At 67.9% G+C, this 51,510-nt stretch carries 49 protein-coding genes; 22 read left to right on the forward strand and 27 right to left on the reverse strand.

Going from position 1 to position 51,510, the window contains the following annotated elements; all coding sequences use genetic code 11:
- Positions 1-264 precede the first annotated feature (264 nt).
- Both QH196_RS21715 and QH196_RS21720 read left to right on the forward strand, forming a co-directional pair.
- The gene (locus tag QH196_RS21715) at positions 265-744 is read left to right on the forward strand and encodes a GreA/GreB family elongation factor (protein ID WP_280417655.1); all 480 of its coding nucleotides are present in this window, start codon (positions 265-267) and stop codon (positions 742-744) included.
- Positions 741-1,256, forward strand: a complete 516-nt coding sequence (locus tag QH196_RS21720) for a hypothetical protein (RefSeq protein WP_280417656.1) — start codon at positions 741-743, stop codon at positions 1,254-1,256. The genes QH196_RS21715 and QH196_RS21720 overlap by 4 nt, the downstream gene beginning before the upstream one ends.
- 6 nt (positions 1,257-1,262) lie before the next feature.
- Here QH196_RS21720 and QH196_RS21725 read toward each other — a convergent pair whose 3' ends face one another.
- Positions 1,263-2,003, reverse strand: coding sequence for an SDR family oxidoreductase (locus tag QH196_RS21725; RefSeq protein WP_280417657.1), 741 nt, complete (start codon positions 2,001-2,003; stop codon positions 1,263-1,265).
- A gap of 26 nt (positions 2,004-2,029) precedes the next feature.
- On the opposite strand from QH196_RS21725, the gene QH196_RS21730 reads away from it, so the two are divergent.
- Complete coding sequence (locus QH196_RS21730) at positions 2,030-2,656, forward strand: TetR/AcrR family transcriptional regulator (RefSeq protein WP_280417658.1); 627 nt, start codon at positions 2,030-2,032, stop codon at positions 2,654-2,656.
- Positions 2,657-2,885: 229 nt separating this feature from the next.
- The gene (locus QH196_RS21735) at positions 2,886-4,079 is read left to right on the forward strand and encodes a cytochrome P450 (protein WP_280417659.1); all 1,194 of its coding nucleotides are present in this window, start codon (positions 2,886-2,888) and stop codon (positions 4,077-4,079) included.
- Positions 4,080-4,112: 33 nt separating this feature from the next.
- On the opposite strand, the gene QH196_RS21740 is transcribed toward QH196_RS21735, so the two are convergent.
- Complete coding sequence (locus QH196_RS21740) at positions 4,113-5,285, reverse strand: epoxide hydrolase family protein (RefSeq protein ID WP_280417660.1); 1,173 nt, start codon at positions 5,283-5,285, stop codon at positions 4,113-4,115.
- A gap of 100 nt (positions 5,286-5,385) precedes the next feature.
- Here QH196_RS21740 and QH196_RS21745 point away from each other — a divergent pair, with 100 nt between their 5' ends.
- Positions 5,386-5,967 carry a CGNR zinc finger domain-containing protein gene (locus QH196_RS21745; protein WP_280417661.1) on the forward strand — a complete coding sequence of 194 codons (582 nt, stop codon included), beginning with the start codon at positions 5,386-5,388 and terminating at the stop codon, positions 5,965-5,967.
- A gap of 123 nt (positions 5,968-6,090) precedes the next feature.
- Here QH196_RS21745 and QH196_RS21750 read toward each other — a convergent pair whose 3' ends face one another.
- Positions 6,091-7,266: a damage-control phosphatase ARMT1 family protein gene (locus QH196_RS21750; RefSeq protein ID WP_280417662.1), complete on the reverse strand. Its 1,176-nt coding sequence runs from the start codon at positions 7,264-7,266 to the stop codon at positions 6,091-6,093.
- Between the two features lie 323 nt (positions 7,267-7,589).
- On the opposite strand from QH196_RS21750, the gene eat reads away from it, so the two are divergent.
- Together eat and QH196_RS21760 are read left to right on the forward strand one after the other, a co-directional pair.
- The gene (gene eat, locus QH196_RS21755) at positions 7,590-9,014 is read left to right on the forward strand and encodes an ethanolamine permease (protein WP_280417663.1); all 1,425 of its coding nucleotides are present in this window, start codon (positions 7,590-7,592) and stop codon (positions 9,012-9,014) included.
- Positions 9,015-9,181: 167 nt separating this feature from the next.
- Entirely contained in the window at positions 9,182-10,003 is an 822-nt protein-coding gene (locus QH196_RS21760) for a Mut7-C RNAse domain-containing protein (protein WP_280417699.1), read from the forward strand.
- A 162-nt stretch (positions 10,004-10,165) separates the two neighbouring features.
- Here QH196_RS21760 and QH196_RS21765 read toward each other — a convergent pair whose 3' ends face one another.
- A complete protein-coding gene (locus QH196_RS21765; RefSeq protein WP_280417664.1) occupies positions 10,166-10,942 on the reverse strand; it encodes an IclR family transcriptional regulator in 777 nt (258 codons plus the stop codon).
- A 63-nt stretch (positions 10,943-11,005) separates the two neighbouring features.
- On the opposite strand from QH196_RS21765, the gene QH196_RS21770 reads away from it, so the two are divergent.
- The 5 genes from QH196_RS21770 (at position 11,006) to QH196_RS21790 (ending at position 15,999) form a co-directional block, all read left to right on the forward strand.
- A complete protein-coding gene (locus tag QH196_RS21770; protein WP_280417665.1) occupies positions 11,006-12,163 on the forward strand; it encodes a cupin domain-containing protein in 1,158 nt (385 codons plus the stop codon).
- A complete protein-coding gene (locus tag QH196_RS21775; RefSeq protein ID WP_280417666.1) occupies positions 12,160-12,990 on the forward strand; it encodes a fumarylacetoacetate hydrolase family protein in 831 nt (276 codons plus the stop codon). The genes QH196_RS21770 and QH196_RS21775 overlap by 4 nt, the downstream gene beginning before the upstream one ends.
- Positions 12,987-13,613 (forward strand): maleylpyruvate isomerase N-terminal domain-containing protein, encoded by a 627-nt coding sequence (locus tag QH196_RS21780; protein ID WP_280417667.1) that lies wholly within the window; start codon positions 12,987-12,989, stop codon positions 13,611-13,613. Before QH196_RS21775 ends, QH196_RS21780 begins: the two co-directional genes overlap by 4 nt.
- Before the next feature lie 14 nt (positions 13,614-13,627).
- Positions 13,628-14,890, forward strand: a complete 1,263-nt coding sequence (locus tag QH196_RS21785) for an FAD-dependent oxidoreductase (protein ID WP_280417668.1) — start codon at positions 13,628-13,630, stop codon at positions 14,888-14,890.
- A gap of 212 nt (positions 14,891-15,102) precedes the next feature.
- Positions 15,103-15,999, forward strand: a complete 897-nt coding sequence (locus tag QH196_RS21790) for an SAM-dependent methyltransferase (RefSeq protein WP_280417669.1) — start codon at positions 15,103-15,105, stop codon at positions 15,997-15,999.
- Positions 16,000-16,019: 20 nt separating this feature from the next.
- Here the strand turns inward: QH196_RS21790 and QH196_RS21795 are convergent, their stop codons facing one another.
- On the reverse strand, positions 16,020-17,573 hold the full coding sequence (locus tag QH196_RS21795) for an AMP-binding protein (protein ID WP_280417670.1): 1,554 nt from the start codon (positions 17,571-17,573) through the stop codon (positions 16,020-16,022).
- 376 nt (positions 17,574-17,949) lie between these two features.
- On the opposite strand from QH196_RS21795, the gene QH196_RS32380 reads away from it, so the two are divergent.
- Entirely contained in the window at positions 17,950-18,603 is a 654-nt protein-coding gene (locus QH196_RS32380; protein ID WP_348538098.1) for a hypothetical protein, read from the forward strand.
- Between the two features lie 212 nt (positions 18,604-18,815).
- On the opposite strand, the gene QH196_RS21805 is transcribed toward QH196_RS32380, so the two are convergent.
- From QH196_RS21805 to QH196_RS21830, 6 genes are all read right to left on the reverse strand, one after another.
- Complete coding sequence (locus QH196_RS21805) at positions 18,816-19,775, reverse strand: NAD(P)H-dependent flavin oxidoreductase (RefSeq protein WP_280417671.1); 960 nt, start codon at positions 19,773-19,775, stop codon at positions 18,816-18,818.
- A 176-nt stretch (positions 19,776-19,951) separates the two neighbouring features.
- On the reverse strand, positions 19,952-20,353 hold the full coding sequence (locus QH196_RS21810; RefSeq protein ID WP_280417672.1) for a nitroreductase family deazaflavin-dependent oxidoreductase: 402 nt from the start codon (positions 20,351-20,353) through the stop codon (positions 19,952-19,954).
- A 252-nt stretch (positions 20,354-20,605) separates the two neighbouring features.
- Positions 20,606-21,724 carry an alanine dehydrogenase gene (gene ald / locus QH196_RS21815; protein WP_280417673.1) on the reverse strand — a complete coding sequence of 373 codons (1,119 nt, stop codon included), beginning with the start codon at positions 21,722-21,724 and terminating at the stop codon, positions 20,606-20,608.
- A 147-nt stretch (positions 21,725-21,871) separates the two neighbouring features.
- Positions 21,872-22,168, reverse strand: coding sequence for a MoaD/ThiS family protein (locus tag QH196_RS21820; RefSeq protein ID WP_280417674.1), 297 nt, complete (start codon positions 22,166-22,168; stop codon positions 21,872-21,874).
- A complete protein-coding gene (locus tag QH196_RS21825) occupies positions 22,149-23,246 on the reverse strand; it encodes a WD40/YVTN/BNR-like repeat-containing protein (protein ID WP_280417675.1) in 1,098 nt (365 codons plus the stop codon). The genes QH196_RS21820 and QH196_RS21825 overlap by 20 nt, the downstream gene beginning before the upstream one ends.
- Before the next feature lie 262 nt (positions 23,247-23,508).
- Positions 23,509-24,726, reverse strand: coding sequence for a glutamate dehydrogenase (locus QH196_RS21830; RefSeq protein ID WP_280417676.1), 1,218 nt, complete (start codon positions 24,724-24,726; stop codon positions 23,509-23,511).
- Between the two features lie 240 nt (positions 24,727-24,966).
- On the opposite strand from QH196_RS21830, the gene QH196_RS21835 reads away from it, so the two are divergent.
- The 3 genes from QH196_RS21835 (at position 24,967) to QH196_RS21845 (ending at position 27,886) form a co-directional block, all read left to right on the forward strand.
- Complete coding sequence (locus QH196_RS21835) at positions 24,967-25,950, forward strand: LysR family transcriptional regulator (RefSeq protein ID WP_280417677.1); 984 nt, start codon at positions 24,967-24,969, stop codon at positions 25,948-25,950.
- Positions 25,951-26,083: 133 nt separating this feature from the next.
- Positions 26,084-26,641, forward strand: coding sequence for a G/U mismatch-specific DNA glycosylase (mug, locus tag QH196_RS21840; protein WP_280417678.1), 558 nt, complete (start codon positions 26,084-26,086; stop codon positions 26,639-26,641).
- Positions 26,642-26,815: 174 nt separating this feature from the next.
- Entirely contained in the window at positions 26,816-27,886 is a 1,071-nt protein-coding gene (locus QH196_RS21845) for an alpha/beta hydrolase family esterase (RefSeq protein WP_280417679.1), read from the forward strand.
- Positions 27,887-27,925: 39 nt separating this feature from the next.
- Here the strand turns inward: QH196_RS21845 and QH196_RS21850 are convergent, their stop codons facing one another.
- The 7 genes from QH196_RS21850 to QH196_RS21880 form a co-directional block, all read right to left on the reverse strand.
- The gene (locus QH196_RS21850; protein ID WP_432279531.1) at positions 27,926-28,741 is read right to left on the reverse strand and encodes an ABC transporter ATP-binding protein; all 816 of its coding nucleotides are present in this window, start codon (positions 28,739-28,741) and stop codon (positions 27,926-27,928) included.
- On the reverse strand, positions 28,734-29,576 hold the full coding sequence (locus QH196_RS21855) for an ABC transporter permease (RefSeq protein WP_432279532.1): 843 nt from the start codon (positions 29,574-29,576) through the stop codon (positions 28,734-28,736). Before QH196_RS21855 ends, QH196_RS21850 begins: the two co-directional genes overlap by 8 nt.
- Complete coding sequence (locus tag QH196_RS21860; protein WP_280417680.1) at positions 29,554-30,573, reverse strand: ABC transporter substrate-binding protein; 1,020 nt, start codon at positions 30,571-30,573, stop codon at positions 29,554-29,556. Before QH196_RS21860 ends, QH196_RS21855 begins: the two co-directional genes overlap by 23 nt.
- Positions 30,570-31,274, reverse strand: coding sequence for a TenA family protein (locus QH196_RS21865; RefSeq protein WP_280417681.1), 705 nt, complete (start codon positions 31,272-31,274; stop codon positions 30,570-30,572). Before QH196_RS21865 ends, QH196_RS21860 begins: the two co-directional genes overlap by 4 nt.
- A gap of 141 nt (positions 31,275-31,415) precedes the next feature.
- Entirely contained in the window at positions 31,416-32,612 is a 1,197-nt protein-coding gene (locus QH196_RS21870; RefSeq protein ID WP_280417682.1) for an acetyl-CoA C-acetyltransferase, read from the reverse strand.
- Between the two features lie 14 nt (positions 32,613-32,626).
- The gene (locus QH196_RS21875; RefSeq protein ID WP_280417683.1) at positions 32,627-33,079 is read right to left on the reverse strand and encodes a MaoC family dehydratase; all 453 of its coding nucleotides are present in this window, start codon (positions 33,077-33,079) and stop codon (positions 32,627-32,629) included.
- A 3-nt stretch (positions 33,080-33,082) separates the two neighbouring features.
- The gene (locus tag QH196_RS21880) at positions 33,083-34,237 is read right to left on the reverse strand and encodes an acyl-CoA dehydrogenase family protein (RefSeq protein WP_280417684.1); all 1,155 of its coding nucleotides are present in this window, start codon (positions 34,235-34,237) and stop codon (positions 33,083-33,085) included.
- Positions 34,238-34,422: 185 nt separating this feature from the next.
- Between QH196_RS21880 and QH196_RS21885 the strand changes: the two genes are divergently transcribed.
- The 3 genes from QH196_RS21885 to QH196_RS21895 are packed head-to-tail and all read left to right on the forward strand — an operon-like array spanning position 34,423 to position 37,109.
- Complete coding sequence (locus tag QH196_RS21885; RefSeq protein ID WP_432279533.1) at positions 34,423-35,295, forward strand: HpcH/HpaI aldolase/citrate lyase family protein; 873 nt, start codon at positions 34,423-34,425, stop codon at positions 35,293-35,295.
- Positions 35,285-36,289: a MaoC family dehydratase gene (locus QH196_RS21890; RefSeq protein ID WP_280417686.1), complete on the forward strand. Its 1,005-nt coding sequence runs from the start codon at positions 35,285-35,287 to the stop codon at positions 36,287-36,289. The genes QH196_RS21885 and QH196_RS21890 overlap by 11 nt, the downstream gene beginning before the upstream one ends.
- Positions 36,290-36,317: 28 nt before the next feature.
- On the forward strand, positions 36,318-37,109 hold the full coding sequence (locus tag QH196_RS21895) for an SDR family NAD(P)-dependent oxidoreductase (protein WP_280417687.1): 792 nt from the start codon (positions 36,318-36,320) through the stop codon (positions 37,107-37,109).
- A gap of 78 nt (positions 37,110-37,187) precedes the next feature.
- On the opposite strand, the gene dctP is transcribed toward QH196_RS21895, so the two are convergent.
- Positions 37,188-38,471: a TRAP transporter substrate-binding protein DctP gene (gene dctP, locus QH196_RS21900; protein WP_280417688.1), complete on the reverse strand. Its 1,284-nt coding sequence runs from the start codon at positions 38,469-38,471 to the stop codon at positions 37,188-37,190.
- Positions 38,472-38,664: 193 nt separating this feature from the next.
- On the opposite strand from dctP, the gene QH196_RS21905 reads away from it, so the two are divergent.
- Both QH196_RS21905 and QH196_RS21910 read left to right on the forward strand, forming a co-directional pair.
- Positions 38,665-39,858, forward strand: a complete 1,194-nt coding sequence (locus QH196_RS21905; RefSeq protein ID WP_280417689.1) for a CoA transferase — start codon at positions 38,665-38,667, stop codon at positions 39,856-39,858.
- Positions 39,855-41,246, forward strand: a complete 1,392-nt coding sequence (locus QH196_RS21910; RefSeq protein ID WP_280417690.1) for an amidohydrolase family protein — start codon at positions 39,855-39,857, stop codon at positions 41,244-41,246. Before QH196_RS21905 ends, QH196_RS21910 begins: the two co-directional genes overlap by 4 nt.
- Positions 41,247-41,492: 246 nt before the next feature.
- Here QH196_RS21910 and QH196_RS21915 read toward each other — a convergent pair whose 3' ends face one another.
- From QH196_RS21915 to QH196_RS21950, 8 genes are all read right to left on the reverse strand, one after another.
- The gene (locus tag QH196_RS21915) at positions 41,493-42,596 is read right to left on the reverse strand and encodes an acyl-CoA dehydrogenase family protein (protein WP_280417691.1); all 1,104 of its coding nucleotides are present in this window, start codon (positions 42,594-42,596) and stop codon (positions 41,493-41,495) included.
- Between the two features lie 53 nt (positions 42,597-42,649).
- Positions 42,650-43,909 carry an acyl-CoA dehydrogenase family protein gene (locus QH196_RS21920; protein ID WP_280417692.1) on the reverse strand — a complete coding sequence of 420 codons (1,260 nt, stop codon included), beginning with the start codon at positions 43,907-43,909 and terminating at the stop codon, positions 42,650-42,652.
- Between the two features lie 3 nt (positions 43,910-43,912).
- Entirely contained in the window at positions 43,913-46,276 is a 2,364-nt protein-coding gene (locus tag QH196_RS21925; protein WP_280417693.1) for a CaiB/BaiF CoA transferase family protein, read from the reverse strand.
- Between the two features lie 94 nt (positions 46,277-46,370).
- Positions 46,371-46,511, reverse strand: a complete 141-nt coding sequence (locus tag QH196_RS21930) for a hypothetical protein (RefSeq protein ID WP_280417694.1) — start codon at positions 46,509-46,511, stop codon at positions 46,371-46,373.
- 26 nt (positions 46,512-46,537) lie between these two features.
- Positions 46,538-46,687 carry a hypothetical protein gene (locus QH196_RS21935; RefSeq protein ID WP_157112558.1) on the reverse strand — a complete coding sequence of 50 codons (150 nt, stop codon included), beginning with the start codon at positions 46,685-46,687 and terminating at the stop codon, positions 46,538-46,540.
- Positions 46,688-46,844: 157 nt separating this feature from the next.
- A complete protein-coding gene (fabG, locus tag QH196_RS21940) occupies positions 46,845-47,585 on the reverse strand; it encodes a 3-oxoacyl-ACP reductase FabG (protein ID WP_280417695.1) in 741 nt (246 codons plus the stop codon).
- Between the two features lie 40 nt (positions 47,586-47,625).
- Positions 47,626-48,834 carry a CaiB/BaiF CoA transferase family protein gene (locus QH196_RS21945; protein WP_280417696.1) on the reverse strand — a complete coding sequence of 403 codons (1,209 nt, stop codon included), beginning with the start codon at positions 48,832-48,834 and terminating at the stop codon, positions 47,626-47,628.
- A gap of 1 nt (position 48,835) precedes the next feature.
- Complete coding sequence (locus QH196_RS21950; RefSeq protein ID WP_280417697.1) at positions 48,836-50,023, reverse strand: acyl-CoA dehydrogenase family protein; 1,188 nt, start codon at positions 50,021-50,023, stop codon at positions 48,836-48,838.
- A 111-nt stretch (positions 50,024-50,134) separates the two neighbouring features.
- Here QH196_RS21950 and QH196_RS21955 point away from each other — a divergent pair, with 111 nt between their 5' ends.
- On the forward strand, positions 50,135-51,370 hold the full coding sequence (locus QH196_RS21955; protein ID WP_280417698.1) for a CoA transferase: 1,236 nt from the start codon (positions 50,135-50,137) through the stop codon (positions 51,368-51,370).
- Positions 51,371-51,510 lie beyond the last annotated feature (140 nt).

Consider the following 51,510-nt stretch of genomic DNA (forward strand, 5'->3'; position numbering starts at 1 on the left):
GTCCTGAGAACCCGGCTCCACGGAGTTCTGCCGGGGGGGGGGGGGGCGGGAGCGCCCCCCCCCCCCCCCCCCCCCCGCGCCCCCCCCAACCACCCGCCCCCCGGAGCAGGGCCACAACCCCCCCCACCCCCCCCCCCCCGCGCCCCGCGGGCCCCCCCCCCCCCCCCCCCCGTTTTTTCCCGGGGGGGGGCGCCCCATCCCCCCCCCCCCCCCCCCCCCCCCCCGCCCGAACCCACATTCCCCTGACGACCCTGTAGGACGGACATGACCAGCAGCTCGCCCATCTGGCTGACCACGCACGCCCGCGAACAACTCGAGGCCGAGCTCGCCGAACTGCTCGCCATCGAGAACACGGGCCATACCGAGGCCGCCGATACAGACGATCAGTTCGCGGCCCGGCACCAGCGCCAGAACCGCATCGCGCATATCCGGAACCTGCTGAGCAACGCCGTCTTCGGCGAAGATCCGCCGGACGACGGAATCGCCGAACCCGGCATGGTGCTCACCATCCGCTACGACGACACCGACGACACCGAAACCTTCCTGCTCGGCAGCCGCGACGCCGAACACAGCGATTTCGAGGTCTATTCCCCCGACTCCCCTCTCGGTGCCGCACTCACCGGCGCCCGCCGCGGCGAACAACGCAGCTACAAGGTGCCCAACGGCACCGAAATCGCGGTCACCCTGCTCGAAGCAGTCCCGTACAGCCACACCGTCGCCGCCGCACCTCGCCCCGCCCGATGATCGATCTGACGACCCCGAGCATGCGCACCCGCACCACCGAAATCACTCTGCTACACATCAATTCCCCAGCGATCGTCCGGGACGACCGGACGATCGCTCTCCCCATCCACTCGTGGCTGTCGTCCCAGTTCTGGGATCTGTTCGGCCTGCCCAGCATCGACTGGGCACTGTCCGCACTGTCCTTCGGCACCGAAACCAGCCCCCGCACCTACGTCGCCCGCTACTACGACTACCCCACCACCTGGACCGCACAGCCGCTGGCCGTGAACATTCCCGCGACCATCGGCCCCGGTCCCGGGGTACTGGAAGTCTCCGGCCCGATGACCTGGGAACGCCGCCGCCTGGTCGAACGCACCACCCTGATGATCGCACTCGCCAAACCCCTCGAACACCGGCTGCACACCGACCTCCCCGAACAACTCTGGGAAGAAGACCGCTGGCACACCACGGTTCTGGTACCCGACGTCCGCCCGGGCGCACACTCACCGCTGCGATACACCGAATCCTGGTGACGGAATTCAGTTCTGGCGAGTCGGCCGGATCGTCAGTTCGCCGATCTCGACGTCGTCCGGTTGGTCGATCGCGAACGCGATAGCTCGGGCGACTGCCGTGGGATCGATACCGAACTCGGCCATATTCGTCCGAGCCTGCTCCCGCACGGCCGGATCGTCGACGGCATTGTCGATGAGTTCGGTACGGACATATCCAGGGGAAATCGATGTCGTCCGCAGCACACCGTCGGTGTTCTCCTGCCGCAATCCCTCCAGGAGCGTGCGGACCGCGTTCTTCGTCCCGGCGTACACCGCCTGTGTGGGAACAATTTTCAGGCCGGATGTCGAGACGACGGTAACGAGATGACCACTCCCCTGATCGCGGAATACCGGCAGCGCCGCCGCGATCCCGTGCAGGACCCCCTTGACGTTCACATCGACCATGGACGACCAGCCCGCTACATCCAGGTCCGCCATGTGACCGATCCGGCTGACCCCGGCATTACCCACCAGAACATCCAGCCTGCCGAAGCGGTCGATGGCCAGGTCGACCAGCTTACGAAGGTCTCCGGCAGCGGTGACATCCACCCGTGTAGCGGCCGCCCTGCCGCCGGCGTTCTCCACCTCGGCAACCAGCCGGTCCAGCCGGTCGGTGCGGCGGGCTCCGAGGACAACGAAAGCCCCGAGAGCGGCCAGGTGACGCGCTGTCGCTTCGCCGATACCACTGCTGGCGCCGGTGATGGCGATGACCTTGCCGTTGATGGTCATAGTAACCCTCCGCCTATAGTGGACACATGTCCGTTTACTCCGAAGACTCTAGCGGACAGCTGTCCGCTTCTGTCGAGAGCGGTAGAGGCCGGCGCGCGGATGCGCAGCGCAACCGTGAACTGATCCTGCGCGCCGCCCGCGATCTGGTTCGCGGGCCGGGGGAGCTGAAACTCAACTCGGTCGCGAAGGCGTGCGGGATCGGGCAGGGCACGCTGTACCGGCACTTCCCGACGCGGGAGGACCTCCTCGCCGAGGTCTACCAGCAAGAAGTCCAGGAACTCGTCGCGGCGGCCCCGCGCCTTCTGGAAACTCACCGGCCGCTGGATGCACTGGCGGCATGGTTCGATCGGGTCGCCACCTACGCTCGAATCAAACGCGATGTCTTCGCCGCCGTCGAGGTGGCGACGTGGCGCGACCTGGCAGCCCACAGCCTCGGACCTATCGGTCAGGCAGTGGAACTTCTGCTCGATGCAGGCCGCGCGGCCGGTACCGTCCGGGCCGATGCGGAGGCCCGCGATGTCATCGTGCTCATCAGCTGGTTGTCCCGGCTCGATGATGCCGAACTCGACGCGCGCGGCGCTCGATTGCTGTCGATCGTCGTCGATGGTCTCCGCGCACCCCATCCTGCACCCGGCCGGCACCGCCGACCCTAGCGTTCGGAACCACGATCGCCACCCCCGCATCGAGTGGCCGGCGCAAGCCCTACTGCCGATCGGCCCCATCGCCGGGCGAGCACACAGGTGACATCAAAGCCGCTCTCGCGGAACATTATCGAGTAAGGACGTAAACGAGCCAGCGGTCATGCGCCGCCGGGCATCGCGCCATAACCGGCGAAAGAAGCGAACCCGCCCGATATCGCGCCCCGAGAAGAGGACCGACATCATGCCGACAGGCAACATCGACGCACGAAAGATCGACCGCGAGGACGGCGCGGGCGGCCGCCCGGTCACCCGGAACGCCGAGGGCGTCTGGCTCGTCCGGGACTACGCCGCCGCCCGCGCCGCATTGCGCAGCACCGACACCGTCCAGGCCGGGCTGGGAGTGGAAACCCTCGACAATCTGCCCGCACGCATCCGGCGTCCGGTGCTGTACCGGGACGGGCCGGAGCATCTGGAGCACCGGCGCCAGACGGCGCGATTCTTCACGCCCCGGCGGGTCGACGAATCGTATCGAGGCTTCATCGATTGCCTGGCCGACCAACAGCTGGACCACCTTCGTGACAACGGCCGTGCGGACCTCACGGATCTCGGCTTCGGCCTCGCTATCGGCGTGGTGTGCTCGGTAATCGGTCTCACCGAGAGTCGTCCCGGGCTGACTCGGCGGCTGGAGAGGTTCTTCCCCGAGGAGTTCGGCTCACCGGGATTCACCAGCGTCGACGGCCTCTACTGGGTGTGGCGGCAGGCGCGGAACTGGTCGAGTATCTTCCTCAGCGATGTGCGCCCGGCGGTGCGCGTCCGCCGCGCCCGGCGCCGCGACGACCTGATCTCGCATCTGCTCGACGAAGGCTGTTCGTCGGTCGAAATTCTCGGCGAATGTATTACTTTCGCCGCGGCAGGGATGGTCACCACCCGGGAATTCTTCACCGTTGCCGCCTGGCACATGTTCACCGATCAGCCCCTCCGGGACCGCTACCGTGCCGCCGCGGAATCGCAGCGCGTCGGCATCCTGCACGAAATCCTCCGGCTCGAACCCGTCGTCGCGCATCTCCTGCGCCGCACCACGGCAGCCGTCGAGCTCCCCGGTGGCGCGGGCGAATCGGTGACTGTCGGGCCCGGACAGCTCATCGATATCGATATTGCCGCCACCAACACAGACCGGGCCGCTGTCGGTGCGGACCCGTTGGCGGTATGCCCCAGCAGATCCCGCACCGATGCCACCGCTGCGGTGCTCTCATTCGGTGACGGCGCACACAAGTGTCCGGGAGCGACGATCGCGATCGTCGAGACCGATATCTTCCTCAGCAAACTGCTCGCCATACCCGGGATCCGCATGCACTCCCCACCCCGAGTCGGTTCCAACGACGCAATCGGTGGCTACACACTCCGAGACATGATCGTCGAGGTCGATGCCCACTGAACCCCATTCCGAGTCGCGGCGCCCCCGCCGCTTTCACCGAGCGGCCGCCAGCACTGCCGCGAGACCTTCTTGCAGGTCCTCGACGAAATACTCGGGAACTTCCAGCGACGGGAAATGTCCCCCGGTTTCGGGCGTGCTCCATCGGACGATGTGCCGGTACCGCTGCTGCGCCCAGGGGCGCGGGCATTTCTCGACGTCGCGGGGATACGCGGTGATTGCTGCCGGGGCGTCGATCCGGAGTGCGGGGTCGAACGAGTTGTGGCTTTCGTAGTAGATGCGGGCCGCCGATGCGCCGGTCCGCGTCAGCCAGTACAGGGTGACGTTGTCGAGGATGCGGTCCCGGGAAATCGTCTCGAACGGGCTGTCTTCGGTATCGGACCATTCGGCGAACTTGTCCAGGATCCAGGCGAGAAGTCCGACAGGTGAATCGACGAGCGAGTAGCCGATGGTTTGTGGCCGGGCCGCCTGCAGTTTCGCGTATGCCGCGCGCCGGCCCCAGAAATCGCGAGTTTCCTCCGCCCACCGGCGCTCGACCGCCGTCAGGCCGTCCGTCGACAGCCCGGGCGGCGCCTCCGCGAAGGTTGTGTGGATACCGAGAACCTGCTCCGGGAATCTGCCGGCGAGGACCGAGGTGATATTGCCGCCCCAGTCGCCGCCGTGGGCGACGAATTCGCGGTAGCCGAGCCTTCCCATCAGTTCCACCCAGGCGGCCGCGATCTTTTCGGTCCCCCAGCCGGTGGTCGCCGGCTTATCGCTGTAGCCGAAGCCCGGTAGCGACGGGACCACCACGTGGAATGCCGGCGTGTTCGGGTCTTCCGGATTTGCCAGTTCGTCGACGACATCGATGAACCGGACAATGCTGTCGGGCCAGCCGTGCGTCATGAGCAGCGGGGTGGCGTCTGCGCGCGTGGACCGGCGGTGCAGGAAGTGGATTCCGAGATCGTCGATGGTCGTGCGGTACTGGCCGATCCGGTTGAGGCGCTCTTCGAACGGCCGCCAGTCGTACTCGGTGCGCCAATAGTTCACGACATCGATGAGGTCGGCGAGTGGCACGCCCTGGTCCCATCGGCGCGGGTCGGGCGCGGCGCGGTAGACCGTCTCGGTCTCCGGTAGCCGTGCGGCGGCCAGTCGCGTACGCAGATCGTCGAGGTCGGCGTCGGTTGCGTGGGCTTCGAATGTGTGCACGTCGCCGGCTGAACCGGACATGAGACCTCCTCGACTGTCACCGAACCGGCCACCACCCGAGAACCGGCTAAGACGGTTCTAACATGCCTGATACCGACAGGCAACCGGCTAAGGTGGTTCCATGCCCGATCGGTTTCCCGACTTTCGCCTCGGTAGCGTGCTGGCGACCAGCTTCACGGCGACCCTGACGGAACGTTGCGGCAACGCTGTGGAGCGCATTCCCACACCGCAGCGACTCGTCGACTGGCTGGCAGTGAACGGCCTCGCCGTGGATTCCTGCACCCCGGCCCAGCTCGAACTCGCCCGGCAGCTGCGGGAATCGATTCACGCCGCCGCGACAGCGGCCGCGATCCGGGACCCGCTCCCGGCGGCCGCTGTCCGAGTCATCAATGACTGCAGTGTTCAGGGCCGGGCGGCAGCGATCCTCACGCCCGAAGGCAACCGGCACTGGCAACTCAGCGCCGCGTCCTGCGTAGAAGATGCCCTGAGCGTGATCGCCGCCGACGCGATCGGCATCCTCGCCGGCGAACGCGACGGAAGATTGGCCTTGTGCGCATCGCCGACCTGCCGAGCCGCGTTTTTCGATACCAGCCAAAGCCGCACCCGCAAATGGTGTGAGATGAACACGTGCGGGAATCGCCAGAAGAAAGCGCGCTTCAAGGCCAAACCGGCGCCGGCACAGGGCCGCAGCACAAACAAGTGACACGAATCCGGCTTGCCGCCGGGTTCTGGTCGTGGACCGGCATCACACCACCGGCGATATTCCGATCTTCGTCGGGGGGCCGTGTATTGACGGTGGCGCCAGGTCTGATCAGGCACTGGTTGCCTATCCGGCCGGCGCGGCGCTCATTTGCACGACACCGTGTGAACCGCTGACCCGCCAGTCCGGTTCGGTCGCCTCGAGTTCGGTGACAAGCCTGGGGTCGATACCCGCGGCAACGTCGCATTTGAGGGTGCGCAAGGCGATCACCCGCGTCGGGAAGTATTGCGTGAGTGCGGGGAACGAGGTCGAGGCCGGCCAGTGGCAGTCGCCGACGAGTCGCCGGTAGTTGAGGTCGCCTTTGAGAATCACCGCGCCGGCTCCGGCGAGGTCGGCACGCAGGTCGCCGGGCAGGTGATGAAAAGACAGGGGCGCGCAGTAGAACTCGTGCGCCCGGGCCCGCAGGCGGCCCGTCCTGAGTGCGGATTCCAGCCGGGCGGCGGTCGCGCGCGCCGTCCCGGGGATGCTCGCGAGACGCTCGAGAGTCGCCAGCAAGTCGGCGGTGGTGGCGTCCGAGACGTAGTAGGGCCGCGGTTTGAGGTGCAGGTCGATGGTGAGGCCGGAGTGCAGTCCCAGCAGATGATCGATGAGGAACAGGTCGGGGATCAGTTCTCGGCCGGCGTTGTCGGCTATCAGGCAGAGGGTTCCCGTGGAGTGGGCCTCGAGGTAGTCGGCCACCTGGGTGGATTGGTCGTCGAGAATTCTGCCGGGTGCGTCGTGGTCGGTCGCCGGGGAACCCGATAGCCGGAACCCGAGGTCCGCCCTGTTCCCCCACAGCGCGGCGTGCAGAAGCGCGATCAGATGCTCCCGCGATGAACGGGTCCCGGCCGCCGCCGACAGCTCGGTATCGAGCGCAGGGTCCCCGAGTTCGGACCGCTTACGGGTGAACGGGTCGATACCCCGCCACGGGCCGGGCCCGAAGTAGTCGACCGCATCCAGCAGCAGGTGATAAAAGTAGCTTTCGGCCCAGAGGAACGGGACGTCGAGCCATCGCTGCCCGTACATTTCGCTCCCCCACCGGTCCCATCGCGATTTACCGGCACTGCCGTCGGGCAACGGCTGCACGGTTCCCGTGATGTGTTCGCGCAGCGCGTCGAGGCGGCGCCGGATGCCGGGCGGGTAGGGATGCGCGTCGCCGACCTGCTCGATGATGGCGGGATGCCGGTGGGTGAGCACACTCCATGCGAAAGAACCCGGTTCGCTGGACACGATGGTCCGCGCAGTGCTTGCGCTCGGGTCCATGGCACTCCATTCGCAGGTCGGGTGCGGAGCGGCCACGGTCGCCACTCCGGCGGCGACCGTAAGCGTAGTTGCCGAAGTGGCGAGCCTCCGGGCGACCGGCCCGCGCGGGGATCAGGCGCGCAGCAGGGTGATCGGACACGATGTACGGGATCCGTTGCTACGCCGAGCCGGTCGAAATCACGAGGCGTCGAAAACGCGAGTGTCCGAAACACGCACGCAAGCGTGGGGAAATACCGGATCATTACTCTCACGCTGTCCAGGTGTCGTGTTCACCCAACCGAGATGAAATCCGGACGGGCAGCATCGTTCAGGGGAGAAATGCCATGAGCCTCACCAAACCCGGCGAGCCCGGATCCGGGGTCGACCACGAATACCTCGGGAAGAGGACGTTGCGGGCCGGGACAGCGGGGTGGGTGCTGCTGGCAGGGCTCGGCGTCGGATATGTGGTCAGCGGGGACTACTCGGGATGGAATTTCGGGTTGGCCGAGGGCGGGTTCGGGGGCCTGGCCGTTGCCACGGTCGTGATCGCCGCCATGTACGGCGCGATGGTGCTGAGTATGGCGGAGATGTCGGCCGCGCTGCCGACCGCGGGTGGCGGTTATACCTTCGCTCGCCGGGCCCTGGGTCCGTGGGGCGGGTTCGCGACCGGAACGGCGGTGCTGATCGAGTACTCGATCGCGCCCGCCGCGATCGCCACGTTCATCGGCGCGTATGTCGAATCCCTGGGATTGTTCGGCATTGTCGACGGATGGTGGGTCTATCTCGCCGTCTACGCGCTCTTCGTCGGCATCCATCTGGCCGGTGTCGGTGAGGCGCTGAAAGTCATGTTCGTCATCACCGCGATCGCCCTGGTCGGTCTCGTGATCTTCGCGGTCGCGAGTATCGGCAGCTTCTCCTGGTCGAACCTGACCGATATCGCGCCCGATCCGGATGCGGCGGGCGCAAGCGAGTTCCTGCCGTTCGGCTACCTCGGAATCTGGTCGGCGCTGCCCTTCGCCATCTGGTTCTTCCTCGCCGTCGAGGGGGTCCCGCTCGCCGCGGAGGAAGCACGGGATCCCGCGCGCAATGTGCCACGGGGAATTATTGCGGCCATGACGGTCCTGGTCGCGACCGGGGCGGTGGTGCTGGTCCTCGTACCGGGCGCCGGTGGTGCGGCGGCGATGCAGTCGTCCGGCAATCCGCTGGTCGAAGCGCTCGGGTCGGGTACCGCGGCAACCGTGGTGAACTACATCGGCCTGGCCGGTCTGGTGGCCAGTTTCTTCTCCATCATCTACGCCTATTCACGGCAGCTCTTCGCACTGTCGCGCGCAGGGTATCTGCCGCGTGCGCTGTCGATCACCAACCGGCGCAAGGTTCCCGCGGCGGCATTGGTCGTGCCGGGTGTCATCGGTTTCGTGCTGTCGATCTTCGGTAACGGTGCGACACTGCTCAATATGGCCGTGTTCGGCGCGGCCACGAGCTATGTGCTGATGATGGTCAGTCATATCGTGCTCAGGATTCGGGAACCGGGTATGGAACGGCCGTACCGGGCCCCCGGCGGCCTCGTCACCGCAGGCGTCGCGCTGGTGATCGCCGTGCTGTCGGTGATCGCGACCTTCCTGGTGGATTCCACCGCAGCCTTCGGCTGCCTTATCGTATTTGCGCTGTTCATGCTCTACTTCGGCCTGTACAGCCGGAAGCGGCTGGTCGCCGGATCGCCCGACGAGGAGTTCGCCGCGCTCGCCGCCGCGGAAGACGAACTCCGCTGATCAGCGGCCACGCCGACAGCCGCAGGGCACCGTGATCCGGTCCCCGTGCCGGCGGCACTGGCGCGACGGCGGCGGTTGGCGACCGCGACCGGCAGCTCGACAGACGAGAGTAAACTGCGAGGTTGCGCAGGGTTTCGAGTGGACTCGACACCGATACGGGGCAGATCATGCACACTCCCGCCGAGGCGAGCACCGACGGGCACGGCAGCCTGGAAGTTCGCGTCTACGCCGAACTGAACGATTTCCTGCCCCCTCGATCCCGCTTCTCGGTACTGCGGCGGCCGGTCCGGTCGCATCAGACCGTGAAGGATGTTGTCGAGGCAGCGGGTATCCCGCACACCGAGGTCGATCTGCTGCTGGTGAACGGCGAATCCGTCGATTTCGGGCACCGCCCGCGCCCGGGCGACCGGCTCGCCGTCTACCCCGTGTTCGAAAGCCTCGATATCGCCCCGCTCACCCGGGTGCGCCCCGCGCCGCTGCGCGAACCGCGGTTGCTCGCCGACGTCAATCTCGGTGGCGCCGCGCGACTGCTGCGCCTGATGGGTCTCGACGTCCGCTGCGAATTCGACGCCGGCGACGCCTACCTGGCCGAAATCTCCGCGGACGACCATCGCATCCTGCTCACCCGGGACCGCGGCCTGCTTGCCCGCCGGATCGTCACTCACGGGCTCTTCGTTCGTGCCGATCTCCCGGTCGAACAGACCGTGGAGGTCATCGACCGCCTCGATCTGTCCCGCCGGCTGGCCCCGCTCACCCGATGCCTGCGCTGCGGCGCACACCTGGTGGACGTCGCGAAGGCCGATATCATCGACCGGCTCCCACCGCGCACCCGCAGCGAGCACCACACCTTCCGGCAGTGTACCGGCTGCGACCCCATCTACTGGGCCGGCACACACCAGCACCGTCTCGACCAGCTCGTGGACCGGATCATGTCGCAGATCCGGTCTGTCCACTACCCCGGGGTCCCGAGCCCGGCTACTGACCGGTGAGCACGTCGGCAGCCGGGCCCTCGATTCGCTCATGGCCGAAGATATCGAATTCGTGCAGCCGGTGATCCCGACCTGCCGCGGGGGCGGCAATGGTGGTAGCGATCCGGTCCAGGGCCGCGATACCGGGATCTCGCCGGATCGAAACCCGTAAGGCGGCGGCCGTCAGTCGCCGGTTCGGTCGGCTTCGATCGCGCCGGCGGCGCGGTGGAGGGTGGCGACGAGGGTCGCCAGCCGATTCCGGTCGTAACGGACCGAGGGCATCGAGACGGACAGACCCGCCACCGCGACACCGGCCGCGTCCCGCACCGGAACTCCCACCGCGACCACACCACGCTCGGACAGCCCGTTGTTGAGGGCGAAGCCTGCGCGGCGCACCCGGCCCAGCTGGGCGCGCAGGCTCGGGAGGTCCGGCCGTTCGTCTGCCCGCTGCGCGAACCTTTGCTCGTCGTAGAGTTCTTCCACCTCGCCCGGCGCGAGATCCGCGAGCAGCACCAGGCCCGCGGTGGTGCGGTGTGCGGGAAACACCATCCCTTCCCGGGAACCCACGCGCAGCGCCTGCCGGCATTCCACGCTGGCGATGAATCGCGTGGTATCCCCGGTGCGGATCGTCAGGTTCGCCGACTCCCCCACCAGGTCGACGAGCCGCTGCAGATGCGGTAGCGCGACGGCCCGCAATCGCGAGGTGTGCGACTGCGAATGGGCGGCGAGTTCGAGCACCGGACCCGGGTGGTATCTCCGCTGCTCGTCCTGCACGGCGAAGTCCCGGTACACCAGCGTCTGCAGCAGCCGGTGCGCCGTCGACCGCGCCACCCCGAGACGTTCCGCGACCTGACTGACCGTCAACCCACCTTCGAGTTGCAGCATCACCGCAGCCCGCAACGCGTGGTCGGCGCTGGTCACGACGTACGCCGGCGGATTCTTCGGTTCCGTGTTACCCATCCGCTCGTTCTGCTCTCCAGAATTTGATGTTCTGCTGACTCGTCGCACGCCACTGTAGGCGATATGAGCACGACTGACACTCCCGTCCGGCTGCGGGCGGTGGCCGCGCCGAATCAGCCGGATGTGACCCCTGCCCTCGAAGAGCTGTATCGCGGGTTCGAGCAGGAGCTGCTGGTTCCGCTGTGGACCGAGATCGGCGATCTCATGCCGGCGCATCCCGGTTCGCGGGCGGTCCCCCATGTCTGGCGGTGGGAGAATCTGCTCCGCCTGGCGGCGAAGGCCGGCGATATCGTGCCCGTCGGCCGCGGCGGGGAACGGCGGGCGATCGCGTTGGCGAACCCGGCACTCGACGGCCGGCCGTTCGCGACCCCGACGCTGTGGGCGGCGATCCAGTACCTGATGCCGGGTGAGGACGCGCCCGAGCACCGACACACCCAGCACGCCTTCCGGTTCGTGGTCGAGGGGTCGGGTGTGTGGACCGTGGTCGGTGGCAGCGGGGATGTCTCGAACGGTGACGCGGTACCGATGCGGCGCGGGGATTTCCTGCCGCAGGCCGGCTGGAATTGGCATGCGCACCACAATGCGACGTCGGAGCCGATGGCCTGGATCGACGGCCTCGATATTCCGTTCCAGTACGTCGTGGAATCGCAGTTCTTCCAGTTCGGGCGGGAAGAGATCAGCGCGGCGGAGCGAGTCACGCCGGAGCGGTCACGGTCGGAGCGGCTGTGGGGACATCCGGGGTTACGGCCGTTGTCGGTGGGTGAGGTGGCGCCGGGATCACCGCTGCTGGCCTACAAGTGGGAGCACACCGATGCCGCACTGAACGATCAACTGCTACTGGAGAAGGAAGGCTACGGCGGCACCGTCGAACCCGGGCACGCCGCGGTGCGGTTCTCCAACCCGCACAACGGGACCGATGTTCTGCCCACGATCCGCGCGGAGTTCCACCGGATCGCCCGCGGCACGGAAACCGCCCCGGTCCGCGAGACCGGATCCGCGGTCTACCAGGTGTTCGACGGTTCCGGCACGGTGACCGTGGGCGAGAAGTCCTGGTCGGTCACCCGCGGCGATCTGTTCGTCGTCCCGTCCTGGGAACCCTTCTCCGCCCTATCCGAAGCCGGTGGCACCGATTCCGATTCCGGTGCGCTCGACCTCTTCCGTTTCTCGGACACCCCTGTGTTCGAGGCCCTCCAGCTCAACCGTCAGGAGATCATCCGATGAAACTCGCCACCCTCCGCGTCGACGGCGGCACCCGCGCGGTCCGTCTCGACGGTGACACCCTCGTCGACCTCGGCTACCCCGACGTCGGTGCCCTGCTCGCCCAGGACGATTGGGCCACGATCGCCGCGAACGCCACCGGCGCGACCTGGCCGGCCGAAGGCGCCGATCTGGCCCCGGTGGTACCGAACCCGTCGAAGGTGATCTGCGTCGGGCACAACTACACCAACCACATCAAGGAGATGGGTCGCGAACTGCCCAGCTACCCGACCCTTTTCCCGAAGTTCGCCGACAGCCTCATCGGGCCGAACGATCCGATCGTGAAACCCGGCGAAACCGAGGCATTCGACTGGGAGGTCGAGCTGGTGGTCGTGATCGGTGAACCGGTTCGCCGGGCCACCGAGGAACAGGCCGCCGCCGCCATCGCGGGCTTCACCGTAATGAACGATATTTCGGTGCGGGACTGGCAGTTCCGAACGATCGAATGGACGCAGGGCAAGATCTGGGACTCCTCCACCCCGGTCGGCCCGTATGTCGTGACTCCCGACGAGGTCGGTGGAGTCCGGCCGGCGCTCCAGGTCGAGACACTCGTCGACGGCGAGGTCATGCAGCGTGACGATACGGGTACGCTGCTGTTCGATCCGGTGCACCTCGTGCAATACGTTTCGACCGTTATCCGGCTCAACCCCGGCGATATGATCGGCACCGGCACTCCGGCCGGGGTCGGCCATGCCCGCGACCCCAAGATCTACCTCGTCGGCGGCGAAACCGTCGTCACGCGGATCACGGGCCTCGGGGCGTGCACCAATCAGGTCGTGAAAGCGTCGTGAGCGCACGGACGCACGTCGATTCGCTGCGGTGGGTCGCGCACGGAACGGCGCTGTTCACGGCGCAAGTCGCGCGACTGGACGAACAGCAGACAGCGCAGCCGAGCCTGCTGCCCGGCTGGACCCGCAAGCATGTCGTGGCGCATGTGGCCGCCAACGCGGACGCCCTCGGCAATCTCGTGCGCTGGGCGCGGACCGGTGAGCGCACCCCCATGTATGCCTCGGCGAAGCAGCGCAATGCCGATATCGAATCCGGCGCACAACGCCCCGCCACCGAACTGGTGACGTGGCTGGAGGCGTCGGTACACGAGCTGGGCGCCGCCATGGCCGCCCTGACCGGCGAGCAGTGGTGCACCGAAATCGTCACTGCCCAGGGCCGGACCGTCCCGGCCACGGAGATCCCGTGGCTGCGGGCGCGCGAGGTGTGTGTCCATGCCGTCGACCTCGGCACGGGCACCACCTTCGCGGATCTTCCCGATGATTTCCTGAACGCACTGGTCGCCGATATCCGGACCAAACGCGGTCTCGATGAGGTACCCGGCGGGCCGCTGCCGGAGGTCGCCGCCTATCTCGCCGGTCGTCCCCATTCGCTCGCCGACGTCGCCGACCTCGGCCCCTGGCTGTAGAGGAGGGCTGCACTATGAGTGCCCCGGACGTCGTCATCGTCGGCGGCGGAATCGGCGGTCTGAGTACCGCTTTCGCCTTGTCCCGGCTCGGCCTGCGGGTGCGGGTCCTCGAGCGGTCGAAGGAATTCGGCGAGGTCGGCGCGGGTATTCAGCTCGCGCCCAACTGCACCCGGATCCTCGACGACTACGGTCTGCTCGATGCGGCGAAGGCCCGCGGCGTGGTTCCGGACCGGATGGTGATGCGCGACGCGGTCGACGGGAGCGAGCTGACCGCGCTCGACCTGCGCGATCTCGAACGGAAATACGGCTTCCCATACCTGGTCATCCATCGCAGCGATCTGCACGCCCTGTTCCTCGACGCGTGCCGGGACACCGGCGTCGAACTGCTCACCGAGCAGCGAGTGGTGTCCTACACGCAGGATTCCGGTAAGGCCGCCGCGACAACCGATACGGGGACCGTGCACGAGGCAGCGGTCGTGCTGGCCGCCGACGGACTGCACTCGGTCGCCCGGAAACTGTTCGTCGACGACGAACCGGTGTCCTCCGCGTATGTCGCCTATCGCGGCACGGTGCCGATCGCCGAGGTCGATCAGCCGGTCGACCTCTCCGAGGTGGCCGTCTATGTCGGCCCGCGCTGCCATTTCGTCCATTACGGCCTGCGCGGCGGCGATCTGCTCAACCAGGTCGCGGTATTCGAATCGCCCAGGGCGCGGGCCGGGCTCGAGGCCTGGGGAACTCCCGCCGAACTCGATACCGCGTTCACCGAGACCTGCGATTTCGTCCAGCAGCGGCTCCCCCATATGTGGCGGGACAAATGGTGGCGTATGTACGACCGCGACCCGATCGGCACCTGGGTGGACGGCCGCATCGCACTGCTCGGCGACGCGGCGCATCCCCCACTGCAGTACATGGCCCAGGGCGCGATCATGGCGATCGAGGACGGCTGGGTACTCGCCGAACACGCGAAACGGCTCCGCGGTGCCGACGGCGGCGTCGACTGGACCGGTGCGCTCGCCGCGTACGAGGCGGTGCGCCCGGAACACTGCCGCCGGGTGGTGCTGACGGCCCGGGTCTGGGGCGAGCTGTGGCATCTCGACGGCCGCAAACGCGTACAACGGAACGTGCTGCTGCGGGCGCGGGAGATCGACGACTACTCGTTCACCGACTGGGTCTATGGCCCGACGGCACTGTTCCCCGAGGACGAACCCGCAATGTTCGAGCCGATCCCACTCGACGCGGCCGACCGGATGGAGCGGACGGACTCACTGACACCCTGACCGAATGGCCTGGCCAAGGTCGCAGCGGATGCACCGAACTGTACAACGCATGGGCGACGAGGGATCAGGGGCGGCCGGGCGCAGTCGGCGCCGGCCCGTCGGCACGGCCGAATTCTTGCCAGGCCGCCGCGAACGCGGACCGGACGTCTCGGACCGGTATACCGCGCCGCGCCCTACCCTTCGGCGGGGCGGGGAGATCCTAGGCTCACCCGGTGACCACCGATGCCTCGGAGCCCGCCGGCAATTCCCCTGGTGATTCGCCCACCGGAGTCGGGCGCACCGCATTGATCGTCGCCGCGGCTCGCGCCGCCGAGTCCGAGCGGGCGGACCGCCTGTTCACCGATCCGTACGCGGCCGATTTCGTGGCGGCGAGCGGATTCGAGATGCCGGGCGTGACCGGCCCGCCCGATTCCGATGCGCCGGAAGCGGGTTCGTTCGGCGGTTATGCGTCCATCCGCACTCGGTTCTTCGACGATTACCTCGTCGACGCCACCCGGGAATTACGGCAGGTCGTGATCGTCGCGGCCGGGCTCGACACCCGCGCGTTCCGGCTCGACCTGCCCGCGGAAGTCACGGTGTACGAGCTGGACAGTCCGGCCGTGCTCGCCTTCAAACAGCGTGTCCTGGACGACCGCGGGGCGCGGCCGTCGTGCCGTCGGATACCGGTCGCGACCGATCTGCGTGAGGACTGGGCGCACGCGCTGATCGAGGCGGGATTCGATCCGGCGGCACCGTCGGCGTGGTTGATCGAAGGTCTGCTCCCCTACCTGGACCACGCGCAGAACGATCGGCTGCTCGCGACCGTCGGCGGCCGATCCACCGCGGGCAGTCGATTGGCGCTCGAATTCGTGAGCGCGGAGGCGGTCAGACTGCTGGGGCAGGCACTCACCGGTGACGCCCGGACCGAGATGACCGCACTGTGGCACAACGGCGGAGTAGCGGACGCGGCCGAACCGTGGCTGCACCGGCACGGCTGGGACGCGCGAGCGTACGACACCTACGAGCGCGCCCACTCCTACCGCCGTGACCTACCGCCACCCGGCGACGGCCCGATGGACCGATTCGCCCATGCGGCACGCCAGAGCCTGGTCGTCGCGCACCGCCGCTGACCCGCCGGGATTCCGGGGCATCAGCTGACCTGGCGGTCCCGGCCACTCCAATACGGCTCGCGCAGTTTGAATTTCTGCAGTTTGCCGGTCGCGGTGCGAGCCAGTTCGTCCCGGAACTCGACCGAGGTCGGTGCCTTGTAGCCGGCCAGCCGCTCTTTGCACCAGGCGATCAGATCCGATTCGGTCGCGCTGTCCGGTGCCGCGCCGGGGTCGAGCACGACCAGTGCTTTGATCGTCTCGCCCCATTTCTCGCTGGGCACCGCGATCACCGCCACCTCCGCGACGGCGGGATGGGAGAACAGGCAGTCCTCGACCTCGATCGAGGAGACGTTCTCACCGCCGGTGATGATCACATCCTTCTTGCGATCGGCGATGGTCAGATAGCCGTCCTCGCCGATCTCACCGCCGTCGCCGGTGCGGAACCAGCCGCCGTCCAGCACCGCCGCGCTTTCCTCCGGTCGTCCCCAGTAGCCGTCCATCACCACATTCGACCGCGCCAGCACCTCGCCCGCACCTTCTTCCGATTCCTCGATCCGCAGCCGGACACCGAGCGCCGGGGCGCCGGCGCGGGTCAGCTTCGCCGCCTTGGCTTCGGGATCGAGATCGTCCCATTCCGCCCGGGCACGGTTGACGGTGAGCAGCGGAGAGGTTTCGGTGAGGCCGTATATCTGGATGAACTCCCAGCCGAGTTCCTGTTCGACGCGAGCAACCGTTTTCGTCGGCGGCGGGGCACCGGCCATGATGATCCGCACCCGGTTCCGGCCGGGGATCTCGCCCTCCCAGGTTTGTGCGGCGTCGAGGACGGCGGCCGCGACTGCGGGGGCCGCGCACATCACCGTGACGCCGTGATCGCGGACCCGTCGCAGGATCTCGGCGCCGTCGATTTTGCGCAGGACGATATGCCGGGCGCCGACACCGGTCATCGCGAACGGCTGACCCCAGCCGTTGGCGTGGAACATCGGCAGGGTGTGCAGGTAGACGTCGCGGTCGCTGATCGTGGCGTGCAGTCCGAAGGTGACGGCGTTGACCCAGATATTGCGGTGGGTGATCTGCACACCCTTCGGGCGCGCGGTGGTGCCGGAGGTGTAGTTGATGGCGGCGGTGGCGGATTCGTCGGGTTCCCACGTCCGCGGGACCGACCCCGGGGGCGCGTAGAGATCGCTGTCGGAACCCAGCACAAAGGTGTGTTCGCATTCGAGCCCGGCCAGTGGGTCCGCGAGCTCGGGGTCCACGTACAGGACGCGGGCACCGGAATCCTGGACGATGTAGCGCACCTCGTCCGGACGCAGGCGGAAGTTGATCGGCACCAGCACCCGGCCCCACCCGCTGACACCGAAGAACGAGGTCAGCAATCGGCTCGAATTATGGCTGACGATCGCGACCCGTTCGCCGGCTCCGATACCGAGTTCGTCGAGCCGGGCGGCCTGCCTGCGGGCGAGTCCGGCGACCTCGGCGTAGGTCAGCGAGCCCTGGCCGGGCGCCGGCTGCGTGGGTTCGTCGACCACACCGACGCGGTCGCCGTACACGGTTTCGGCACGGTCGAGGAAATCGGCGACACTGAACGGGACGAACATGGTCCTCCTACGGATCGTGCACACGCCCGCGAGACGAATCCGCGGACCTTCCGGCGGTCCGATGATTGTCTCCTCGTAGCGGCGGGGGTGGGGCCGGAATTCTCATTGCGGCTCCCGACAGACATGCACTGCCGAATTCGAGCCGACTGCCACCGCCCGGGAAACCGGCCCGGCAGGTTGGTAGCCATGGACGGCCGGTCCGCTGGACAACTGCACACGATTCACCCGTCTGGGCCGGACGGCGCGCCCGCCTGTGCCTTCACGACGTAAGTCCGGGCGATGACTCGAGTACGCCAGCACGTTGCCGTGACTTTGCCGCGACCCTTTCGTAATCTAACAGTGATCTTGTCTCCGAGCGTTACGAGTAGTCATCATCATGCCTGGTCAACATCGCAAACCGGCCCGAGCCCGGAAGATCGCCCCGCTGGCCGGGAGTACGGTCGCGGCAACGGCCGTCATCGCGCTGTCGGTAATGGCCCGCCCCGCCCCGAGCCCGCAAACCACCGCGGTGGCGGCGGATACGCAGGCAGCACCCGCGGCCGGTATGGGCGCCGCGTCGGAAACCCCACCCGCTCCGGCGCCGCCGTCGGCCGAGGCCGTCGCGGCAGTCGACAAGCCCCGAGAACCGGCCAGGTACCTGAAGCGCTTCGCGCCGCCACCACCTCCCCCGATCGCGTGTTCCACCGAACTCGCCGGAACACAACCGCATGTGGCGCAGGTGGGCAATCTGATCGGCCAAACCTTCGGGATCACCGATATCGGCGGAGCCAACGGCCGCTACGACGGCGAGCACGGCGCGGGCCTGGCCCTCGATTTCATGACCACCGATCCCGCGAACGGCGACGCCATCGCCGATTTCGTTCTCGCCAACAAAGAGCGTTTCGGCGTGTCCTACGTGATCTGGCAGCAGCAGTACAACGACGGCAGCGGTTGGTCGTATATGGAAGACCGCGGTAGCCCGACCCAGAATCACTACGACCACGTCCACGTGTCGTTCGAGTCGGCCGCCGATGTATTCGTGACCTGCTGATCGCGCCCCGGATTCGGCCCGACCGGTGAGAACCGGTAGCCGGCGACGCCGCATCGCCCCGGGCCACGGCTGCCGTGGTGGTTCGGCTCAGGCCAAAGCGCAGGGTTGGGCAGCGGCGCATCCCCGCAAGGTGAGAATCCGCGGGTTCCGGATCGGGCCTTCGCGGATCTCGATCACGCATTCCCGGTGGCTGAACCGGCTCCCACAGTGGTTCAGTGGGCGGACAAGCTGCCCAGCGCATGCTGCGCGGTCGAACACAATTCGTCGATCACCCGGCCCACCGGCACGCTTTCGGTCACCATCCCCACACCTTGTCCCGCATCGACCGGGGCCACCACGGGATCGTCGGCCGACATCGCCGCGGCCAGCTCATCGCGGGCCGCCGGGTTCCCGGCCAGGTCGTCCTCGCTGCGCTCCCACCGCTCGGTGAAATCGTTGCGCAGGACCCGCGAGGGGAAACGCGCCGGCCAGGGCAGCTGCTGGCCGATATCGAAAACGCGCGTGGTGACGGTATCGGTGGCCGCCGCACGAATCAGCGCCGCACGCGCTCGGTCCGGGGTGAGCGCCTCGGTGCACGCCGACAGCCTTGTCCCGAGCCACGCTCCCGCGGCACCGGCCGCCAGCACCGCGGCCAGGGTCCGGCCGGACGAGATCCCGCCGGCCGCCAGCACCGGAACCTCCACCGCATCGAGCACGGTATCGAGCAACGGCAAGGTACCCAGCAGTGGCTCCCCGTGACCGCCGCCTTCGGCGCCGCGGGCGACGAGCACATCCACTCCGGCATCGGCGGCGCGGCGGGCCTGTTCCGCGTCGTAGACCTGGGTCACCGCCCGGACACCGTGCCGGTGCAGCCGCCGCACCCAGGTGAAATCGTCGGTGAAGCCGACCGAGATCACCGTCGGCCGCGCGGCGAGAGCGGTATCGAGCAGACCCGGTTCCCGGGCCAGCACCCAGTCGACCAGGCCGATGCCGAACGGACCGGGCACGGCACCGAGCAATTCCAGTTCATCGGTCAACCGGTCGACCGATCCCGCACTTCCCATCCCGATCATCCCGAGCCCACCGGCGGCGGTCACTGCTGCCGCCAACCGGCCACCGGCCACACCCCCCATCGGGGCGTTGACTATCGGTGCGCGCAAACCCATCTCCCGCGACCAGGGCGTCGACAGCACTACGGTCCACCTCGCTCGTCTGTGCACCGGCATCGGGATGCCGGATCCGGTTCTCCCCGCGACCGTACCCGCCTACCTCCGGCAGCTGACCGCCCTGCCCGCACCGCGGAAACAGTCGCCCTCCACGGCCCTTCCACCGACGAAAGCATCAGGACGAGCCCTGGGTCGGCGGCTACCTACCTCGAGGTGCCCCGCTCGGCAATCACTTCGACCCGGAGGAATTCCGGCGCCTTGATCACCCGGCGCAGCATGAACCGGATGAACGGCGGCATATCGGCGGCGGACTCGTCCCGGTAGACACGCGGCGAGCCGACCGCGTAGCGCCGGCGTCGTGATTCGAGTTCGCAACCACCGGCGGCGAGAACATTGCGCACCCAGTCGGATTCGGCGCCGTAGGTCAAGGCGATCACAAATCCGTCGCCGCGGCGGAAGGCCCACAGCGGGGTCCGGAATATCCGGCCGGAACGGCGTCCGCGATGGACGACCACCGCCCAGCCCGGCGCCCACGGTGCGATGAATTTCGTGATCCGGTTCAGACCGGCCTTGTTTGCGCGAGCGATCCATCGGGGCGCGGGCATCTGGCGAACACCTCACTTCACTCGGGTCCGCCGGCTCCTGCACCACGAACCGGCGACGCAGACAGCACGGTACGCGGCGATATCCGGCGTACGTATTCGCTCCAGTTTCGCAGGCCGGCACGCTGTTGTCCGAACGACAGCCCGAGAGCGGTGGACTCCTACCCGCCGAAGCGATGCTGCGCCGCGCCGGTCCGTACCTGCCGGGCGTCGCGGCGTGCCCGCCGGGCCGCGACCATTTCCGGCAAACCGCCTCTACCGGTCGAGAACATCGGAAAGCGCGACGGACGTGAGTCGATGCGCCTCGGCCACCGGCTCGTTGGTGATGCCGCCGGCACAGGTGTTGAGACCTTTGGCGAGCACCGGATCGTCGCGCAGGGCTGCGCGCCAGCCTTTGTTCGCGAGGGCGACCACGTAGGGCAGGGTCGAGTTGGTGAGGGCGTAGGTCGAGGTGTTCGGTACGGCGCCGGGCATATTCGCCACGCAGTAGAAGGTCGAATCATGTACCGGGAAAGTGGGCTCGGAATGTGTGGTCGGTCGCGAATCCTCGAAGCAGCCACCCTGGTCGATGGCGATATCGACGAGTACGGAGCCAGGTTTCATCCGCGCGACCAGATCGTTGCCGACGAGTTTGGGCGCCGACGCTCCCGGAATCAGCACCGCGCCGATCACCAGATCCGCCTGCTCGACCTGCTGTTCGATGGCCAGGCGGGAGGATGCGAGCCCGTGCACCCGGTTGTGGTAGCGCCAGAACGACATCCGGAGCTTGTCGAGGTCGGTATCGAGCAGCGTGACATCGGCGCCCATTCCCAGGGCGATATTGGCGGCGTTCTGACCGGCGACCCCCGCGCCGAGGATCACCACCCGGGCGTTGGCCACACCGCCGACCCCGCCCATCAGCACCCCGCGCCCGCGTTGCGCCTTCAGCAGCGAGTGGGCGCCGACCTGGGGTGCCAGACAGCCCGCGACCTCCGACATCGGGTAGAGCAGCGGCAGGACACCGGACGGCAGCTGAACAGTTTCGTAGGCGATGGCGGTGACACCTCGGCCGAGGAGTGCGTCGGTGAGCGGCCTGTCGGCGGCGAGGTGCAGGTAGGTGAACAGCACCAGGCCCTCGCGCAGCAGCGGGTACTCGGCCGCGATCGGCTCCTTCACCTTGAGCACCAGATCGGCCTGGCCCCAGACATCTTCGGCGCGGTCGACGATCCGCGCGCCGGCGGCGGCGTATTCGTCGTCGGTGATGGAGGAGCCGAGCCCGGCGTCTTTTTCGATATCGACCTGATGCCCCTGGCTCGTCAGCTCGTGTACGCCGATAGGGGTGATGGCGACTCGGTACTCGTGATCCTTGAGTTCCCTCGGCACGCCGATACGCATTGCTCCTCCTACTCGTACACGTCGGCAGGATGTCCGAGAACTACTGCGGGTGTGGTGATCTCACCGGCCCACTGCATCCGCTCATCGCACCCCGACGAGTCGGGCGCATCCCCGCAAGTGAGTGAGGCCGCGCGCCTTCGGCCGCATTCACCCGCCGGCGACCGATGGAATGATCATGATCTCGGTTCCGGCATCGACCGGTGTGTCCTGCCCCTCGAGCGTGCGGCATTCATCGTCGCCGACATAGAAGTTCACGTAGCGGCGCAGCTGACCGCTCTCGTCGCGAAGCCGGCGTTCCAGCCCCGGCGACCGCTCGCGCACGGCGTCCAGAACGCTGCGGAGCGTCGCCCCGTCGACGTCGATCTCCTTTTCGCCGTCGACGTAGGTACGCAGCATGGACGGCAGGCGGACGCGGGCCACGGCGTTATCCGACGACCGCGGCACGTACGCACAGTACGTCCGGAAGTTTGTCGGCGACGAGTTGCCAGTGATCGCCCTCGTCGGCACTGCAGTAGACCTCGCCGTTGCGGGTGCCGAAGTAGATACCCGCCGGGTCGGCGTCGTCGGCGCACATGGCATCGCGCATGACCGCCGCCCAGAACGGGCCCTGCGGGAGCCCGTCGGTCTGGGCGGACCAGGTATCGCCGCCGTTTTCGCTGCGATACACCGCGCAACGCGCGTCCGGCGGGAAACGGAACCGCTCCATATCCGCGACCAGCGGGAAGGTGTAGATCACCCCGGAGCGCCGGGGGTGCGCGACGATCGGGAACCCGAAATTGGATTCGGGTAACCCACCGTCGATCGATTGCCAGCTCGCCCCCTCGTCGGTGCTGCGGAAAACACCGCCGTGGTTCTGCAGGTACATGGTGTTCGGCGTATCCGCGTCCAATGCGACCTTGTGCACGCACTGCCCCCATTCGGGCAGTTCACCCGGCATGAAATCGGCGGTGACACCTTTGTTCGCAGGCTTCCACGACGATCCGCCGTCGGTGGTCCGATAGACGCCTCCGGTGGAGATGGCGACCGCCATCCGCTCGGTATCGGCCGGATGCGGCAGGATCGTATGCAACGCCAGACCGCCGCCGCCCGGCATCCACTCCGGCCGGTGCGGATGCTCCCACAGGCCGCGGACGAGCTCGAACGTCCGGCCGCCGTCGGTGGAGCGGAACAGCGCGGCCGGTTCGGCGCCCGCGTACACCACATCCGGTTCCGCCGCGGTGGCGGGCGCGATCTGCCAGACGCCCTGTAGTGCCGCACCGGTGTCCTCCGGGAAGGCCAGCGGCGCGTCGTCCGGCTCGCTCCAGGTGGCACCGAAGTCGTCGCTGGTCACCATGGTGGGGCCGAAATGGCTGTCCAGTACACCCGCGAGCAGACGCGGCGTGGACCGCCGGGTATCGATCGCGAAGGCCTTCACATCGGCCACGGCGAACTGGGGCTCACCGACCTCCCAGTTCATCCGGCCGTTCTTGCTGCGCGCCAGGAACAATCCCTTACGCGTCCCGATTCCGAGCAGTACGTCCATCACGTACCTCCATGTCGTCACCGCACGCCGGCGCGTGTGAGCGTACTCCGCGGGACCGACAGGTTCCGGCAGAACAGCGCACAAAGCGTGCCGCGGAACGCGGCGGGTGGCGATCACCGCACAGGGTGATCGCCACCCGGCAGGACAAGTCTCACGTCGCGGCCGGGCGCGGCGTCTTCGACCGCGGCGATCATCTATTCGCAATCGGTGGCCGGCACGGACACCATGACCGCCGGGCAGCGGGGCCTTACTGCTGGTCTTGTCAGGGAATGACTACCGGCCCCGATGCGGCGGACGGTTCGTCGGCCAGCCGGTGGCCGGCCTCGCGCGGCGTGACACCCTCCTCGGCCCATGCGGCCAGCAGCTGCGCGACCTTGCTGTGCATGGTGGTGCGCAGCCGGTCGAAGGAGTTCTCCGGGTTGTCGTCGACCTCGCCGAGAAGCAGCCACCACGCCCAGGCCACGGCGCCTGCGTTCGCGACGAAATCCGGAAGCACCGGGACGCCGCGGGCGGCGAGCATGGCCTCCGCCTCGGGGGTGGTTGCCGCATTCGCGGCCTCCACGATGACGCGGGCCCGGATATCGAACGAATTGTCCGGTGTGATCGCGTAGGAGATCGCCGCCGGAACGAGGATATCCACCTCGGCGGAGAGCACCGCTGCACGCGGCAGCTGTTGGACACTTTCGGGCAGCCGGGTGCGGTCGACCTCACCGAAACCGTCGCGCAGATCCAGCAGCGCGGGGATATCCAATCCATCCGCGCAATACAGCGCGCCGGCGGCATCGGCCACAACGGTGACCTTCATACCGGCTTCGTGCAGATAGTAGGCGGCGGCACCGCCCATGGTGCCGATCCCCTGGATCGCGACCGTGGTCTCGGCGGGCGACCGGCCGCGCCAGACCGCGGCGGCGAGGCAGGCGTGCGCGACCCCGTACCCGCCGATCACATCACCCAGCAGGAACCCGCCCTCCACTGCTGCGTTCAGCCCGTTGCGGACCCGCTCCAGGGTCGCGGCCGGATCGCCGGCGCGGCTGATCGCGGCATGGTAGCTCTGCCCCAGCCCGAGTTTCTCGAAGACCTCGTCGATCAGATGCTGCGGAACACCCAGGTCCTCGGCCGTCACCCAATGCGTATCCAGCCACGGGCGCATGGCCTCGCAGAACCGCTCGAGGACACCGATCGCCTGTGGGTCCTTCGGGTCGAAATCGATACCGCCCTTCGCCCCGCCGACCGGCAGATCGAAGGTGGCCGTCTTATCGGCCATCCCGCGGGCAAGATCCTCGACCTCGCGCAGGCTGCAGCCGGCCCGCATCCGCGTGCCGCCGGTGGCCAGGCCCGCGCGCAGGGTGTGCACCACGAGGTAGCCGACCGCGCCCGTCAGCGAATCGGTCCACTGCAGACGCATATACGGTTCGGTCCGGCGTACCGGTGGCGCGGCGGTCGTTGCCGCGGGAATGTCCGGAAAGGTTTGCGTGGTCATATGCGGGGTACCCCCCATAGGGTTGTCGATCGCCGTCACGATGAACCACCTCCTTTTCGTGCTCGGCCGTCGCCACCGCATGCGGCAACCCCGGCGCGCAAATGTTCCGTCCGGACTTCGTCGTCCCCACGGCTGCTATGTGCCGATCCCATAACTGTGCGGTCGTACCTGCTCGCGCGTCTATTTACGGTTGGTACACGGCAGTGTTCAGCGTTGCTGCACAACGCTTAGGCTCGTCGTATGGACTTGTCGATCCCTCGCCTGCGAATGTTGCGCGAGCTGCATCGACGCGGCACGGTTACGGCGGCCGCGACGGCGCTGCACTATACGGCGTCGGCGGTATCGCAGCAGCTCGCGCAGCTCGAACGTGATGTCGGTACCCGGTTGTTCGAGCGGCGCGGACGCCGCGTACAGCTCACCGATCTCGGTGTCCTGCTCGCCGAGCACGCCGAGGAGATCCTGGCCTCGGTCGAACGCGCGACCCAGGCCCTCGAGGACGCCGGCGAATCGGTATCGGCCACGCTGACGGCCGGTGTTTGGGCGTCGGTGGCCTCCGGTCTGATGCCCGACGCGCTCACCTCCCTCGCCCGGACGCACCCGGGGATCAGGGTGCGGACGCGGGAACTCGCCCCGGAAGCAACCGCCGCGGCGGTACGCGACGGCGCACTCGATCTGTCCTTCGTCCTCGACTACTCGAACTACCCGATGGCCTGGGACCGCGGATTGCAACGCGCGGTGATCGCGGTCGAGCGGATCCATGCCGCCGTCCCGTCCGGGGCGGTGCCGGGAGCCAGTGTGACACTCGCCGAGCTGGCCGAACACCCGTGGATCCTCGCCCCGGCCCGCTCCCATTTCGGGCAGGCGGCGCGGCTGGCGTTCCAATCGGCCGGAGTCGCGCCGCGAATCGACCACGAAGTAGAGGAGCAGGCGACCGCGATGGCGATGGTCGCGGCGGGTCTGGGTGTGACGCTGGTCTCGGATCTGGGCCTGGCCCTGCGACCGCCGGGCGTGGACATCATCGCGCTCGGTGACATCCTCACCCGGACCGTATCCCTGGCCTACCGCACCAATTCGGCCCGCCGGGCCGCGCTACTACTCGTGGTGGACGCGATCCGGACCGCCGCCGCGGAGAAAGGCCTGGGTGCCGATACTGCACTTCCGGCCCCGGCAGCTACGGAGCCGCCGGCGCAGGAGGTGGACGGCCGGAGCCTCGGACTCGGCTGAGCCGGTGGCCGCCCGGACTGCACCGATCGGTGCTCTCGGCGCATCTCCCGCGCGGCGCGGCCGGGCAGCGAGCACACCGGTACTGCCCGGTGGCGCTGCTCGAACGGCCGCAGGGTTGCGGCAGACTGTCCTGATGGCACGTTCCGCTGCGTACCGCCCCTCCCCGGCCGAGCTGGCGGCCGCCGAAGGCGCAACCGTTCCCGATGTGCTGGCACCCGGCCTGCGGGTGTTGTTCTGCGGTATCAATCCGGGGTTGTGGTCCGGCGCGACCGGTCATCATTTCGCCCGGCCCGGTAACCGTTTCTGGCCGGCGCTTTTCCGCTCGGGATTCACGCCTCGCCTCCTCCGCCCCGACGAAGAGTCCGAACTACTCGAGCTGGGTCTGGGTATCACGAATGTCGTACCCCGCACGACGGCGAAGGCCGCGGAGCTGACCGCGCAGGAATTGCGCGACGGTGGCCGCGACCTCTCCGAGCGAGTGCACGAGTACCGTCCGCGGGTCCTCGCGGTACTCGGCCTGGGTGCCTATCGCACGGCATTTGCCCGGCCCCGGACGACCGTGGGCCGGCAGCCGGATACGTTCGGCGGAACCGAGGTCTGGGTACTGCCGAATCCGAGCGGACTCAACGCGCACTACACGCTGGACGCATTGGCTGCAGAATTCCGTACGCTGCGCGCGGCAGTGGAATAGGCCCTCGGACAGAGGGCGCCGACCATGCGGCGCCGGACTGCACCACCTATGTCCAGGCGGCAGATCCCGGGCGTTCCACCGTACCGGGCTGCGGCCGAGTTTCGTTTCGAGGCCGGTCCCACCCATCGCCCGAATCCCCGGACCGCGAAGCGATGCCGTGAGAAACTCACTTCCGTGAAGTGGAATACCGTTTCCGGTCTGCCGGGCCGGGTGGCACGATCCCGGCCGACCCGGTGGCACACCGCGATCCGCTCCCTCGGGATCGCCGCCGCGACCATCGCAATGCTCGGACCGTTCACCCTGTTCGCAGGCGTCGCCAACGCAGATGACGTTTCCGCCGCCCCATCGCCCGGCTGCACCGCGGCACCGGCCGCACCCGGCCGCACGCTCGAACACTTCGCGGCCGACGGCCGGGCCGGAAGCTATATCCGGGATTTACCCGCAGCTCCGGGGCCGCGCCCTGTCGTTCTCGATCTGCACGGTTATCTGGAGCCGGCCGTGATCGCCCACGCCTCCAGCGGTTTCGGCGACTACGGGGCCGCACAGGGATTCATCACCGTCACCCCCCAACTCGACCAGCCCGGCCCGCCGCGCTGGAATTTCGAACCGCAGAGTGCCGATATGCAGTGGCTCGCCGGGCTGATCGACCATATCGGCGCGACTCACTGCATCGACACCCGGCGTATCTTCGTCGCCGGGCTGTCGATGGGCGCGTTCACGACCTCGTCGCTGGCCTGCCACCTGTCCGACCGGATAGCCGCCATCGCACCGGTCGCGGGCGTACAGGATTTCGCCTGGTGCAAGACTTCCCGGCCGGTGCCGGTCATCGCCTTCCACGGCACCGCGGACCCGATCGTCGCCTATACCGGGGGCGCGGGGCCCAACGCCCGCTTACTGCCCTCTCCCGACGGCACCGGATCCTCCGTGGGCACCGAGCGTAACGGCCCCACGGTCAATGGACCGGGTCCCGCAAGCGTTCCGGAGAGCGTCGCAGGATGGGCGCGGCGCAACGGTTGCGGCGCGGCACCGGAGCGGCAGCAGATAGCCCCCGATGTCTACCGCGAACGCTATCCCTGCCCCGCCGGTGCCGACGTCGAGCTGTATTCCGTCCAGGGCGGCGGTCATGTCTGGCCCGGAGACACCGCGGTCCCGTTCCCGGAGATCTTCGTCGGCAAGAACACCACCTCGATCGACGCCACGCAGCTGATCTGGGATTTCTTCGAAGCCCATCCACTACCGGAATGAGCGGTCACCGGGCCGGCCGGGCGTGCCTGCGTAGGCGGGTCACGCTCGTCGGGAAGAGATCCGGCCCGGCGATGAACGCGTTTCCGCGGTCAGTACATCGAGCAATTCCTGCTCCGATGCGGCGAACTCCGGCGCTGTGATCATGGACAGGGTGCGTGGTCGTGGCAGGTCGACACGCACCTCGCGGCGTACCGTGGCCGGGCGGGCGGACAGGACGACGACGCGGTCCGACAGGTACACCGCCTCGCGGATATCGTGGGTGATCATCAGCACCATCCAGCGATAGCGCTGCCAGACGTCCTGTAACCAGCCCTGCATCTCGGTGCGGGTCAGCGAATCGAGCGCACCGAAAGGCTCGTCCAGGAGTAGCAATTCACGTTCCTGGACGACGGTGCGCAGTAGCGCCGCACGCTGCCGCATACCGCCGGACAGCTGGGACGGGCGGGCGTCCTCGAATCCGGACAGTCCGAAGGCATCGAACAGTTCGAGCGCCCGGCGCCGGGCCTCGGCTTTCGCGACGCCGTGCACCTGGAGTCCGAGAATGGTGTTGTCGAGAACGGTTCGCCACGGAAAGAGCAGGTCCTTCTGCGGCATGTAGGCGCAGTGCGCGGCCGCGGGCCGGGTCTCGTCACCGAAGCGGATACGGCCCGAATCGGGGGTTTCCAGCCCGGCCAGCGTATTGAACAGGGTGCTCTTACCGCACCCACTCGGTCCGATGACGGAAACGAACTCGCCGGGCTGCGCGGTGAACGACACACCGGCCAGAACCTGCCGGTGACCCGGCCGCCGGCCGGGCAGCGCGAACGATTTGCCGAGGGAGTCGACGACGAGCCGGTTACCGTGCGGGTCAGCCACGGCGGCTCCTGTTCTCGGTGCGCGACCACGGCGCGACGATCCGCTCCACCGCGAACGTCAGCAGATACAGCGCGATGCTGATGAGCGCTGTCACGAAGACGGCCGCCAGCACCAGGTCGGTACGGAACGAATTCTTCTGCAGGCTCATGTAGATACCGAGCCCTCGGCGCGCGCCGACGTACTCGGCGAACACGGCGCCGACCACGGCGTAGGTGATGCCGATCCGCAGCGCCGTGAAGAACCGGGGTATCGCCGAGGGCAGGCGCACATAGCGGAAGATCTGCGCGCGTGAAGCACCCATACTGCGCAACAGGGCGCCCGCCTCCCGGTCGGCCGCGGCGAAACCTTCGATCAGGCCGATCGCCATCGGGAAGAAGGTGACCAGTGCGACCACGAGGACCTTCGGCAGCAGACCGAACCCGAACCAGATGATCATCAGCGGCGCTATCGCGATGATCGGCAAGGTCTGCGAGGCCACGAACAGCGGGACGAACGCACGGCGCAGCCAGGGCGAGAAATCGACCACCACGGCCAGTAGCCAGGCCAGGCTCAGCGACAACGCGAAACCGGTGGCGGTCACCTGCAGGGTGGCGGCGGCGTGGACGGCTATGTCGTCGCGGTGCGCCCACCCCTGTTCCAGCACACGCAGGGGTGACGGGAGCAGTTGCGGACGGATACCGCTGACCTGCACGTAGGCCTGCCAGCAGGCGACCAGAACCGCCATCGTCACGAACGCCGGCACCAAGCGGCCGATCGCCGAGGACCTGGAAGCGGATGATGCGGACGATGGTGGAGTGCCGGGCGCGGCGGCGCTACGGAGAGGCGAGATATTCATCGGTGAAATACGTCGACCAGTCGGGTTCTTCGGCCAAGGGTGCGCCGTCCGGACCCGTGAGCAAACCTTTGCCGAACAGGAAACCGGAATTCGCCGCCCAGCGCTCGCGGGTCTGGGTGCCCACCCGGCCCTCGGGGTCTTTCATGAACTGCTCGGCCAGCATGCGCTGGCTCTCGAACACCAGCGATTCGTCGGGGAAGGCACCGGGGTTGGCGTCGAGCAGGTCCTGGGCTGCGGCCGCGGGTTCGTCGGCGGCGAACTGGTATCCGCGTTGCAGTGCCCGGACGAATTTCGCCGCGCGATCCGGATTCGCGGTCAGCCAATCCTGGTTCGCGTCGATCACGATGGCGTAGGCATCGGGGAAACCGTAATCGGTGTAGCGGAAGTACTTCATGGGTGTGCCGTGGTGTTCGGCCTCGATCCCCTCCCAGGCGAGGTAGGAGACGGTGAAATCCGCTTGTCCGGAGTAGACCGCCTCGTACGCCGAGGTCCCCAGGGTGACCGATTCGAATTCGCCGGTACCGCCGTCGTTGCGGATCACCTGCTGCAGCGCTTCCACCTCGCCCGGATCACCGAAGCCGGCATAGGTCTTACCGTCCAGGTCCTTCGGGGATCTGATATCGGCACGGTCCGCCTCGACGCCGATCCCGGTCGCCCAGTGTTGCAGCGGCGCGAGCACCGAGATCGTATGCCCGCCGGACGCCCGGGAGAAGGTCGACGAATTATGGGTGCTGATACCGAATTCGGCGTTACCGGCGTCGATGACCGTATCGACAGCCGTGTTGTTGTACGGCAGGATCTCCACGTCCAGGCCCGCCTCGGCGAACCAGCCCCGCTGCTGTGCCACGAACAGCCCGGTGTGGTTGGTGTTCGGCGTCCAGTCCAGGGCGAAACGAATGGTTTCGTCGCCGGTTCCCACAGTGCAGGCGGTGAGCGCCGACAGCCCTACTAACGCGGCGGCGGCCGTGGCCAGGACCCGGCGGAGGCGGCCGCTCACGGAGCGGGCCAAGGCTGCGGATGCAGGGCGGTATCCCAGAACATCAGCTCGTACCGGGTGGCGATGGTGAACGCCGTCGTCATGGCCGCGCGTTCCCGTTCACTCGCGACCTCCGCCGCCGCGTCGACCATGGTCCGGGCCGCGGCCGCCGATACCTGGAACTCCTCGTCGCCGTAGGTGGACACCCACCGCGCGTAAGGGTGATCCGGATCGGCGGCGAGGACGGCGGCCGCGCGGGCGGCCAGATCCCTCCCGACCTCGGCGTATATCCAGAAACACGGCAGCGCCGCCGCCGCGCCCACGGCGTAGGACTCGGTGGTGGCGGTCGCGATCAGATAGGACACGTAGCCGAGGCAGGCGGCCGAATGCTCCGGTTCCCCCTCAGCTGCGGGCAACTTCCCGCTGCCGAGCAGTTCGTCGTGCAAGGCGGCTTCGACCGATACCGCCGAGGCGGCCGAATTCGCCCAGAACCGTGCGGCCTCGGCATCGGGCGCCTTGGCCGAGAGGATGGCCAGCACCTTCGAGTATCCGGTCAGATACAGCGAATCCTGCTCGATATAGGTGCGGAAAACCTCGGGCGGCAGGGTGCCGGCGCCGAGCAACCGGAGGAATTCGAGATCGTCGATGGCGCCGCGCAGCGCCTTCGTCCGGTCCCAGAGGTGATCGGTGAAACGGCCGGTTTCCGTGGTATGCGCGGACAACGCCAAGACATCCCTTCGTCAGCATTACCTGGACAGGTTCTCGGGTGTGATCTCAGCCCCGCCTCGTGCGGAGCACCCCGTGTCGGAACGAATCCGACCATACCAGTGGCGCGTCGCTTGACAAGTGGCCCGGTCTCGGGCTCAGGCGGATACCACCGACGCCGCCATGCCCTGGCCTCCGCCGATACACATCGTGAGCAGCGCGCGCCCGCCGCCGCGGCGGTCGAGTTCGTGCAGTGCCGTGGTCAGCATGCGGACACCGGTGGCTCCGATCGGATGGCCGAGGGATATCCCGGAACCGTTGACGTTCAGCCTGTTTCGATCGTCCCAGCCCCAGCCGCGGAGCACGCCCAGGACCTGGCAGGCGAAGGCTTCGTTCAGTTCGATCAGGTCGTAGTCGGCGAAGCCGTGCCCCGTGCGGGCGAACAGTTTGTCCACGGCGACGACGGGCCCGAGGCCCATCAGGGCGGGGTCACAGCCGGCCGCCGTCCAGCCTTCGAGGAAGCCGATCGGTTCGAGACCGAGTTCGTCGAGGCGGTCCTCGGCGACGACGAGCACCGCCGCGGCGGCATCGTTCTGCTGGCTCGCGTTACCCGCGGTCACCACGCCGCCGGGCTGGATCGCCCGTAGCTTCCCGAGTGAATCGGCGCTGGTCTCGGGCCGGATGCCCTCGTCCCGGGCGAATACCGTCACCGCCCCCTTGCGATCGGTGACCTCGACCGGTACGACCTCGGCGTCGAATCGCCCGGCTTCCCAGGCCGCGTGGGCACGATGATGGCTTTCCGCGGCGAGCTGATCGGATTCCTGGCGGGTGATCCCGTATTTCGCCGCGACGTTCTCGGCGGTTTCGATCATTCCGCTGATCCGGCCGAATCGCCATTCCGGCTGGGAACGTTCGCGACCGCGATCGAGCCGGTCGAACAGGTGCAGCCCACCGGATTTGGCGCCCCAGCGCGCGCCGGTCGTGTAGTGCTCGATGGTGCTCATCGATTCCACGCCGCCGGCGAGGACGACCTCCGCGGCGCCGGTCTGCACCATCATCGCGGCGGTCACCAAGGCCTGAAGGCCGGTGCCGCAGCGGCGGTCGGTCTGCAATCCGGCGACCGAGATCGGCAGCCCGGCATCGAGGGCGGCCCAGCGGCCGATACACGGGGCTTCCGAGTTCGCGTACGACTGTCCCAGGGCGACATCGTCGATACGTTCGGGGTCGATTCCGGATCGCGCGACGGTTTCTTTGATGACGGTGGTCGCCAACGTCACGGCCGGTACATCTTTCAGCGCTCCGCCGAAGCGGCCCACAGGGGTGCGGACGGGCGCCACCAATGCTGCGCGTGTCATGGGGAATTCGCTCCTCAATCGACCAGGACGCGGATGGTCTCGGCGACCAGCGCCGGACGCTGCGCGCCGTCGATCTCGATGGTGTAGGTGGTGATCAGGTTCGCGCCCTTGGCCGTCCGTTCGAGCGATTCCAGCCGGGCACCGCAGCGGATCTTCGATCCGACCGGTACCGCCGCGGGGAAGCGGACCTTGTTCATGCCGTAATTGATCTTCATCCGAACGCCGTCGATATCGAAGATCGTGGCGCCCAGTGCGGGCAGCAGCGACAGTGTCAGGTACCCGTGCGCAATCGTGGTGCCGTAGGGGCCCGCGGCCGCCCGCTCGGGATCGACGTGGATCCACTGATGGTCGCCGGTCGCGTCGGCGAAGGCGTCGATCCGGGACTGGGTCACCTCGACCCAGTCGCTGTAGCCGAGGTGCGTGCCGATCGCGGCCGCCACCTCCTCGATTCCCTGGAAAACCCGCATGGTTCACAAACCCCCGCGGGCGACGAGCTGGGCCGCGATCACATTGCGCTGGATCTCGTTGGTGCCCTCGCCCACGATCATCAGCGGGGCGTCCCGGAAGTAGCGTTCGACGTCGTACTCGGTGGAATACCCGTACCCGCCGTGGATGCGGACCGCGTTGAGCGCGATCTCCATCGCGACCTCGGAGGCGTACAGCTTCGCCATCCCGGCCTCCATATCGCAGCGTTCGCCGCGGTCGTACATTTCGGCCGCGTGCCGGGTGAGCTGGCGGGCGGCGGTCAGTTTGGTGGCCATATCGGCCAGGTAGTTGCCGACCGACTGGTGCTTCCAGATCGGTTCGCCGAAACTCTCCCGCTGCTGCGCGTAGGCCAGCGAATCCTCGAGGGCGGCCGCGGCGACACCCAGCGCCCGGGACGCCACCTGGATCCGGCCGGTTTCGAGCCCCTTCATCATCTGGGCGAAGCCTTTACCGGGCGCGCCACCGAGGATCGCATCCGCGGTGATGCGGTAGCCGTCGAACGACAGCTCGCAGCTCTCCACGCCCTTGTAGCCGAGTTTGGGCAGGTCCCGGGAGACCGTGAGCCCGGGCCCGTGTTCGACGAGCACGATCGACATACCCCGGTGCCGCGGGGTCGCGGCCGGGTCGGTTTTGCAGAGCAGGGCGATAACCCCTGCCCGTCGCGCGTTGGTGATCCAGGTTTTGGCCCCGTTGATCACCAGATCGTCGCCGTCACGTTTCGCGTGGGTGGTCATGGCCTGCAGATCCGAGCCGCCACCGGGCTCGGTCAGCGCCATGGTCGCCCGGATCTCGCCGGTGGCCAGCTTCGGCAGGTACTGCGCCTTCTGTTCCTCGGTGCCGAACAGGGCGATCAGTTTCGCGACGACCGTATGGCCGCCCATCGCACCGGACAGCGACATCCAGCCGCGGGCCAGTTCCTCGGTGACCTGTACGTAGCACGGCATCGAGACGGGGGTGCCACCGAATTCCTCCGGTACGGCCAGACCGTAGATACCGATCCGTTTCATCTGGTCGATCCACGCCTCCGGGTACCGGTTGGCGTGCTCGACCTCCTGTACCGACGGTTTCACCTCACGATCGATGAACTCGCGCACCGTGCGTACCAGCAGCGCTTCTTCGTCGTTCAGGTAGTAGCTCACGCGCGATGTCCTCACCGTGTGGCGGGCCCGGCGAGCCCGCGGAGATCTGTACGGCCATAGTCGACCGGCTGAAAGAAAATGTCAATCATGATAAGCATATGCATAGTCTTCGTCGGCGGACCGCCCCTCCCGCTTCCCGGGAGCACGCGACCCGCCCTCGCGAATATCCCTGCAGGCAGCGCACGATGGAGAAGGAACCGCCCGTGAAAACCATCCGCCGACGAGCAGCACTCGTCGCCCCCGGCTCCGACGAGAAAAAAGCACGGAAAGCGCTCACCGGCAGCGCGGACGAGGTGATCCTCGATCTCGAGGACGCCGTCACCCCCGCCCTGAAGGCCGACGCCCGGTCCCTGGCCTCGGAGCTGGTCCGGGAGTACGGGCGGACCCGGCCGGTCTCGATCCGCGTGAACGGACGAGCCACCGACTGGTTCGCCGAGGACCTCGCGGCCTGCGCCGCACTCGGTGACACCCTCACCTCGATCGTGATCCCGAAGGTGGAGAGCCGTGCGGACCTGGTCACCGCCGACTCCCTGCTCGGCACCGGGACCGATGTGCCCGTACAGGCACTGATCGAAACCCCCGCCGGAGTCGGCGCCCTCGACGAGATCGCGACCGGCCCGCGCCTGACGGCGGTCGTCATCGGGTACGCCGATCTCGGCGCCGCCCTCGGCCGGGCCCGCACGGTGACCCCGCAGCAGTGGCTGTTCGTCCAGGACCGGGTACTGCATGCCGCCCGGGCGGCCGGTATCCAAGCCGTCGACGGTCCCTTCCTCGGTATCGCCGACGACGAACCCTTCCGCGAGGCGACGCGCTGGGTCGCCGACCTCGGGTTCGACGGGAAATGGGTTATCCACCCCGCCCAGACGGCCACGGTGCGCGAGACGTTCACCCCGACCCCCGAACAGGCCGAGCAGGCGCGACGGGTGCTGTCCACACTCGCCGAAGCCGCGGCCCGCGGCGCGGGAGCCGCCCAGCTCGACGGCCAGATGCTGGACGAGGCCGTCGCGGTAGCGGCCCGCCGCACCCTGTCGATGGCAGGAGCCGGCGATGAGCAGTGATCTCGTACGCACCGTCGGCGGCCCCTACTTCGACGAACTGGTGGCCGGCCAGATCTTCGATACCGCCCCCGCGGTGACACTCACCGACGGGCTCGCCGCCGTCCACCAGAGTATTCTCGGCGACCGGCTGCGCCTCCCCCTGGACGCGCATCTCGCCACCGCCGTCGCCGGAGCCCCCGTGGCGCATCCCGGTCTCGTGGCCGATCTGTCGATCGGGCAGTCCACACTGGTCACTCACCACGTCAAGGCCAATCTGTTCTACCGGGGACTGCGATTCCACCGGCTGCCGCGTATCGGCGACACCTTGCATACCACCACGGAAGTGGCCGGGCTGAAGCATAATTCGGCGAAGCCGGGGCGGCGGCCGACCGGATTGGCCGCGTTGCGAATCACCACCACCGACCAGCACGGCGCGACGGTACTCGATTTCCACCGCTGCGCCATGCTGCCCCTGCGCGAAGATCCGGCCCCGGGCGCGCCGCTGCACACCGACGACCTCTCCACCCTCGGGCCGGACACCGCACCGCTGCGCAGTGCCCCCGCCGAACTGGATCTGGCGGCCTACCGTTCACACGTATCCGGCACCCATTTCGATCCCTCGCTGGTCGGCACGACCTTCACCTCCAGCGGTGACGTCGTCACCGGCGCACCCGAACTGGCCCGCCTGACCCTCAATATCGCCGCCACCCATCACGACGAGCGGGCCGGCGCCGCCGGACGCCTCGTCTACGGCGGTCATACGATCGGCCTCGCGCTCGCCCAGGCCTGCCGCGCGCTACCCGATATGGTGACCGTCCTGGGCTGGCAGTCCTGCGATCACACCGGCCCCGTCCACGAAGGTGACACACTCACCAGCTCGCTGCACGTCGAGGCCGCCGAAGCGCTACCCGGCGGCGGTGGCACACTCGACCTCCGGTCGTGCGTGTACGCCCATCGCGGCGACGATGCCCCCGCCCCGGTGCTGGACTGGCGGTTCACCGCCCTGTTCGCCTGATACCCATCTACTCACGAGAGGTTTCACCATGAGCACGACCGGACGTCTGGCCGGCAAGATCGCCCTCGTCACCGGCGCGGGTTCGGGACTCGGCCGCGCCTCGGCGCTGCGCTTCGCCGCCGAGGGCGCGGCGGTCGCCGTCGTCGACCTCGACCCCGCGGCCGCCGAATCCGTGACAACGGAGATCACCACGGCAGGCGGGCATGCGCTGCCGGTAACCGCGAACGTCACCTCCGACGCCGATTCCCGCCGCATGATCGCCGAAACCCTCGCCGAGTTCGACCGGCTCGATATCGTCTTCGCGAATGCCGGGATCAACGGCGCGGGCAATGCCGCCGATACAACCGAGGACGAGTGGGACCGGGTCATCGCGATCAACCTCAAGGGCGTGTGGCTCACGTCGAAGTACGCGCTGCCCCATATGATCGAGCGCCGCACCGGGTCGATCATCAACCAGGCCAGTATGGGCGGTCTCATCGGCCTGCCCGGGATCTTCCCCTACACCGCCGCGAAGGGCGGGGTCATTGCCATGACCAAGCAGATGGCGGTCACCTACGGACCCGACAATGTGCGGGTCAACGCGATCTGCCCGGGCACCATCCCGACCCCGCTGGTCTACCGGTCGCGGGTGGACCGGGGTGCGGCCGCGCCCGAGGCCGACCAGGCCGCGCTGGATGCCGACGCCGCCGCCCGATTCCCGCTACGCCGCCTCGGCACCCCGGACGATCTGGCCGCAACAGCGCTGTTCCTCGCCAGCGACGAGGCCAATTGGGTCACCGGCGGGATCTACACCGTCGACGGTGGACGCAGCGCCTTCTGATCGAACGCCGGAAAAAGCCCGGTAGGACAGGGATTCCTGTCCTACCGGGCTTTTTCGGTTACTCGGACACCGATGCCGTCAGGCGGGCCGACGGTCGAGCAGGACTTCCTCGAACACCCGCTGCACGTAGGGTTCGATATCGATCTTCCCGGGTGTGAACCATTCGCCGAAACCGTTGTAGTCGGTATCGTTCTCGTAGCCGAGGCCGGCGATGATATCGCTCCACTTCCCGGTCTTCTCCCGGACCGCGGTCGCGAATGCCGCGCCGTCCAGGGCCGAGTTCTCCGCGATCCCGTCGACGATCTTGTCGTTGGCCGCGGTCAGCCGCGAGCGGGCGTCATCGGCGAACGGCACGACCGCACCCCCGTACTGTTCGATCTCCTTGACCACATTCGCCGTCACCGGCCAGATCTTGTCCTCGATGGACGCGGAGAGGAAAACGTCGAGCCGATCCCACAGCAGCTGCCGGGCAGCCAGCGGCAGGTTGTCCCAGAGGTCGGCGTTGAACACCATATTGCCGGTGGGCACGGCCAGTCCGGCCGCAGGATCGATGACGGTATGCGGCGCGACCTCGATCAGACCGCCGATCTGCGCGGCCGACGGGCTGACCATCGCACAGTCGATGACCCCGCGCTGCAGCGCCTCGTACGCCTCGGTGTAGGCGACCGAGGTGGAGGTACCGCCCAGGGCCGACACCTGCTCACCGGCGACCGTACTGCCCACCGAGATACTCTTGCCCGCGAAATCGGACAGGCTGGTAGTGGGCTGCGCACAGAACAGCGCGTTCACACCGGCGTTATAGGCCGGCATCATCATATGCAGGCCCTTGTCCTCGAACTCGGCGACGATCTCGGGCGTCGAGAACGCCACGTCGGCCGGCCACGCGTTGGATTGCATGGTGCCGGTGACCACGCCCTGGTCCGACAGCACCCCGGCGTCGAGCAGGGCGGCCGATGCCGGGAACTCCTTGGGTTCGTACACCGTGAGGACCTGGCCCATATCGAGGCGGCCGTCGCTGATCGCGTCGTCGATCTCGGTGGATTTGGCGATGGCATCCGAGTACGCGACATCGAAGTCGATCTTGCCGCCGGACCAGTCCTCCACGGCGGCGACGTACTTCTCCACGAACGATCCGGCGACCGAACCCTTGGCGCCCGGCGACTGCGTATGCAGCAGGATCGTATCCATATCCGCGAAGGCCGCCTGGTACTCGGCCTTGGTGGCACCGTAGGCGACGCTGGTACCGCCGCCGTTCGCGCCGCCGAGGCTCGATTCGGCGCAACCGGCGAGCACCAGCGCACCGGCGGCAGCGAGAGCACCGACACGACCGGCTGTGCCCGCGCGGGTGAAGAACTTCGACACTGAGTCTCCCTCGAATGGAACTGACGGCTGGAACACGATGTGAGCGGGTTGGTTCGTGCACACAACCCTCGCAATGGGAGTGAGCCGCCTCACTGTGATGATGCTAATCATGCGTCTGAATTTCGGCCATGTCAATATCTATGCGCCTCAATTATCCCTGCGCATGATTATTAGTATGAGGTAACATCGGGCGGTGCCCGAGGCGGCGGTAGAAAACTCGCAGCGAATACGCGACTGGCTGGACAGCGGTATACCCGCGCTCACCGGGCACCCCGACGGGCCGCCGCTCATCCCGCCGGGAGCTGCGGCGTCGGCGGCCCGGCGGCATACCGACCGTATCGCAGCGATCACCGACGGCCGGGTCCGCCTCGACGGTGCCCGGTTGCTGTCCGAACGCGCCGCCTTCACCGGCTGCCGCCGCGGCGGCACGATATCGGCCGGCCGCCACTGCCGCCTGCTGCCCACCGCCGACGGCTGGGCCGCCGTCAGCTGTGCCCGCCCGGACGACCCCATTCTGCTCGGTGCCCTCGTATGCGCCGATATCGGCGACGATCCGTGGCCGGCAGTGACGGACTGGTTGCGGACGCATACCGGCGCCGAACTCGCCGAAGGCGCGGAGCTGCTGGGATTGGCCGCGGGCCCGATCGACACCGTCACCACCGGGGTCCCGGAACCGTTGGGCGCGCGTCCGGTGGCCGGACTACGCGTGGTCGACTTCAGCGCACTGTGGGCGGGCCCGCTGTGCGCCCATCTGCTCGGGCTGGCCGGCGCCCACGTCATCAAGGTCGAGACTCCGGTGCGGCCCGACGGCGCCCGCCGTGGCGATCCCGAGTTCTACCGCTTGCTGCACGGCGGTCACCAATCCGTGGTCCTCGATCCCGGTGACGACCGGCAGCGTCGCGCCCTGCACGACCTCGTCGAATCCGCCGATATCGTGATCGAGGCGTCCCGGCCGCGCGCGCTCGCCGGTTTCGGGCTGGACGCGGCGGAATTCGTCGAATCCGGCGGCACATGGGTCTCGATCACCGCGCACGGCCGGGCATCGAACCGGATCGGTTTCGGCGACGATATCGCCGCGACCGCGGGACTGGTGGCCCGGTTCGGCGGGGACACCCCGCTGTTCGTGGGCGATGCGATCGCCGATCCGCTGACAGGGCTGACGGCGGCGGTCCTCGCCATGTCGGCGCCCGCCGACGGTTCCGGCCATCTGTGGGATATCTCCATGTCCGCGGTGGTCGCCGCGACCCTCGATTCCGGCTCGACCGCCGTGCCGGTCGGCGATTCGCCAGTCCTTGCTCCGCAGCGGCGCGAACCGATCGGCGTGGCACCCGAGAGCGGCCGGGACACCGCCGCCGTTCTCGCCGAGCTGGGGGTACGGCCCGGGTGAGGGAGCTGCTGATCCGCGGTGCGGAGATATCCGCCGGGAGCCGTGCCGATGTCCTGATCCGCGGTGACACCGTCGCCGCGGTCGGGTCCCATCTACCGGCAACCGGCCTACCGACTCTGGAGGCCGACGGTGGAGCCCTGCTGCCGGGGCTGCACGACCACCACCTGCATCTCCACGCCCTGGCCGCGGATACGAACTCGGTGCGGTGCGGGCCCCCGCACGTGCACACCGCCGATGACCTCGCCCGCGCCCTCGCCACCGCACCGGGGGACGGATGGATCCGGGGAGTCGGCTATGTCGAAACGGTGGCCGGGTTACTCGATTCGGCCGGACTCGACGCCTTGTGCCGTGACCGCCCGGTCCGCATGCAGCATCGCAGCGGCGCGATGTGGATTCTCAACTCCGCAGCTGGGGGCCTCGTCGACCTCGATACCGCGACCGAGCCCGGGGTCGAACGCGATGACTCCGGGCACGCCACGGGGCGGGTCTGGCGCGCGGATACCTGGCTGCGGTCGCGACTGCCCGATACCGGACCACCCGATCTCACGGAAATCGGCGCCCGGCTCGCCCGCTACGGGATCACCGGAATCACCGATGCGACACCCGATCTCCCGCAGGACTCCCTCGCCGCGCTGATCGCCGCGCGGCGGACCGGTGCGCTCCCCCAGCACCTGAATCTCCTCGGCGTTCCGCTCGGTGGCACCGGCGGGCCCGAAGTCACCACCGGCGCGTACAAGATCGTGCTGGCCGATTCCGGGCTTCCCGATATCGACACCCTCGTGGACACCATCGCACGCGCCCACGCGCTCGGCCGCCCGGTCGCCGTGCACTGTGTGAGCCGCGAGGCGCTGCTCATCCTGCTCGCCGCGTTCGACGACACCGGCGCGTTTCCGGGTGACCGCATCGAACACGGGGCGCTGATTCCGGCGGAATCGATCGAGACCCTCCACCGCCTCGGGATCACCGTGGTGACCCAGCCGGGCTTCCTTGCCGATCGCGGCGACGACTACCGGCGCCGGACCGAACCCGGCGACCTACCCGATCTCTATCGCTGCCGGAGCCTGACAGAAGGCGGTGTCGGGCTGGCACTTTCCAGTGACGCCCCCTACGGACCGCTCGACCCCTGGCAGGTGATCGCCGCGGCCGTAACGCGCCTCGCACCTGACAGTGCCGTGGTGGGCGCCACCGAAACACTCGGGGCGTCCACGGCCCTCGACCGCTATCTCGCGCCGCTTCACAACCCCGGCGGCCCGGCCCGCACCGTGGCGGCAGGCTCTCCGGCCGACCTGGTCCTCCTGGACCGGCCGATCGAGCGAATGCTCCGGTACCCCACCGCAGATGCGGTGCGTGCCACGTTCATTCAGGGCGAAATAGCGTTTACGCAATAGTCGGCGAGATACCCTCGACGTATTCGACGCGGCTGCGGCACTGCCCCGGGATCAGCCGATGCGGGCCATTGCGGCCCTTCCGGGCCTCCGGACCACGCTCACCGTGCCGATCGGTTCCGTCGTAACACCAGAAGGGACTCGAACTCGCCCGCTTACCGAATCGCGGTCACTGCAGGGCCCTTGCGACCCCGCCCGTCTACGGTCGTACTGCGACACCGGCATGGGCCGGATCGGCAGGGGCGCGGATCAGATGCCGACGAGGTCGGCGAGCAGGTCGGTGTGGTGGGCGTGGTCGCCGAACAGGGGCTCGGTGGCCTTGGCCCGGCGGAAGTACAGATGCGGATCGGCTTCCCAGGTGAACCCGATACCGCCGTGGATCTGGATGTTCTGCGAGGCGCACAGGGACAGGCATTCCGCCGCCTGCGATTTCGCCATGACCGCTACGCGGGGGAATTCCTCGTTGTCCTCTTCGGCGCACATCGACGCGTACATCACCGTCGCCTGCGCCGCATCGATCGCGATCGCCATATCGGCGCATTTGTGTTTGATCGCCTGGAACGAACCGATCGGGCGGTTGAACTGGACGCGTTGTTTGGCATACGCCACGGCCATCTCGAGCACGGCCTCGGCTGCACCGAGTGCCTCGTTCGCGAGCAGTGTGCGGACCAGATCGACGACGCGGCCGATGGCTTCCGGGTCCGAACCCAGCAGGGCGGCACGGGTATCGGTCATTTCGACGGTCGCGACGGGGCGGGTCGGGTCCAGTGAGGGCTGCGCCGTCACACTCACCCCGGCTGCCCCGGTTTCGACGACATACAGGGCCACCGCATCCCCGGCCGGCGTCAGCGCGGGTACCACCAGCAGGCCGGCCACATGCCCGAAGGCGACGTAGTCGAGCCGGCCGGTGAGCAGCGGGGCGGAGGGGTCCCCGGTGGCGCGTACCCGGGCGCCGCCGGCCGTGGTGTCCTGTGCTCCGCTGACCGCCAGGGCGCCGATCACGCTACCGTCGAGGAGAGTCGGCAGCAGAGCCCGATGCTGTTCGGCACTGCCGAGCCGCAGGACGGCTTCGATGGCGCCGGTGGTGGTGAGCATCGGCACCGGGGTGAGCGCACGGCCCAGTTCCTGGGCGACGATCGCGGTTTCGAGGACACTGAAACCACCGCCGCCGAACTCCTCGGCGATATGCAGGCCCGGGATCCCCATATTCGAGGTCAGCAGCTGCCAGGTCTCGGCGTCGTAGGTGCCGTCTTCGGCGACCTCGCGGACGCGGGTCATCGGGGCACGTTCGGACAGGAGGCGGCGCAGCGAGCTCCGGAACTCCTCCTGGTCGGAGTCGAAAGCGAAGTACACGGTGTAACTTTCCGTTCTTCCGTTCCGCCACGGTGATGGCGGAAAGCAGCGGGTCAGGCGCTCTTACGGCGTCCGATGTCCTGGAAGGGGCCGCCGTCGAGGCGGGGTTCCTTCGGCAACCCGAGCAGTTGTTCGCCGATGATGTTGCGCTGGATCTGCGAACTACCGCCGTAGATGGTGGCGGCGCGGGCGTAGAGCGCGATATCGGTCCAGCAGCGCGACGAATTGTCGGCGCCCGGATTGGGGGTCACCAGCATGCCGTCGTTGCCGCCGCCGGTCGGGGTGAGCACCTCGAGGCCGAGGATCTGCATTCCGACCTCGGTGAGCCGCTGGAAGAATTCGCTCCAGATCACCTTGGAGAACGAACCGTCCACACCGTAGGAACCGCCGTTGAGCAGTTTGGTGAGCGCGCGGTAGCCGCGGAAACGCATGGTCTGCACCCGCGACCAGCACCAGGCCAGTTCGGCGCGGATCCGCGGGTCGGAGGTGAGCCCGCGCTCCCGGGCCAGTTCGATGAGCCGTTCGACCTCGCGGCCGAAGCGGACGGCGTCGGTGGTCGCCCGCACCCCGCGTTCGAAGCCGAGCAGGGTGTTGGCCGTATTCCAGCCACCGTTCACACCGCCGAGAACATAGGAGGCGGGTGTCCGCGCGTCGGTGAAGAAGACCTCGCTGAACGCGACATAGCCTGCCGCGTTGACGATCGGGCGTACCTCGACGCCCGGCTGGTCCATCGGCACCAGCAGGAACGACAGCCCCTTGTGTTTGGCCACCGCCGGATCGGTCCGGGCGATCACGAAGATCCAATTGGCCCGGTGCCCCTGCGAAGTCCAGGTCTTCTGGCCGTTGATCACCCATTCGTCGCCCTCGAGGACGGCGCGGGTGCGCATCCCGGCCAGATCCGAACCGGCTTCGGGCTCCGAATAGCCCTGGCACCAGATATGTTCGCCGGACAGCACCCGGGGCAGGAAGTACTGCTTCTGCTCCTCGGTGCCGAGTACGGTCATGGTGTTGCCGAGCAGTTTGATACCGAGGGTGTCGTTCTCGGTGCCGTCCGGGACGCCGAGCCGCATGAGCTCCTCGTTCAGCACCACCTGTTCGATACTCGACAGGCCGGCCCCGCCGTACTCTTGCGGCCAGGAAACGGCGAGCAGATCGTTGTCGGAGAGCACTTTGCGCCAGCTCGCCAGGAATTCTTCCTGCTCGGCTTCCGAGAGCGCGCCGATACCGCGCCACCCCTGCGGCAGCTTCGATTCGAGCAGCGCACGGATCTTTCCGCGGTACGCCTCTGCTTCGGCGGGATAGGTGATATCCATGGTTCAGGATTCCTTTGCCGCGGCCGCGGGCAGTGCGCACACGGTCGCCATCAATGCGGTGATCTCGTCGGCGGAGTAGCCGATTTCGCTGAGGATCTCGGCCGAATGTTCGCCGAGCCGGGGGCTGCCGCCCTTGAACCGGCCGGGCGTATCGGACAGGTGGATCACCATGCCGACCTCGCGCGACCAGCCGTATTCGGGATGGTGGTGTTCGACCACCCGCTGCGAGTCGAGTGCCCACTCCTCCCACAGCAGTTCGGGCATGATCGGGTAGTCGAGGGGGATTTCGGCGGGCACCTTGTTCCCGTCCAGCACCTCGAAGGCGTCGGCGCTGGTGAGTTCCGTGAACCGTTCGGTGAGCCGTTCGGCCAATGCGTCCGCGTTCGTGGCCCGGCCGGCGGTAGTGGCGAACCGCGGGTCGGCGGCCAGATCGCCCAGGTTCAGGGCACTGGTGAGCCGGGCGAAGGCCGCGTCACCGAACACCGCGATCGCGATCCAGCCGTCGATCGTGCGATACAGCCGGTAGAGCGGCGACAGACCCATCTGCTCGGTGTCCAGCCGGTGGGCGGGTACGGCGGCGCCGTCCACGGTGGCGCAGTGCTCGCTGATCACGAACAGGCTCGAATGCAACTGCGGGCTCTCGACATACTGTCCCGCACCGGTATTGGCCCGGTGGTGCAGGGCCAGCAGAACGGTGACGGCGCCGAGGAATCCGTTGTAGAGGTCCTCGTTGCCGATCACCCGGCGAATCGGCGGGTTCCCCTCGCCGGCGCCTTCGAAGTTCAGCCCGACCAGGCCCGAAACGAGCGGGGCGAACGATTTCAGCGTGGATTTCGGCCCTGCGGAACCGAATCCGGGCAGGTAGGCGTAGATCAGGTCGGGGTTGATCGCCCGCAACTGCTCGTAGCCGAGGCCGATCTTCTCGGCCTTGCCGGGACGGTAGTTCTGCATCACCACATCGGCCTCGGCGACGAGGCGGTGCGCGATCTCCTGTCCTTCGGCGGAGCGCAGGTCGAGCGCAATGGTGCGCTTACCGCGGTTGGCGCCTTCGAACAGGTCGCCGAGCGGGCGCATCTGGTCGCCGACCAGCGGTTCGATCTTGATCACCTCGGCGCCGAGATCCGACAGCAGCCGGGAACCGAAACCGGTGGCGAAATAGGAACTGAAGTCCAGAATGCGCACGCCCTGCAGCGGTGCGGTCACCGGATCGCCGGCCGGCGCGGGCGCCCACTGCGGTGCCCGGGTGATCTCGTCGATCCGGTCGTTGTGCGCGCCGACGCGCGGCGCGGGGTCAGGCGTGCCGGGCGCGGATTTCTCGAAGCGAATCACCGGGCCGATCTGGCGGAGAGTGCCGTGATCGGGGTCGGGGATATCGACCGCGATTTCGGCGAATCGCACCTGGTCGTCGGCGAACGTCTCCTCGGGATGCAGTACCGGCAACGCCGCGATATCGGCGGCGTGGAACAGTTCGAGCCATTCGTCGCGCGGGCGGGACCGGAACGCCTCCGGCACCTTGTTCCGGGCGATATCCAGTTCCACCTCGTCGAGCGGTACCGCCATCTCCGGTCCGGCGATGGTCTGGGTCTGCTCGCCGAAGCCCAGCAGATCCATCATCCGCTTGTAGGAGCCCGGGCCGCCGGTGTGCGGGATCAGCCATTTACCGTCCGCGCACTGGAAGGGGTCCGTGATGAGTCGTTTGCTGCCGAAACCCTTCTGGTTGCCGCTGCGGGCGAGGTAGGAGATGTCCTGCTCGTTCCACCACCAGTTCATCGACGAGATGGCCAGCATGCCGTCCAGGAGGGAGGTGTCGACCTTCTGCCCGGTGCCGTTGACCTTGCGGGCCCGCAATGCGGCGAGAATACCGATCGTGGTGATGAACGCCGTCCCGTAGGACACCGTCGGATGCCCCATGAACACCGGCCCGTCGCGATGTCCCTGCTGTTCGGCCATTTGGCCGAGGCGCGCGTTGAGCAGCGCTTCGTAGCCGGGACGGTCGGCGAGCGGCCCGTCGGTGCCGTATCCCGTCACCGAGCAGTACACCAATTCCGGGAATTTCTCGTGCCACGCGTCGTAGCCGATCCCCAGCGCATCGGCCCGGCCCGCGCCGAAGGATTCGACGAAAACATCCGCGCCGGCCACGAGCCGCTCGGCGATCGCGCGGCCTTCGGGAGTGCTCAGGTCGGCCTCGACGCTCCACTTCCCGCGATCGGTCGATTTGCGCAGGACGGAATCCGCATCGGCCGGTCCGCCGGGACGTTCCAGTTTGACGACCCGGGCGCCGTAGTCGGCGAGCAGCATCGTCGAGATGGCCGCGGGCATACCCCAGCTCGCGTCGATCACGACGAGTCCGTCGAGTGGACCAGCCATCAGAGACTCCTTCTGTTACACGATTGCCGCACCGCCGGCGCCCGCCGGGGGCGCGCGATATCGCGGCACATGACTTCCGAGTGGTGCCGCGGTCCTAGTCGGACGAGGGCAGCGGTTTGGCGGTGAGCAGTTCCATCGGTGCGCCGTGGCAGGTGAAGCGGCCTTCACCCTTCTTGACGCAGATGACCTGGGTCGAACAGGTGGCGCAGGTGTAGCGCTTACCGGTTTCGTTCATCGGGGCTTCTCCTCGGTCTGATGCGGTCAGCGACCGGCGAAAGTGATCTCGAGTGCGACGCCGCAGCAGGTCAGCGCGGAACCGCCGGCGGTCGTGACGATTGCTTCCGAGCCGCATTCGTTGCAGCGCAACCGGCTGCCGTTACCGGCCTCGGTGCCTGCGGTGTTGTCGGACATCCTCACTCCTTCGCTGTGGATGACATCGGTGGTACGGGACTGTTTCCCACGCCTACCGGGATACGAAATGTTCGCCAGTTCACCATAATCATAGTCATGAATTAAGGCAAGGTTTCATCCCATGACCCGCGGCCGCAGGAGCGGCCCCGGCAGCGGGTCACATCAACCGGCCACCGGTCACCTCGAGCACCGTGCCCGTCATATAGCTCGACAGGTCGCTGGCCAGGAACAACACCACCGAGGCGACCTCGCTGGGCAGCCCCGCACGCCCCAGCGGGATCTCCGCCATCTTCTGCTCCCAGATCCGCTCGGGCATGGCCTCGGTCATCGGCGTCTGGATCAGCCCCGGCTGTACCGCATTGACCCGGACATTCTTGAACGCGACCTCCTTGGCCGCAGCCTTGGTGAGACCGACGATCCCGGCCTTGGCGGCCGAGTAGTTCGTCTGCCCGACCAGGCCCACCTTGCCCGACAGCGAGGAGATGTTCACGATCGCCCCCGACCCGTGCTCACGCATCCGGTTCGCGGCCGCCCGGGTACCGTTCCACGCGCCCTTCAGGTGGACCGCGACGACATCGTCGAAATCCTCTTCACTCATCCGGCGCATGGTCGCGTCCCGGGTCATCCCCGCGTTGTTCACGAAGACACCGAGCGGACCGAACGTGTCCTCGGCGGTACCCACGAGGTCCGACACCGCGGCGCCGTCGCGCACATCGCAGCGCACATACGCGGCGTTGTCCGCCCCGCCGAGCTCGGCCACCGCCTGTGCGCCGGCGTCGTCGTTGATATCGGCCACCACGACCTTGGCACCCTCGCGGACGAAAGTGCGCGCGATCTCCAGGCCGATCCCCTGCGCGGCCCCCGTGACGACGGCAACCTTTCCTGCCAGCAGTCCCACTACCGCTCCAATCCGTTGATCTGTGAATACGACGTCCGCGCTACTGCACGATTCCGGCCGAACGTAATTCCGCGATCCGTTCGGTGTCCAAGCCGATTTCGGCGAGCACCGCATCGGTCTGCTCCCCCAGCGCCGGCACCGCGCCCATCCGCAGCTCGATATCGCGGAAAGTCATGGGCGGCAGCACCGCCCGAATCGGCCCGGCCTCGGTCTGCACCTCGCGCCACCGGTCCCGGGCCGACAGCTGGGGATGGGCGATCAGATCCTTCATATCGCCCAGTTGCGCGGCCGGAATACCCGCCTTCGCGAGGCGGTCGTCGAGATCGGCGGTATCGAAGCCACCGGTGAGCTCGCCGACCACGGCGTCGACCTCGGCCCGGTGCCGCACCCGTTCGATATTGGTCGCGAACTTCGGGTCATCGGCGAGATCCGGGCGCTGGAACACGTCGGTGACCAGCGTGCGCCAGCCCCGGTCGTTCTGGACGCCGATCAGTATCTGCCCATCCCGGGTCGGGTAGGCGTCGTAGGGCGCGATCGAGGCATGGGAGAGCCCCATCCGTTTGATCTGGACGTCCTGGTACATCTGCATGTACATGGAGTGGCCGAGCCATTCGACGGTCGCGTCGAACATCGCGATATCGATGGTCGCGCCCGTTCCGGTGCGTTCGCGGCGCAGCAGCGCTGCCTGGATCGCCGACAGTGCGTACATCCCGGCGGCGATATCGGAGGTCGGGATACCCGTCTTGGTGGCCGTCTCGGGAGTTCCGGTGATCGAGACGAGCCCGGTCTCGGCCTGGACCAGCATGTCGTAGGCCTTGCGATCCACGAACGGGCCCGAGGTTCCGTATCCGGACATATTGACCGCGATCAGCTCGGGATGATCGGCGCGCAACTCATCCGCGCCCAGTCCCAGCCGCTCGGCCGCGCCGGGCGCGGAATTCTGCACGAAAACGTCCGCCCCGGCGATCAGTGCGCGGACCGCGGCGATTCCCGCCTCGGCCTTGAGGTCGACGCACAGCGATTCCTTACCCCGGTTCAACCACACGAAATGCGAGGCGAGCCCGTGCACGGCGGCATCGTAGTTGCGGGCGAAATCGCCCTCGCCGATCCGTTCGATCTTGATCACCCGGGCACCGAGATCGGCGAGGTGCCGGGTCGCGATGGGAGCCGCGACGGCCTGTTCGAGACTGACGACGGTGAACCCGGCGAGCGGCAGGCCGGTATCGGCGGCGACTGCGTCGGACTGCATATCAGCGCCCTCCCGCTGTGGCCGATTTCTTGGCGGCGTTCACCAGACCGCCACCGATGATGAGGCGCTGGATCTCGCTGGTGCCCTCGTACAGCCGCAGCAGCCGCACATCACGGTAGATCCGTTCCACGACGACCTCCCGCAGGTAGCCGGAACCTCCATGGATCTGCACCGCGAGATCAGCTGCCTTGCCGACCATTTCGGTACAGAAGAGTTTCGCGGCCGACGGGCCGGTCCGGCGATCCTCGCCCGAGACATAGCGGGCGGCGACCTCCCGCACCATCGCGCGACCCGCCAGGACACCGGTGGCGATATCGGCGATCATCGCCTGCACCAGCTGGAAATCCCCGATGGGTGTTCCGCCCTGGGTGGCGGTCGCGGCGTAGGCGACGGATTCGTCGAGCGCCCGCTGGGCCGCCCCGACGGCCAGGGCGGCGATATGCACGCGGCCCCGCGCCAGGGAGGTCATCGCGGCCCGGTAGCCGACATCTTCGCTGCCACCGACGAGTGCCGCATGCGGCACCCGGACATCGGTGAAATGGACATCGGCCGTCCAGGCGCCCTCCTGACCCATTTTGCGGTCCTTCGGCGCGACCTCCACACCCGGCGTCGTAGCGGGGACGAGGAATACCGCGATCCCGGTGCCGTTCTCGTCGGCGGGGCGGGTGCGTGCGAAAACGATGAACAGGTCGGCCAGCGGGGCGTTCGTGATGAAACGTTTCTCGCCGTTGATCACCCAGTCGTCGCCGTCCCGGACCGCCTTGGTGCGCAGTCCGGCCGGGTTCGATCCCGCGCCCGGTTCGGTGAGGGCGAAGGAGGCGACGACCTCGCCCGAGGCGATATCGGCGAGCCAGCGCGATTTCTGTTCATCGGTACCGAAACCCACCAGCACCTGGCCGGCGATACCGTTGTTGGTGCCGAACATCGACCGCAGCGATAGCGATGTGTAGCCGAATTCCATTGCCAGTTCGACGTCTTGGGTCAGGTCCAGCCCCAGGCCGCCCCACTCCTGGGGGATCGCGTAGCCGAAAAGGCCCATCGCCGCGGCGTTGGTGCGGATATCGTCGGGAATGCTGTCGGTATCCGCGATCTCCTGCTCGCGCGGCAGCACTTCCTTGCGGATGAACGCACGGGTCTGCGCCAGGATGTCAGCGAAATCTTCCGGACCGACTGCCGAAATGGTGGCCATGCAGGCAGTATTGCTGCCGATAAAGATGCATGTCAATACTATGGTGTGATTTATTATCATTAATTACGATTTGCCCAGCTCAACCGCCGTACGACAGAAGGACAGACCGGCATGACCGCACCCGAACACACTCCCGGCCGCCCCCTCAGCGGACTCCGCATCGTCGAGATCTCGAGTTTCGTCGCCTCTCCCCTGTGCGGACTCACGCTGTGCCAGCTCGGCGCCGAGGTCATCCGGATCGACCCGCTCGGCGGGGCCGCCGACACCGGGCGCTGGCCACTGACCGCCACCGGGGAATCGATCTACTGGACCGGTCTCAACCGGGGCAAACGGTCGCTCGCGCTGGATCTGCGCAGCGATGCGGGCCAGGACATCGTCCGGCGCCTGGTGACCGCGCCCGGCCCGGGTGGCGGAATCCTGGTGACCAATACGGGCGGCCGGGCGTGGATGAGCCACGATGCGCTGTCGGCCCTGCGCCCAGATGTCATCACTCTGGAACTACTGGGCCGCCGCGACGGCCGGCCCGCCGTGGACTACACCGTCAACGCCGCACTCGGCTTCCCGCAGATCACCGGGCCGGACGACCACGACGGCGTGGTGAACCATGTCTTGCCCGCCTGGGATATCGCCGCCGGATTACACGCTGCCCTCGCGATCACCGCGGCGGTCCACCGCCGTGCCACCAGCGAGGCGGGGTCGCAGATCGTGCTCCCGCTCGAAGATGTCGCGCTCGCGACCGCCGGCACCCTGGGATACCTCACGGAGGTGCAGGTCAACGGCACCGGCCGGCCGGCCACCGGTAACGACGTCTACGGCACCTACGGCACCGATTTCGTCACCGCCGACGGCACGCGGTTCATGGTGGTCGCATTGACGCCGCGCCATTTCCGCGATCTCACCGCGCTCACCGGAACCCAGGAGACCGTTGCGGCACTGGAAACCGCCCTCGGCGCCGACTTCGGGCAGGAAAGCGACCGCTTCGAGCACCGGGACCTGCTCACCGCCCTGTTCGCCCGCTGGTTCCGTACCCATGACGCCGACGAGGTCGGCCGAGCCCTCGCCGGCACCTCCGTACTGCACGAGCGGTACCGCAGCTTCGAGGAGGTCGTCCGGTCCGGCGATCTCGAGCGCAACCCACTGTTCGCCATGCTGTCCCAGCCGCGGATCGGCGAGTATCTGGCGGCCGCCATGCCGGCGTCGTTCGACGGTGTCCATCTGCGGACCGGACCTGCCGCCGATCTGGGTGCCGACGGCAGCGACGTTCTACGGGACGTCCTCGCACTGGACGACGCCGAGATCGCCGCGCTCACCGATACCGGCGTCCTCGCCGGAAAGCCCCGCACATAAGCGGGAACGACCTGCGCACAACAGTAGTTGGGGGGGGGGGGGGAAGCGGCCGGGCGCAGAACGGGGGGGTGGGGGTTTATGCCCCCGCGCGCATTATAGGGGGGGGTTTTGGGGTGGTGGGGGGGGTGGTGTAGAGGGGC

It is taken from the genome of Nocardia carnea, from assembly GCF_029868325.1.
Lineage (GTDB): Bacteria > Actinomycetota > Actinomycetes > Mycobacteriales > Mycobacteriaceae > Nocardia > Nocardia carnea_C.

What these genes read in the sequence shown, in the direction of transcription:
- QH196_RS21715 (WP_280417655.1), top strand. Translation starts at nt 265, where the DNA reads ATGACCAGCAGCTCGCCCATCTGGCTGACCACGCACGCCCGCGAACAA.
- QH196_RS21720 (WP_280417656.1), top strand. Translation starts at nt 741, where the DNA reads ATGATCGATCTGACGACCCCGAGCATGCGCACCCGCACCACCGAAATC.
- QH196_RS21725 (WP_280417657.1), bottom strand. Translation starts at nt 2,003, where the DNA reads ATGACCATCAACGGCAAGGTCATCGCCATCACCGGCGCCAGCAGTGGT.
- QH196_RS21730 (WP_280417658.1), top strand. Translation starts at nt 2,030, where the DNA reads ATGTCCGTTTACTCCGAAGACTCTAGCGGACAGCTGTCCGCTTCTGTC.
- QH196_RS21735 (WP_280417659.1), top strand. Translation starts at nt 2,886, where the DNA reads ATGCCGACAGGCAACATCGACGCACGAAAGATCGACCGCGAGGACGGC.
- QH196_RS21740 (WP_280417660.1), bottom strand. Translation starts at nt 5,285, where the DNA reads ATGTCCGGTTCAGCCGGCGACGTGCACACATTCGAAGCCCACGCAACC.
- QH196_RS21745 (WP_280417661.1), top strand. Translation starts at nt 5,386, where the DNA reads ATGCCCGATCGGTTTCCCGACTTTCGCCTCGGTAGCGTGCTGGCGACC.
- QH196_RS21750 (WP_280417662.1), bottom strand. Translation starts at nt 7,266, where the DNA reads ATGGACCCGAGCGCAAGCACTGCGCGGACCATCGTGTCCAGCGAACCG.
- eat (WP_280417663.1), top strand. Translation starts at nt 7,590, where the DNA reads ATGAGCCTCACCAAACCCGGCGAGCCCGGATCCGGGGTCGACCACGAA.
- QH196_RS21760 (WP_280417699.1), top strand. Translation starts at nt 9,182, where the DNA reads ATGCACACTCCCGCCGAGGCGAGCACCGACGGGCACGGCAGCCTGGAA.
- QH196_RS21765 (WP_280417664.1), bottom strand. Translation starts at nt 10,942, where the DNA reads ATGGGTAACACGGAACCGAAGAATCCGCCGGCGTACGTCGTGACCAGC.
- QH196_RS21770 (WP_280417665.1), top strand. Translation starts at nt 11,006, where the DNA reads ATGAGCACGACTGACACTCCCGTCCGGCTGCGGGCGGTGGCCGCGCCG.
- QH196_RS21775 (WP_280417666.1), top strand. Translation starts at nt 12,160, where the DNA reads ATGAAACTCGCCACCCTCCGCGTCGACGGCGGCACCCGCGCGGTCCGT.
- QH196_RS21785 (WP_280417668.1), top strand. Translation starts at nt 13,628, where the DNA reads ATGAGTGCCCCGGACGTCGTCATCGTCGGCGGCGGAATCGGCGGTCTG.
- QH196_RS21795 (WP_280417670.1), bottom strand. Translation starts at nt 17,573, where the DNA reads ATGTTCGTCCCGTTCAGTGTCGCCGATTTCCTCGACCGTGCCGAAACC.
- QH196_RS32380 (WP_348538098.1), top strand. Translation starts at nt 17,950, where the DNA reads ATGCCTGGTCAACATCGCAAACCGGCCCGAGCCCGGAAGATCGCCCCG.
- QH196_RS21810 (WP_280417672.1), bottom strand. Translation starts at nt 20,353, where the DNA reads ATGCCCGCGCCCCGATGGATCGCTCGCGCAAACAAGGCCGGTCTGAAC.
- ald (WP_280417673.1), bottom strand. Translation starts at nt 21,724, where the DNA reads ATGCGTATCGGCGTGCCGAGGGAACTCAAGGATCACGAGTACCGAGTC.
- QH196_RS21825 (WP_280417675.1), bottom strand. Translation starts at nt 23,246, where the DNA reads ATGGACGTACTGCTCGGAATCGGGACGCGTAAGGGATTGTTCCTGGCG.
- QH196_RS21830 (WP_280417676.1), bottom strand. Translation starts at nt 24,726, where the DNA reads ATGACCACGCAAACCTTTCCGGACATTCCCGCGGCAACGACCGCCGCG.
- QH196_RS21835 (WP_280417677.1), top strand. Translation starts at nt 24,967, where the DNA reads ATGGACTTGTCGATCCCTCGCCTGCGAATGTTGCGCGAGCTGCATCGA.
- mug (WP_280417678.1), top strand. Translation starts at nt 26,084, where the DNA reads ATGGCACGTTCCGCTGCGTACCGCCCCTCCCCGGCCGAGCTGGCGGCC.
- QH196_RS21855 (WP_432279532.1), bottom strand. Translation starts at nt 29,576, where the DNA reads ATGAATATCTCGCCTCTCCGTAGCGCCGCCGCGCCCGGCACTCCACCA.
- QH196_RS21870 (WP_280417682.1), bottom strand. Translation starts at nt 32,612, where the DNA reads ATGACACGCGCAGCATTGGTGGCGCCCGTCCGCACCCCTGTGGGCCGC.
- QH196_RS21875 (WP_280417683.1), bottom strand. Translation starts at nt 33,079, where the DNA reads ATGCGGGTTTTCCAGGGAATCGAGGAGGTGGCGGCCGCGATCGGCACG.
- QH196_RS21885 (WP_432279533.1), top strand. Translation starts at nt 34,423, where the DNA reads ATGGAGAAGGAACCGCCCGTGAAAACCATCCGCCGACGAGCAGCACTC.
- QH196_RS21890 (WP_280417686.1), top strand. Translation starts at nt 35,285, where the DNA reads ATGAGCAGTGATCTCGTACGCACCGTCGGCGGCCCCTACTTCGACGAA.
- QH196_RS21895 (WP_280417687.1), top strand. Translation starts at nt 36,318, where the DNA reads ATGAGCACGACCGGACGTCTGGCCGGCAAGATCGCCCTCGTCACCGGC.
- QH196_RS21920 (WP_280417692.1), bottom strand. Translation starts at nt 43,909, where the DNA reads ATGGATATCACCTATCCCGCCGAAGCAGAGGCGTACCGCGGAAAGATC.
- QH196_RS21925 (WP_280417693.1), bottom strand. Translation starts at nt 46,276, where the DNA reads ATGGCTGGTCCACTCGACGGACTCGTCGTGATCGACGCGAGCTGGGGT.
- QH196_RS21930 (WP_280417694.1), bottom strand. Translation starts at nt 46,511, where the DNA reads ATGAACGAAACCGGTAAGCGCTACACCTGCGCCACCTGTTCGACCCAG.
- QH196_RS21935 (WP_157112558.1), bottom strand. Translation starts at nt 46,687, where the DNA reads ATGTCCGACAACACCGCAGGCACCGAGGCCGGTAACGGCAGCCGGTTG.
- QH196_RS21945 (WP_280417696.1), bottom strand. Translation starts at nt 48,834, where the DNA reads ATGCAGTCCGACGCAGTCGCCGCCGATACCGGCCTGCCGCTCGCCGGG.
- QH196_RS21950 (WP_280417697.1), bottom strand. Translation starts at nt 50,023, where the DNA reads ATGGCCACCATTTCGGCAGTCGGTCCGGAAGATTTCGCTGACATCCTG.
- QH196_RS21955 (WP_280417698.1), top strand. Translation starts at nt 50,135, where the DNA reads ATGACCGCACCCGAACACACTCCCGGCCGCCCCCTCAGCGGACTCCGC.